Raw genomic sequence first — 48,828 nt, forward strand, 5'->3', positions numbered from 1 at the left:
AGGTGTGAAGAGCTTTTTTCAATTGGTGACGATACTGAAGAAGATTTCTATTAGGGAGATGACGTCATGTTAACGGAACAAATGATATTACGTATACCAGGACCGACTCCGGTTCCTCCTCGTGTGCAACGCGCTATGCAACAACCGATGATTGGGCATCGTGATCCTGAGACTCGTGAGTTATTGAAGTCTGTCCAGCCAGGCTTACAACAACTGTTTGGAACAACGCAACGGGTTTCCATTATAGCGGGCAGTGGTACGTCCGGACTTGAAGCCGCGGTCATCAATACAGTAGCTCCTGGTGAAAAAGTCATTGTCTGTGTGACAGGGGCTTTTGGAGAACGGTTTGTCTCTATCTGCAAAAGCTATGAAATAGATGTTATCGTCTTAGAAGAACAGTGGGGGGAAGCAGTGCGCGCAGACCGATTGCAACAATCACTCCTCGAGCATTCAGATGTTACTGCTGTCTTTCTGACTTATTGTGAGACATCTACAGGTGTCTTGAATCCCATTGATACGCTTTCAAGTGTCGTCCATAGGTATTCAGATGCTTTAGTGATTGTCGATGCCGTCTCGTGTCTAGGGGGCGTCGAAACAAAGCTTGATGACTGGGAACTCGATATCGTTGTCACAGGGTCTCAAAAAGCCCTTATGCTCCCTGGAGGTCTGATGTTCGTTGCTTTCAGTGAGCGAGCTCAGGCAAAAATGGAAGCCAATCCTCGACCTCGCTTTTATCTGGATTTACTAAAGTATGACAAGGCTTCAAAGGAATCTTCAACTCCGTTCACACCAGCAACTTCACTTCTTTTCGGGTTACAGGAAGTTGTGCAGCAACTAGCTGAAGAAACAATTGAAGGGGTCTATAAGCGACATCTTTTGATGCGTGAGATGACGAGACGAGGTCTAGAAGCAATGAACTTAAACCTTCTAGCAGCCGATGCAGTTGCTTCACCCACAGTGACAGCGTTCACTGTTCCGACAGTCGAAGCAAAACAGGTACGAAACGCGTTAAAAGAGCAGTTTGGTATCCGCATTGCCGCAGGACAGGGCCATCAAAAAGACACGGTTCTTCGTATCGGTCACATGGGTTATTGCACAGCTACTGATGTTTTGACCGTCATTGCAGCTCTTGAAGTCGTCCTGATGAATCTCGGTCACACGTTTTCTCCAGGTGCAGGTACGGTTGCTGCTCAACAAGTCTTTTTAAAGAAAGGAACTGGTGTACATGTTTAAAGTACTCGTATGTGATCCACTGAGTGAAGAGGGACTGCAACCGATTCGGAGCAACCCTCAATTTCAACTAGACGTATTGACAAATCTTTCTAAGGACGAATTGTTCGATAGAATTGGCCAGTACGACGCTCTTCTTGTACGCAGCCAGACACAAGTAGACGCAGCCTTACTACAGGCTGCTAATAAGCTCCAGATTATTGGACGAGCAGGTGTGGGAGTAGACAATATTGATTTGAAAGCTGCCACAGAACAAGGGATTTTAGTGGTCAATGCACCTGACGGGAATACAAACTCTGCTGCTGAGCATACGATGGCCATGTTGATGGCACTTGCTCGGAATATTCCACAAGCCTATCTATCTTTAAAAAATGGCAACTGGGACCGGAAATCGTTTATTGGAATTGAGTTGAAAGGGAAGACACTCGGTGTGATTGGTCTTGGTCGTATAGGAGCAGAGGTGGCACAGCGGGCAAAAGGCCAGCGCATGCAGGTCATAGCTTATGATCCATTCTTATCAGAAGAGAAAGCAGAAAAGATGGGAGTCAAAAAAGGAACTGTTGAAGAAGTGGTGCGAGCTGCAGACTTCGTCACTGTGCATACACCTTTGTTGAAAGAGACGAAACATTTACTGAACGCTCAGGCGTTTGCACAGATGAAGCAAGGCGTGTATATCATCAACTGTGCACGAGGCGGCATCATTGATGAAGAAGCTCTCTATGAAGCGCTACAACAAGGTAAAGTAGCAGGAGCAGCACTTGATGTCTTTGAAGTGGAACCTTTCGTAGATCACAAACTATTGAACCTTCCACAAGTGATTGCTACACCCCATCTCGGTGCGAGTACAGTGGAAGCTCAAGAAATAGTTGCTGTAGATGTCTGTGATGATGTGGTCCGTTACTTTACAGGCCAAGCCGTAAAAAATCCAGTGAACCTGTCTGCAGTTCCTAAAGAAGTGCTTCAAAAAGTAGAACCCTACTTGATGCTAGGAGAAAAGCTTGGGTCTTTCATTCAGGATGTCTCACAAGGAATCGTTCAAGAACTACGTGTTACGTATTCTGGGGAACTTCAAGACTTTGATGTGTCTCCGCTGACACGCAATGTCGTGAAAGGATTTTTAAGAAGTCGCTTAGGAGAATCCGTCAATGAAGTGAATGCAAAGCTGTTCGCCGATCGTCTCGGTATCACCATCATTGAACAGAAGACATCTCAGTCAAAAGGATTTACAAGTCTCTTAACGGTAGAAGTGGTCGCAGAAAATGGAACACATAAAGTAGCGGGGACGTTAGTGAATGGATTAGGAGCGCGTATCGTCCGAGTGGATGACTTTGTTGTGGATGTGCCACTTGAAGCGCATCTCCTGTTTATCCAGCATCTTGATCAACCGGGTGCGATTGGGCGCGTGGGGATGTCATTGGCTGAAGAACGAATCAATATCGCTTCTATGCAAGTAGGACGAGCTGAAAAGGGTGGAGCGGCCATCATGATGTTGACCGTAGATAAACATGTAAAGCCTGCAAGTGTGGAGAAGCTCACAACACTTGCAGACATACAAGACGTTATTGCGATTGAGTTGTAGGCTAAAGGATATGCAGCAGTTCCGCCAGGCGATGGATCGTGTATGTAGGATGGACATCAGCGGGAGGAGTTACCCCGTGATGATTGATCCAAACGCTATCGATTTCAAGGGCATTGGCTCCTCGAATATCGGTCTGTAAATTGTCGCCAATCATCATCACTTGTTCTGGTGCACAATCTAGCTTTTTCAAGATTTCCAGGAAAGGTGTTGTGTCCGGTTTCCCGATGCCTACTTCTCCTGAAATCACGATGGCATCAACATAAGTTGCCAGCTCAGGAGTAAGGCTTAGTTTCGTATTCTGGAGGCTAGGTGCACCGTTTGTCAGTAACCCTATTTTATAGTCCTTTGCCACTTCTTGAAGGACTTCAAATGTCTCTTCGTAGACGAAAGGATTTTCTTTTCTGAATGCAACAAATTGCTTGGCTAAGGTCAGTGCCAATTGTTCATCGTTTCTATCAATTTTGTATAAAGCGTTTTTCCATGCTGTTTTCTGGTACTCAGCGATTTTCTGCTCCATTGCAGGAAAGTCAAATGTGCCGTCATCGAATGTGCCCCAGAGACCTTCAAACGGATTGATTCCAATCTGTTGGGTAAACGGATAGAATGGATAGCTTTTATAAAGTTTTGGAGCCTCTTCACGAATGGCTAGATAGAGGTCATCAGAATGGTCTTTTCCAACTGCTTCGCATGTGAATCGTAGCGCGGTCTCGACACTTTTCGCATCCCACAAAAGTGTGTCGTCTAAATCAAAAATAAGGGCTTTTTTCACATTCCCACCAACCTTTTTGGATTTGTGTTTATTTTACAGGAAAGAGTGGTAAAGAAAAGAGCATTTATTTTTAAAGGAGTGTTCCACCGTGAACCACATCAAGAAAAATTCTATGACCGAGCTGCGTCGTGATGAATTATTACAGCGATTAATCGACCAAGGGATCTATAAAGTAGATGGCCGCCAACTATTTGAATTGTCCTTTTATGAACTTGTTAAAATTTATACTACGACTCAAGAAACTGCTTAGACACAAAGTCCTCTGCTAAGAGGGCTTTTTTTGTTGCCTCGTGGTAAACTATAGGGAAGAAAAGATGAGGTGTAAGTATGACAATTCAACAATTAGATGCTATTTGGCAAGAAAAATGGACAAAAGAAAATTTTCAAAGTGAAATGCCTATACAGACGAAGATGATTCCCCTGTTTTTAGACGGAGCAGATATCGTAGCGGAATCTCCTACGGGTACAGGAAAGACGTTAGCCTACGTGTTGCCGTTACTGCAATTAGTAGACGGGAAGAAACCACACACGCAAGCCGTTATCATAGCACCGTCACAAGAGCTGGGTATTCAAATCATTGAAGTCCTTCGCAAGTGGACCGCGGGCACAGCGATTTCTACAGCGCAATTGATTGGCGGGGCCAATATGCAACGTCAAGTAGATAAACTGAAGAAGAAACCCACTATAGTAGTAGGGACTCCAGGACGTTTAAACGAGCTTGTCAAAAACCGCAAGCTAAAAATGCATGAGGTCCGTCATATCGTGTTAGACGAAGCGGATCAACTACTCAGCAGAGAACATAGAAGCACCGTACGCTCCATTATCGATGCGGCAGTTGAAAAACAATTGGTCATTCTTTCTGCAACAATTACTGAAGAGATTGAACTCGTAGCGGAACGAGTGATGAAGAAACCGCATATGATTCAGGTGGAAGCGGCTGAGCTGCCGTCTGTTGGAAACGTCGAGCACGTCTATTTGGAAGTGGATCGTCGCGATAAAACGGATATGCTACGACGCATTAGTCACCTACCAGGAATGAAGGGACTGGCCTTCATCAATAGTTTAGACCAGCTCATGATGAAAGAAGAGAAACTCTTGTTCCGTGATGCGCCGATTGCTGCTCTGCATGGTGCTATGAAAAAAGAAGACCGCAAACGGGCTCTGGATGACTTGAAAAAAGGCAATGTCAAACTATTGATTACTACAGACGTAGCTGCTCGTGGACTTGATATTCAAGATGTCACGCATGTCATTCATGTGGATGTTCCTCAAACAGAAGAACACTATCTACACCGTTCGGGACGAACAGGTCGTGCAGGAAGAGATGGAATGGTCGTATCCTTCCTTGAGTTCAAAGATGAAAAAGCATTTAAGAAGCTCACTTCAAGTTTGTCGGTCAAACCTTTAGAAGTAACTTGGAGTCAAGGGGATTTCGTTCCTGCCAAACGCAAGTCTGTAGAGAAAGGAACCAAGCGCAAATGACATTTCAAGAAAAATTGACGGAATATGCAGACTTGGTCGTTCAAGTCGGATTAAACATCCAGCCGAATCAATACTTACAAATCCAGACGACTACTGATGCACTGGAATTTGCTCGCCTTGTTGTAAGACAAGCCTATCAGGCTGGAGCAGGGCATGTAGACGTTCAATTGAACGATAATGATATGACGCGTGCATTCTATGATTTGGCACCAGACGCTTCGTTTGAGGATGTACCAAATTGGATTGCAGCGCAACGAGACGAAATCATCGACCGAAAAGGTGCGCTCCTGTGGATTGATGCAGAAGATCCAGATCTTTTAGAAGGAGTTCTTCCATCAAAAATCAGTCGTTTCCAAAAAGCGTCTTCGGAAAAGCTGAAGCGCTATAGAAAAGCAGTTATGAATGATGACATCACATGGAGTATCGCTGCTGTCCCTTCTAAAAAGTGGGCACAAAAAGTCTATCCTGAGATGACAGAAGAGCAGGCAGTAGAAGCTCTTTGGAATAAAATTTTTGAAGTTGTCCGCATTGGTTCAGGGAACGCAGTTGAGTTGTGGAAAACGCATATTGCTCAGTTGAACGACCGTGCGGCATACCTGAACAGCCGAAACTATGACGCCCTGCACTATGTTGCTGAAGGAACGGATTTGATTGTTGGATTGCCTAAGGATCATATCTGGATGAGTGGGAGCAGTATCAACAGTTCAGGAACTCCGTTTATTGCAAACATGCCGACAGAAGAAGTCTACACACTACCTGATCGGACACGCGTCGATGGAACAGTCCGTAACTCTAAACCGTTCATCTACCAAGGAAACCGAATCGACGGCTTTACTTTAACATTTGAACAGGGTCGAGTCGTCAAAGCATTAGCTACTCAAGGGCAAGAATTGCTCGATGAACTACTTGCTACTGACGAAAATTCCAGTTATTTAGGAGAAGTCGCTCTAGTACCTTTTGATTCTCCCATTTCCAATAGCAATACGACTTTCTTTAATACATTATTTGATGAGAATGCTTCCAACCACTTTGCATTTGGTGAGGCCTATCCTACTACGATACAAGGTGGAAAAGGATTATCGGAAGATGAATTGTTGGCAAAGGGAGCGAACGTCTCCATCGTCCATGAAGATTTCATGGTAGGAACAGCCGATATGTCGATTGATGGAATTCTTAAAGATGGAACAAGAGAAGCCATTTTCCGTAATGGAAACTGGGCATAATACGAAGAGGAGGGACTGACTATGAGAAAATGGATAGGAACACTAGTCGTTTTGTTTGCATTCTCTAGTGTGTTTCCCGCCTCAGCTTCCGCTCGGCAGGTGTATGTGGCTTTAGGAGATTCTTTAGCTGCCGGACAAACCCCTTACCGAGAAATCGATCAAGGGTATACAGATCTTGTAGCAGGAGAGCTCGCAAGATCGGGGCAACTGGCTCTGTTTTCTAAGGATCTGGCATTTCCGGGATTTACAGCGGAGCAAGTGCTGAACTCCATTGAAACCGAAGAAGCTCAACAGCTTGTCAGCCAAGCTAGTTTGATTACGGTGTCTGCGGGTGCAAACGACTTATTACGGATCGTGAACGCAAATCCAGAACAAGGCACACTTGCATTTCAACAAGTACAGGTGGATTTCGCTCTCAATCAGGCTCGAATTTCTGTGGAAACGTTGTTAAAGAAGTTAGAAGAGCTTGCTCCTCAAGCAAACGTTTTAGTCGTAGGCTATTACTTTGCTTACCCACATGTAGCGGATTTTCAAAAAGAGGGGACTTCCAAACAACTAGACCGCTTAAATCAAATTCTTGAACAATCAGCTAGAAAGTACGGTGCTAATTATGTAGATGTCACAGAACGGATGAATACGAATTTAAAAGCATTCGTACCTAATCCGGCGGATGTCCATCCTGTTCAAGAAGGCTATAGACAGATGGCCAACAGTGTCTTGCAGGAATTAAATCCAGGCTACGTGATAGAACCCTATGAGATGCCAGCACCAAATCCGATGTCGTTTGAAGAGATCCAGGCAGCTCAAGAAGAACAACAACAAGCAGAAACTAACGATCAAGCGAGCGTGCCTGGACAACCAAATCTAGCTCTAGCACAGCCGATTCCATATATTTAAAAAAACCGAGGCGAATTGAGTTCGCCTCGGTTTTCATCTTAGTAACGTTTAGTTGTTTTACGTGAGTTCAAAAACTTTTTAACGATTGGATAGACAATCGGAGCCCACTTAATAGCGGATTTCAATAAATTCGATTTGCGCATATTCATCTCTCCTAAGTAATTCGTATGGTACCATACTTTACCCGCGTAAGGATTCTATTAAACCTCTTCCACTTCAGGCACACCAGTATAGAAAGCAAACTCCATCAGAATATCTCGGTAGCGTTCCATTGAAGCGATAGAAACAAATTCTCCAGGGCCGTGCCAATCGCCACCAGCTGGTCCGAATTCAATAGCGCCAGCTCCGGTCACTGCGTAATGTCTTGTATCTGCAGAACCGTGCTGTCCCATGATTTCCGTTTCCTCTTTCATAATATCGAGAAGTTGCAGGATGCGTGGATCTTTGTCTGAAGTCGTCACAGCAGGTGAAATTCCGCGTCTTCTTAGTTCGGCGTTTGGAAAGTGCTCATCTAAAATAGATTGGAGCTGCTGCTCGACGAACTCCACAGATTGACCCGGTACAAAACGAATATCGTATCCTACCTCACAAGTATCTGGAACCATATTGAACCGATCACCAGCTTGAATACGAGCTAAGTTGATAGATGGGTGCTCATAATAATCAGTGCTTTCTTTAGTCCATTCCTGTTCAAGTAACAATTGATGAAAGCGGTGAGACTGCAAAATGGCATTGTCACCTTCCCAAGGGCGAGAACCGTGTGCAGCTTTTCCGTGGAATGTAATAAAGAATTGAGAGATTCCTTTAGCTTGTAATCCAATTTTTAAAAACGTTGGCTCTCCGCAAATAACAAAATCTCCAGTATAGCCTTGCTCAACTAAGTACTTGGACGTCTTAGAACCACCTGTTTCTTCATCAGTAACTAAATGTAGCTGGACTTTCTTTGTCAATCGGTCAGGATGTTTACAAATTCCTGCAAAGGCGGCCATCATGGCAGCACAACCACCTTTCATATCGGCAGAACCACGTCCAAATAATTTGTCGCCTTCAATATAAGGCTCATACTGTTCAGGTTTCCCGGGAACAATGTCCAAATGACCATTCCAAATCAACGTTTCGTCACCTTGTCCGATTTCAGCAACTAACATTTTGTATCCTTTATTCTCTAATACATTTACTTGGACACCCTGTTCTTTTAACCATCGTGCTGAAAAGTCTAATGCCTTATTGGCACCTTCTTGTGTATCGCTAGGAATACGTATCAGATTTTGGAGTAAATCAATCATTTGAATCCGTCCTTTCAATTTGTAGAGTTGATTAATTGTAGTTGATAAAGTAGAATGAGAGCAAATCTAAATATGTTACCACAAGGGGCGTCGCAATGCGGCTGAGAGAGTACCCTTAGAACCTGGAAGTTCATGCTTGCGTAGGGATGTGGATAGAAACTGATGTTTATGACGTCTGGCTCTGTCCAGAGGTCATTTTTTATTGTTTACCCATTCAGATCAAGAAGGTAACAGGAAATGGAGAGCTTATGAGAAATCAAAAAGTCTTAATCATGATTGAGATTGCGCTACTTGCAGCATTAGGATTTGTGTTAGACCGTGTGGGCTTTGGGATGCCACAAGGTGGAAGTGTCACATTTGTACTTGTTCCCATCATCTTGATCGCTTTCCGAAGAGGGGTCGTTGCAGGAATTGTAACAGGATTATTGATTGGTCTATTACAACTTGCTACGGGGAACGTGTATTTTGCACCTTTAAGTTTTGAGATTGTCATCATTCAAGTATTCATGGATTATTTCTTGGCCTTTATGGTTGCGGGGTTTGCAGGAGTGTTTCGTCCCGCATTTGTCCGTGCCTATGAAGATGGTCGTCAAGGTGCCATGATGCGAGCGGTATTGTTTGGTACCATTCTCGCAGCAGTACTACGCTATTTTGTCCATGTGTTAAGTGGCATCTTTTTCTTTGGGGAGTTTGCAGGAGATCAAAATGTTATCCTTTATTCCTTAGTCTATAATGCAACGTACATGAGTCTAGTGTTACTGTTCGCAGCTGTAATCTGTACTCTTTTGTTTGTCAAAGCGCCGCGTCTTGTAATCCCTCAATCTGCTTAAAATATGCTATGATAGCAGATAGTCAGTAAAGAAAGGGTTCGAACGCAATGATTATACAAACACCTGAAGAACTACAAGGGTTAAAAAAAATAAGCCGCATCGTCGCTGAGATTCGCGATACGATGAAGGCAGCTGCCAAACCAGGCATGACCACAAAAGAACTAGATGAAATCGGTGCAAAGCTTTTTGAAGAAAAAGGCGCTGTCTCGGCTCCAATCGCAGAATACGATTTTCCAGGGCATACTTGTATCAGTGTCAACGAAGAAGTCGCTCATGGTATTCCAGGAAGTCGCGTTTTACAAGAAGGCGACCTTATAAACATTGATGTTTCTGGTAAGTGTGATGGGTTTTATGCAGATACAGGAATTTCATTTGTCCTTGGGGAAGCAGATGCAGAAAAGCAAAAACTGATTGATGTAGCGCAACAAGCATTTGATCGTGCGATGTTGAAAGTGAAGGCCGGAGCCAAACTGAATCAAATCGGTAAAGCGGTTGAGCGCGAGGCGAAATCTAACGGGCTTACCGTCATCATGAACTTGACTGGGCACGGTGTGGGACGTTCCCTTCATGAGGCACCACAACATATTCTGAACTATTATGATGCTTGGGAACCTACTATCCTGAAAGAGGGTATGGTTCTAGCTGTAGAACCGTTCATCTCACAAAAAGCAGAATCGATCATGGAGCTTGGGGATGGTTGGACATTTGTCACACCGGACCGCTCTTTAGTAGCTCAAGTCGAACATACAATTGTTGTGACTAAAGATAAGCCACTTATCTTAACTCAATTAGAAGACTAAAACAAAACCTCTCTGCAGCCGCAGAGAGGTTTTATTTAGCTTCGCATGGGTTTGTTCAAATAAAGAATCCCAGCCACTAACACACTACTCAAGAATAAAGCAGCAGCAGAAACTAAAAGTTCGTCGAGACCGAGACGAACAGCAATCCCTACAAATGCCCAAATAAACACACCTTGCATGATTCGGTCATAATAGTGATAACGGAAATGAAGGGCAATAGCTGTTGCAAACGTAAGGACTACAACCGTCCAAAGTTGATCGGAAAGTCCCCAGCCATCCCACTCGTAGTAAGTGAGTACGTATGAAATGTTTGCTACTAATGCTACACACACCCATCCCAAATAGACAGAAATAGGACCTCGCTCTTTCCAGTCGGACCCGTAACGTGGATAAGTGCTATAAAGAAGTGCGAGAACTGCAACTAGACCTACCATCATAACAAGTGTATAAAGAAAATATTCATAATGCCAAGTCAAAATCCATCCACAATTGAACAACGAACTCAACACGAACAATACCGTGCGTTTTGCAACAGGTGGCCTTCCACGTTTGGCTAAGACATACTGGTAAATAATCCAAATAGCGGCCAACACATAAATGACACCCCAAATAGAAAATACGTACCCAGCCGGTGTGAAGAGTACAGGTAACCGATTTGAGATGTCTCCAGTCGTCTGTCCATTAATCGGCAGAATATTGGCGAGGGCATTGACGATCACAGTTGCAATAAGTGCGATCCCCATAACTACTAGTTGTAAAATAAATATCCCTCCTTCATGACTAGTATTAGTATACCTGTCTTTCCCTCAATTGAGAATTGAAGGCTTTGTGAATTCGTTTGAATGTAGGAAATAATGAGAAAATTATAAGAAAACATGATATACTTAGGGAGACGAAATGAAAGGGGAATCTTAATGACAACGACTACATATCCACTCGTATGGGACCTGGACACATTCTTTCCTGGAGGGTCTGACTCACCAGAACTAGCAACACATCTTGAAAAAGTAGAGCAAAAAATTGCCTCGTTTGAAGGTGTGGTGAGTGATATTCAGACACCACAATCTGTATCTCAAGCATCCGCTATGAGAGAGACGATTGAACAACTAAAAGACATCGCTACAAATCTTTCTGAAGCAGGAGCTACCATTGGTTGTTTCTTAGCACAAGACACCACTGACAAAAAAGCCGCATTACTTCAAGGACAGGTGAGTAGCTTAGGAGCACGTCTGAGCACGATTTTACTAACTATCCAACAAAAATGGAGTCAGACTGAAGATAGCGTATGGAACGAATTGCTAGCTTCAAAAGACTTACATGAGTTTGAATTTATTTTAAATGAATGGAAAGAAAAAGCGGAGAAGAAACTTTCACAAGAAGAAGAATCTCTAATCACGGCTCTTGGTGTAGATGGGTATCAAGGCTGGGGGCAACTCTATGATCTGTTGATTGCAGATATGAAAGTAACAATCAATGTGGAAGGCGAAGAAAAGAAACTTTCAATTGGTCAAGCGAGCAATTTATATTCTCACGCTAATCCAGAAGTTCGTAAAGCAACAAAAGATGCTTTAGAACAAGCATTTACCGAGAAAGAAGAGTTCTTTGCCAAAACGTTAAACCACTTAGCAGGTTACCGTTTAGCCGTTTATAAAAAACGTGGTTGGAACGAGGTTCTAGATGAGCCACTTTCCATCAACCGGATGAGCCAGGAGACATTAGATGCTATGTGGGGCGCTATTTCGGATGGAAAAGAACCATTCGTACGCTACTTAAATAAAAAAGCAGAACTACTTGGCACAGAAAAACTCCACTGGCATGACATGGATGCTCCGATAGGAGAATCTGCAAAATCGATGGACTATCAAGAAGGCGCGGAGTTCATCTTGAAGCACTTCAAAAAATTTGGTCCAGAGCTGGAGGCGTTCTCTCGCCATGCTTTTGAAAACGGCTGGATTGAAGCAGAGGACCGCGATAACAAACGTCCAGGTGGATTCTGCACGGGGATGCCAGTTTCTCAAGAATCTCGTATCTTTATGACGTATTCTGGTTCGATGTCGAATGTATCCACTCTAGCACATGAACTAGGTCATGCTTTCCACTCGTATGCTTTACGTCCCGTACATTGGTTGAACCGTCAATATGCAATGGGTGTAGCAGAAACTGCTTCTACTTTTGCTGAAATGATTGTAGCTGATGCAGCTGTTGCAGAAGCCACATCTCAAGAAGAGAAAGCCGCATTACTTGAAGATAAGATCCAGCGCAGTGTAGCTTTCTTCATGAACATCCATGCTCGTTTCTTATTTGAGACTCGCTTCTATGAAGAACGCAAAAAAGGTGTCGTCTCTAGTACACGCTTGAATGAATTGATGGCTGAAGCACAACAAGAAGCTTTTGCAGGTGCACTTGCTGACACGCATCCACATTTCTGGGCGTCGAAACTTCATTTCTATATCACGGGTGTACCATTCTATAACTTCCCGTACACGTTCGGATACCTGTTCAGTCTTTCAATCTATGCGAAAGCAAAAGAGGAAGGAACTGCATTTGAAGAGAAATATATTGCACTTCTTCGTGACACGGCTATCATGTCAGTTGAAGATTTAGCGAAAAAGCATTTAAATGAAGATATCACGAAAAAAGATTTCTGGGCAAAAGGGATTGCTCTTTGCCATAAAGATGTAGAGGAATTCTTAAGCCTCGTGTAAGTAGGGGGAATAAACTTGATTCGATTAGAAGGCAAGCGGTGTATTTGCAAGACGTTTCAAATGGCAGATGCAGCCGCACTCGCACAAGTAGTGAAACACAACAAAGAGTTTTGGGGACGTTTTGAACCCATTCATCGGGAATCGTATTACACAACAGTTGTGCAGAGAGAAAAGATCCGGGAATCGATCAAGTTGTCGAAAGAACAAAGAGAATATAGTTTTGGAATCTATGACAAGAAAAATTTTCAACTTGTAGGAACAATTTCACTTTATAGTATCAAACGAATGCCTTTTTTAAGTGGTATGATTGGCTATGCGGTGGATCAACAGCAAGTAGGGAAGGGATTCGCACAAGAAGCGATTGCCCTTGTTGCAGAATTTGCTTTTACTCAACTTCAATTGAACCGACTAGAAGCCTACGTCTCGCCTTATAACGAACCCTCTATTTATGTGTTAGGGAAATCAGGGTTTTATGAAGAAGGGTATTTAAATCAATTATTGTATATCAATGGCCAGTGGATGGATCATCTGCTCTTTGCGCAGACCAAGTCTGACTACATGGCCCGCAAAACAAACAGAGACTCGTCATAATGACGAGTCTCTTCTTTATTTAGTCTTTTGTTCCGTCGTGGACAAGATCCAAGCGACCTGTTGCTGGGTCAATAATCAAGCCGTGTACTTTGATAGAAGGTAAAACAAGTGGGTGATTCTTAATCATGTTCACACTATGTAGCACACTATCCGCCACGTTATCAAATCCTTCTAACCATTCATGTACATCGACCCCTGCATGCGTTAACGTATCTACCGTCTTCGGATCCACACCGCGCTCAATCATCGATTGAATCATGGCGTTTGGATCAATAGCAGCCATACCACAATCATGATGGCCGATGACAAAGATTTCTTCTGCTTGTAACGCATACACTGCAACTAGCAGACTCCGCATGATTCCACCAAATGGATGGTTGATAATAGCCCCCGCACTCTTAACGATTTTTACATCCCCGTTTTGGATGTTCATTGATTTGGGAAGCAGCTCTACAAGACGCGTATCCATACAAGATAAAATGACCATTTTCTTATCCGGAAACTTTGTAGTAGCAAATGGTTCGTATTCTTTATTACGAACGAAGCTTTCATTATACGCTAAAATTTCATGTAAATTAGACATAAAAAACACTCCCTTCTAATAATAAGTTTACTAAAAGAAGAGAGTGTTTGGCGAATTATTTTGCTGCTTTAACTCGTTTAAATTTTGGCATAACTGTTTTTCCTGTTCCAATAACAACAGCGTGTAACGGTTCTGGAGCCAGATGCACAGGGACATCAATTACGGTGCTCAACCATTCGCTGATGTTTTTCAGTAACGCGCCGCCACCTGTTAAAACGACACCATGATCCACAATATCTCCAGACAATTCTGGTGGGCATACTTCGAGCGTCGCACGAATGGTTTCCAAAATCGTTTCTAAAGATTCACGGAGAACTTCTTGGATTTCTACAGAAGATAATGTAACGGATTTAGGAAGACCTGTCACAACGTCTCGTCCAGTAATCGTAATCTGTTCCGCTTCGTGTGGTACTAAGCCATGACCAATCTCGTGTTTGATCTCTTCTGCCGTAGGCTCTCCAATCAACACATTGTACTCTTTCCGGACATGCATAATGATGGCTTCGTTCATGCTATCACCAGCTGCTTTCGTCGTATTAGAAGCTACAACGCCACCAAATGAAATAATACCGACTTCAGTAGTCCCACCACCGATATCGACGATCATACTTGCAACAGGTTCATGAACCGGTAAGTCAGACCCGATTGCAGCTGCTACTGGCTCTTCAATTAAGTAAACTTCTTTGGCACCACTTTGACGCGCGGCATCTTCGATAGCACGACGTTCTACAGATGTAGCACCTGATGGAGTACAAATAGCCACAGAAGGCTTTCGTAGAGCGGTTCCTAGTTTTTTACTTGCTTGTTGCATAATGAGTTTCAATAATTCTGTTGTACGGTCAAAATCAGCGATGACGCCTTCTTTTAATGGACGGATGATTTCAATAGATTTTGGTGTTTTCCCGATCATTTTCTTCGCTTGGTGACCAAAAGCAATGATTTGACCTGTATTTTTGTCGATTGCAACAACTGTAGGTTCATTTAAAATAATTCCTTTAGTGTTTGAGTAAACTAATGTATTGGCAGTTCCTAAATCAATTCCAATTTGAATGTTTTGAAACATAGCGACATCCTCCTCTTTCTAAGACGTACTAAGTATATAAGAAGGAAATGGGGTTGACACTTGTTAATAATTGGTATATTACAAAAGTTGCTAAGAAATTCAGGAGAATAGTTGGAGATGAACGAAAGAATTTGAGGACAAGGAAGGGGAATTAAACAAAAATGAAAATGTAGTGTTACCAAACTGTAAACAAAAAGTAAGGTCGTGACAATAAAAAAAGAGCTGAAATTCAGCTCTTTTAGTAATGCTCTGGACGTGGATCAATTTTCTCAGCGTCATGAGAGTTCATCGCTGTATTGAAGTAATACATCATCACTGAACCAGCGATTCCCATGACAGTAAGAAAACCAAAAACCGTTGCTAAAAAGATACCCATGGTTTTTCACCTCTTCTGACATTCTACATGTAGTATACATGATTTTATCCAAAAAAGGTAGGTCGCAAATGTGAACAGTTAGAATGCCCAATTTCCTGCGCGGAAGATAGGTTCCCGTGTTCCATCTTCTAGAATTCCATCAATGGACATTTCAGCTGATCCAATCATGAAATCAACGTGAGTAATACTGTCATTTAAGCCGTGTTTGGCTAACTCTTCTTGGGACATCGTTTTACCACCCTCTAAGCAGAAAGCGTAGGCAGATCCGATTGCTAAGTGATTCGATGCATTTTCATCAAATAGTGTGTTGTAGAACAGAATATTCGAATTCGAAATAGGAGAGTCATGTGGCACAAGTGCTACTTCACCTAATCGGTGCGAGCCTTCATCCGTATCTACAAGCTTCGCTAAGACGTCTTCGCCTTGCTGTGCTTCTACTTTCGTGATGCGTCCATTTTCAAAAGTTAATTTGAAATTGTCGATGATGTTGCCACCATAACTTAATGGTTTCGTACTTGATACATAGCCGTTTACTCCATCTTTGTGTGGCACAGTGAAGACTTCTTCAGTTGGCATGTTGGCCATGAAGCTATCGCCTTTTTCATTCGTACTACTTGCGCCGGCCCACAGATGCCCTTTAGGCAACTCAATTGTTAAATCAGTCCCTGGAGCTGTGTAATGCAAGCTTGCGTATTTTTTGTCGTTTAAATAGTGTACTTTTTCATGCAATGCATGATCATGTTCTTCCCATGCTTTTACAGGATCTGCAAGGTCTGCGCGTACTGCTTTAAAAATAGCATCCCACAACAACTCGATTTGCTTTTCTTGTGGAGCATCTGGGAATACTTTTGAAGCCCACCCAGCTGAAGGAGCTGCGATAACTGTCCAGCTAATTTTATCAGATTGCACATACTGGCGGTATTTCGATAAGGCTTTCCCTGCTGTTTTTTGGAATGTGGCAATACGGCTAGAGTCGATACCTTGAAGCAAGTCTGGACTTTGAGAAACGATATTCATGAAAGCGGCACCTTTTTCAGCTAGCTGTTCACGCTCCATTACTTTCCACTCAGGGAAGAAGTCAAATGAATCTGCTGGAGCATGCTCATATCGAATGCGTGCTAATTGATCGTCAGAAATGTCGACAAAAACTTGTTTAGCTCCAGCTTCATACGCTTTTTTAGTAACAGCGCGAGTAAACTCAAGTGTGTCCGTAGACGCTGCCACATATAAATATTGACCTGGTTGAATATTTACCCCGATTTCTACCGCTAATTTAGCATAATTATCTAAGTTTTCTTGAAATGATGGCATACTAGTTCCTCCTTTAATCTTTACTTATTTAGAATAGCAGGAATTGTTAGAAGGTTGCAATCAGAATAATTTAATTTAATTAAACATTGTTAATTCATTTAAGAAACTACTTGCATCTATTTAAACAATAGTTTATATTATAAACATAAGTTTAAAAGGGTGGTGAACAAATGCTGACAGAGAAAGAGCATCAACTTCTCGAATTACTGAAACGCAATCCTTATTCAAGTCAACAAGAGCTAGCAGAACAGCTTCAATTATCAAGGCCATCCATTGCGAATTTAATATCTGGGTTAACGAAAGCTGGAATCATTAAAGGACGGGCCTATGTATTGGCAGAATCCAGACCGGTTATTGTCTTTGGAGGAATGAATATCGACCGCAAGATGGTTGTGAAGCAAGATTTAGTGTTTCAGACATCCAATCCAGTTACTAGTTATCAGACGGCAGGTGGCGTTGCCAGGAATATAGCTGAAAATCTTGGACGACTGGGACATGATGTCAAATTAATGAGCGCGGCCGGTTATGACTTAGAATATGAGTTTTTATTTGAGAAGACCCATGAATGGGTAGATTTAAACCATTGTCTTCGTAGTGACCAAGAGCGGACCGGTGCCTACACCGCGATTTTAGATCATGAAGGTGAAATGCAGCTTGCTCTAGCAGATATGGAGATTTATCGATTACTCGATGCTGAGTGGGTGATGAATCAAGAGAAGGTATTCCGATCAGCTGGTCTTGTCATTATTGATTTGAACATAGAGCAACTTGCAGTAGCAGCTATCTTACAGCAATGTAGTCGTTTTTCCGTTCCTGTAGCCATTGTACCGGTTTCTGCACCGAAGATGAAAAATCTTCCGGAAGGGAAAGTGCAAGCCGATTGGATCTTCTGTAATAAAGGAGAGGCAGAACTTGTAACTGGTATCTCGCTTACAACAGATGAAGATCGTATTGCGGCCCATCAGGCCTTACGTGATAAAGGATTTCTGCACACAGTCATTACAGAAGGAGAGAGAGGCTTCTCTTATTTAGAGCAAGGAAAATTGCACTGGATGGAAGCACTTAAGCCGAGTGAAGTGAAAGATGTAACAGGTGCGGGAGACTCGTTTGTCGCTGCTACGTTGCACACTTGGATAGAAACTCAAGACATTCATCTTGCACTTCAGGCTGGACGTATGAACGCCACTAAGACATTGGAATCATCTTATACAGTTAGACCCGAACTTTCTGCAACACAATTACAAAACGAACTGGAGGAATTACAATGAAACATTTACTAGATTATACAGCTGAGGTACAGCAAGCATTAGAACAGGGACTACCTGTTGTTGCATTAGAATCAACAATCATCTCACACGGAATGCCGTATCCGGAAAATGTTCAAATGGCCAAAGAAGTAGAGCAAGTAATTCGTGATAATGGAGCTGTTCCAGCTACTATTGCACTTATGGATGGACGTATCAAAATCGGGCTTACTGATGAGGACTTAGAGCTATTAGCAACAAGCAAAAACGTCCGTAAAACATCGCGCCGTGATTTAGCTTATGTACTATCTTCTAAAGAAATCGGAGCAACTACAGTTGCTACAACCATGATCTGTGCAGAGCTTGCAGGCATTGCGGTCTTCGTAACTGGCGGTATCGGAGGCGTTCACCGCGGAGCAGAAACGACAATGGATATCTCTGCTGACCTAGAAGAACTGTCTCAAACAAACGTAGCTGTAATTTGTGCGGGAGCAAAGTCTATCTTAGACATCGGTTTGACTCTTGAGTATTTAGAAACAAAAGGTGTGCCAGTAGTGGGTTATGGAACGGATGCATTCCCAGCGTTTTATTCTGCAACTAGCCCGTTTGCATCAAACTTCCGTCTAGATACTCCTCAAGAAGTTGCAGACATGCTACGAGTGAAATGGGAGATGGGATTACAAGGAGGAGCGGTCATTGCAAATCCTATTCCAGAGGAATCTTCTCTAGAAGAATCTGAAATTACAGCTATCATTGAAGATGCACTTCGACAAGCAGAAGAGCAAGGGGTAAAAGGAAAAGACGTCACGCCATTCCTTCTCGGAAAAGTTAAAGAATTAACTGATGGAAAATCTTTAGAAGCAAATATTGCTCTAGTAATGAACAATGCTCGAGTAGGCGCAGCAATTGCAAAAGCTTACGCAGCTAACTAATTCATAATAAAAACACGGCTCCGTGAGGAACCGTGTTTTTTAGTTGCGCAAATTACCAAGCTCTGATGCAATAGCTTGCATCTCACTAGGACTGAACGAATCTCGTTTTGAAACCATTTCATAGAGATAGCAGAGATCTTCATATGCAGAAGCTGTAAAATCTTCAGCTTTCATTGCATCGACATTGACCATCCGTAATTTATCTTTAATTGCATTGATCATGAACGTGACATTTTCTTTCGATGGTTGATTGAGGTCCATACTCGTACCGCCTTTCTCATTCATCCATCTATCATTTCATGCTCAATCCAGGTTGTCAATAGAGATTACCCTTGTGCTTTTTCAGCCTTTAATTTTTCACGAATCTGTTTCGTCTCATAGGCAATGACACCGGATAGTCCAAGTAATCCAATTAAGTTTGGAATTGCCATCATACCGTTTGCTACATCTGAGAATGTCCAGATCAAGTCAAGTGAGACTACCGACCCAACAAACACCATTGCGATGAACAGAACGCGGTAAACAATTAACAACGAAGGATTTTTGAATAGATATTGGAAACATTTTTCTCCGTAATAGGCCCACCCTAGAATAGTAGAGGATGCGAAGAACACAAGACCGATTGCAACGATGATGGGTCCGATATCTCCTAAGAAGAACCCGAAAGCATCTGAAGTCAAAGTACCTGCAGTATCAGATGACGCACCCGAATAAAGTCCAGACATGACGATGGTAATTCCTGTGATGGAACAGATGATGATCGTATCAAAGAATACTTGTGTCATGGAAATCAATCCCTGACGTCCAGGAAGGTCCGTTTTTGCTGCCGCAGCCGCGATTGGTGCAGAACCAAGACCTGCTTCATTCGAGAACACTCCACGTGCAACCCCGTAACGAATAGCAGCACCGATAGCTCCACCTGCTGCAGCTTCTGTTGAGAATGCCATTTCAAGGATTGTCATGACAGCACCAGGTACTTCTGTGATGTTCAGGATCATGACAAGTAATCCGCCAAATACGTAAAATACAGCCATGACCGGTACGAACACAGCAGTTACTTTACCAATCGACTTAATTCCACCGATGATAACTAATGCTGCGAAAATCATTAATACTAAACCAGTGACCCAGTTTGCAATTCCAAATGTATCGTTTACGACATTTGCTACAGAGTTAGATTGAGTTCCATTACCGATACCGAATGCTGCAAGCGCACCGAAGATGGCAAAAAGAACAGCCAACCATTTTTGTTTTAAACCGTGTTCTAAGTAATACATAGGCCCGCCAGCCATTTCTCCATTCGCGTCTTTCACACGATATTTTACAGCAAGTACAGCTTCACCATACTTTGTTGCCATTCCAAACAAAGCAGATAGCCACATCCAGAATACAGCTCCTGGACCACCTAGAACGATAGCAGTAGCTACTCCGACGATGTTACCTGTACCCACTGTTGCTGCTAAAGCAGTTGTAAGTGCCTGGAATTGGGAGATGTCTCCTTCTGCAGTTTTATCATGCTTTTTAGAAAACGTTTGTTTTAGAGCTGCCGGTAACATAAGAATTTGTACGAGTCCAAGACGAAAAGTTAAATAAATACCTGTACCAACAATTAAAATCAGTAGCGGTGGTCCCCAAACTACGTCAGAGATGGCACCTAATACTTTGTAAATCGCGTCCATATGTATCCCCCTTGTATGTTCTCTACTTAGACGAAATAAAACGATCCTCCTTATATAGTAATGTCTTGCATATCATTAATATTCATAAAATTCTGCACTTGAGTCAAGACAAATTTTTAAAATCCATCGTTTCAATGAAAATAGGGAAGGGTATAATAGACTATATTATGAACCAACTATATGATTTGGAGGCGTTAAAATGGGACAAAGTAAATTTTCAAAAGGTATTTTATATGGGGCATTAGCAGGTGCATTGATTAGTCTATTAGATCGTCAAACACGCGAAGTAATGAAGACTCGTGCCCGCTCAGCGAACGAACGTGCACGTTTTTATAATGAAAATCGTGAAATATTGAAGCACGATTTAGAGACAAAAATCAATCACTACAAAGCTCTTTACGAGAAATTATCTCAAGATGCACAGTATTTAAGCTCTCAAGTGAACGAAGTGAAACAAATTGCACCACAAGTGTCCTCACTTCTTTCAGAGACTAAAAATACTTTTTCGAGTTCTAAAGAGGAATATAAGGAAATCATTTCAGATAATTCTAATGAGACATTAGAACAACAAGAAACCTCTCATGATCCACATATGCAACAACAGACACCAGAATATGCTGAAAAGTACGGTGAAAACGAAAAAAAGAACGGCTAATCTATAAGGATGTGATGCAGGTGGAAGACACTATACGACAACCGAATAGAAAAGAATCATCTGCGCCTGTAGAAAAAACTAGCTGGATGGAGAAACTGAAGTTTTTACAATTTGGAAAGAACAAAAAGAAGAAAACACCAGATTCCTATGATCCTACGACTTGGAAAGGGTTCTTCCAAGACCTGCTCCAACATGTCAAAAATTCAGATGTGACAGCTCTAGGTGCCCAACTGGCTTTCTTCTTTTTACTTTCACTTTTTCCTTTACTAATTTTTATGGTGACATTATTGCCCTATTTAGATCTCCCTGAAGATCAAATTTTTCAATTTCTAAGAAATTATGCCCCAGCAGATGTGTATAGTTTGATAGAAGGCACCTTAACAGAGGTTTTGCAAAATAGGAATGGTGGGTTACTATCTATAGGTTTATTAGGAACGATATGGTCCGCTTCAAATGGTGTCAATGCTATTGTAAAATCCTTGAACAAATCTTACGGCTTAGAAGAGACTAGACCATTCTTTATAGTGAGGGCATTATCCGTAATTTTTACTATTTTGATAATTGGCCTATTTCTCATCGCACTTTTACTTCCAATATTTGGTGAGCAAATAGGAGTATTTTTGTTTTCTATATTTGGATTGGATGGAGTATTTCTAACTGTCTGGGAAAGTATTCGATTCACGATTCCACCTTTAATCATATTTGTTGTGTTAACGGCTCTTTATTGGATCGTTCCGAATGAAAAATTGTATTTGAAGAGTGTGATTCCTGGGGGAGTCTTTGCTACTCTTGGTTGGATTCTAGTATCTTTAGGCTTCTCATTCTACGTTAGCAATTTTGCAAATTACACAGCTACATATGGCAGTTTAGGTGCAATTATTGTGCTAATGATGTGGCTCTACTTCTCGGGAACACTCCTTATGATTGGTGGGCAAATCAATGCCGTCATGCAAGAAAGAAGAGAACGTCTGGAAGCACAAAAAACAGGTTGAGCAAGTTGCTCGACCTGTTTTTTTTAGGCTTTTTGTAGCATTCTCAAACCATTCAAAATCACCAAAATCGTTGAGCCCTCATGACCGATAACTCCTAGCGGTAGATTTACCACTTGTAAGAAGTTTGAAACAATCAACACAGCAATAACAGCTACAGAGAATAGTAAGTTCTGTTTTACGATACGCTGCATCTTTCGAGAAAGCCGAACGGCATAAGCGATCTTAGTGAGTTCATTTTTCATGAGAACCACATCGGCAGTTTCAAGTGCAACATCGGTCCCATCTCCCATAGCAAAGCCTGTTGTTGCAGTAGCTAAGGCAGGAGCGTCGTTAATTCCATCTCCAACCATTCCGACAAAAGGAAAGTCCTTTTTCAGTTCTTTAAGATGCTCTACTTTGGTTTCAGGAAGGCATTCTGCTACAAAACGATCAATACCAGCTTCTTTAGCGATCGTTTCCGCCGTCTTCGCATTATCACCTGTCAACATGATGGTTGTGATGCCTAATTGTTTTAGTGTAGCGATGGTTTGCTTTGCTTCCTCTCGAACTTGATCCTTTAAAGCAATAAGTGCTACGATGCCTTGTTCATCTCGAATATACGTGACAGTTTTTCCTTGAGAGGCAAGGGTAGGGGCAACGCCCTCATGAAAAGCGAACGCCTCGTCTCTACCTACAAAATCAGGTTTCCCGATTTTATAAGAATGACCTTCGGTTGTTCCGATCATTCCAAACCCTGTTACATCTTCCACTTGAACCTGCATATTTGGGACAATCCCTTGCTCTTTGGCATATTGAGTAATTGCTACAGCCAATGGATGATTCGATTTATCCTCGATAGAAGCTACGATGTGTAATGCATGATTACGGTCCAAGTCAGGGCGTACAATAAAGTCAGTCACAACAGGCTTTCCCTGGGTAAGCGTACCTGTCTTATCAAAAGCGATAGCTGTTAATTTTGTCAGACTCTCTAAGTGACTGCCACCTTTAAATAGAATGCCGTGACGGGCTCCATTTGAAATGGAAGCAAGGGTGGCAGGCATAATCGATGCGACCACCGCACATGGAGAGGCTACTACTAAGAAGACCATGGCACGGTAAAACGTAGTGGACCAGTCCCAGCCGAGAATGTAATGAGGTAGAAATAGTAGAATTGCAACAGTGACAAGGACTGTTTTAACGTATGTTCCTTCAAAACGTTCGATAAACTGTTGAGAAGGGGACTTTTCGTTTTGTGCTGCTTGTACTAGAGAGATGATTTTCTGGAACAATGAATCTGCATTTTCTTTGACCACTTTTACAATCAATGCGCCACTGCCATTAACTGTACCTGCAAAAATGGCATCATCTAGTCGTTTTAATACCGGAATTGGTTCACCAGATATAGCAGATTCATCAATAGAAGAAGAACCTTCCATTATGACAGCATCAGCTGGAATCTTTTCACCTGGTTTAATCCGCAAACGATCTCCGACTTTTAAAGAATCGACAGATACTAAATGCGCTTGATTGTGCTCATCCAATTTCCAGGCTTCATCAGGCTGCATATTGACGAGGGCTGCAATTTCTTTTTTACTTTTATTCATCGTATACGTTTCTAGAGCGCCACTGAGAGCAAAGATGAAGATCAATATTGCTCCTTCTGCCCAGTAGCCGATAATCGAGGAACCGATGGCTGCTAAAATCATCAAAAGCTCTACATTTAACTTTCTTTCGTGGATGGTCTTCTCAAGGCCTTCTTTTGCTTTGAAAAAGCCACCAATCACAAATGCAGAAAGGAATACAACCACAGAAGCCGTAGTAAACTCAGTTTTACTCAATGCCCACCCAATTAATATAAGTATTCCAGAAGTTAAAGCATTTATTAATTCTATATGAGGAAGTATTCGGTTCCACACAGTCAACAGCACTCCTTTACAATAATTATTACTTTATAATAATTATAAATAAGGAAAAATGCAACAAAAGGGATTTTCAATATGAAAATCCCAAGTTGTTACTTAAAATACACGTTCTTTATGAAGGGCTAGCTTTTCTAATGAGGATTTGTCCACATCAGCATGCAAGCTGTTTCCATGAGAATCCATAGTGACGACTGCTGTGAAATCTTCCACTCGCAAGTGCCACATAGCTTCTGGGATTCCAAATTCCATAAGATCTACACCGTCAACACCTTTAATGCAGTCTGCATAGTATTGCGCAGCGCCACCGATAGCATTCAGATAAACTCCGCCATGTTCTTCTAATGCGGCAAGTGTTTTAGGACCCATTCCGCCTTTACCTATGACGGCACGAATCCCGAACTTTTTCATGATATCTCCTTGGTAAGGCTCTTCACGAATAGACGTAGTAGGACCAGCAGCACGAACGTGCCAATTGCCTTCAGCGTCTTTTTGCATTACTGGACCACAGTGGTAAATGATCTGTCCGTCTAAATCAACAGGAGCATCATGACTCATCAAGTGGTGGTGGATTGCATCGCGCCCTGTGTACATACGACCAGAGATGGAGACGACATCTCCAACTTTTAAAGAACGAATTTTTTCTTCTGTGATTGGAGCCTCAAGTCGAACGACTTCTTTCACTTCTTCCTCAATGGTATCTTGTTGTTTGAATTCAATCTTTTCGCCTTCTTGGTAATGCCAATTATGGATCTCACCTGTTTCAGGAGAAATGTCAATTGCCATACGACGGTATGCCCAACAGTTATAAGCTACAGATACGTAGAAACTTGCTGGGATTCGGTGCATGACACCAATCTTACAGCCTAACAGTGTTGCTTCGCCTCCAAAGCCCATTGTTCCTATGCCCAGTGTGTTCGCTTTTTCAACAATATAAGCTTCAAGTTCAGCTAATTGTGCATCTGGATTCACATCGTCAACAGAACGGAATAGTTGCTCTTTCGCTAAATCGTACCCAGAAGAACGGTCTCCACCAATCCCTACTCCGATAAAACCAGCTGAGCAGCCTTGCCCTTGTGCCTGGTAGACCGAGTGAAGGATACATTTACGAATCCCGTCAAGATCACGACCGGCGCGACCAAGACCTTCAAGTTCAGTAGGAAGACTGTATTGGATGTTTTTGTTTTCACAGCCGCCCCCTTTAAGGATCAGCTTCATCTCAATATAATCGTTTTCCCATTGCTCGAACTTCATCACAGGAACACCAGCACCTAAGTTATCCCCGCTGTTTTCACCAGTAAGGGAATCCACGGAGTTTGGACGAAGCTTCGCGTCAGCAGTAGCAGCTGCGATAGCGCGTTTAATGGCTTCTTTTATTTCTAATTGATTGACGCCGATAGGAGTCTTGATTTTAAAAGTAGGTAGACCTGTATCTTGGCAAATAGGGGACACGTTATCATCTGCCATTTGAATGTTGTTTGCGATTGTATCCAAACTCATTGCCGCACGTGTACCCGCATTTTCAGCTTGCTTTGCTTTTGCGATGGCACGTCGTACGTCTTTTGGTAGATTGGTGCTTGTTTCTGTAATCAAGTTGTATATACTTTTTTCTAAGTTCTCTATGTACATGTAAATTCTCCCTTAGTCATTTTTATACTTACTAGTATACTCCTCTGAAACCATGAAAAAAAGAGTAGCTGAGCTACTCTTTCGTTTTTTTGAATTGATCTAACTTTAATTCTAAGTCATCCATCATGTGAATTAAGCGGTCGATATCTTCCACTTTCGTCGATTCGGGCTCAATTGAGTCAAGGACTTGTAAGAACATATTCAAGCGTTCTTTTAAGTAAACTACCTGTTGTTCTTGATTGGTTACTTGATTTCCCATATGAGACACCTCCTTCAGCACTTATACTATACCCGAATCACTGTCAAAAAGATAGGAACATAGAAGTGTTTTAATAATTTATTTATTTTGAATATTTACAAAACTTAGAGTTTGTGATAAAGTTACTTTAATCTCTACTAGGAAGGAGGCCGTAGTGAACCTGTCGAAAACCAACAACGTAAGGAGGCGGTTCAGACATTTCACCGGCTTGATAGTAGCCGTTAAATGCAGTTATGAAACAAAATAGGGTAGTAAAAGACGTATAAGAGACCTTAGCAGTGATGCAGACTGCTGGGGTCTTTTTCTGTATACGGAGACTGGGGATTTTGCTAGACTAGGGGGAGTGATTCAACAAGAAAGAGGCGGCAGCAGTGGCAATTTCAACGAAACAACGATTTTATATTTTAGTAGTAATAGTAGCTATTTCAGGATTTTCACAAGGAATGTTGTTACCGTTGATTTCCATTATTTTTGAACAGGATGGAATCAATGCAACATTAAATGGCTTAAGTGCAACAGGTCTTTATATAGGGACGTTGCTGATTTCTCCGTTTATGGAGGCACCGCTAAGAAAATGGGGATACAAGCCCATCATATTGGCAGGTGGAATTTTAGTGATTGTCTCGCTTGCTTTATTCCCTCTATGGAAAAGTGTCCTTTTTTGGTTCATTCTCCGTCTATTTATCGGAATCGGAGACCATGCTCTCCATTTTGCAACACAAACGTGGATAACGAGTACATCAGATCCAAGTCGTCTTGGAAAGAACATTGCTCTGTACGGTTTGTCGTTCGGTCTTGGGTTTGCTATCGGACCTTTATTAGTTCCTCTTGTCTCAATTCATGAAGGGTTGCCTTTTGTTGTTTCATCAGCGCTGTGCTTCTTGGCATGGATCTTTGTATTTTTGTTGAAAAATGATTTCCCGGAAACTTATACGACTCGAACTCTTTCTTCTGCAGGTCGTTTCAAAGCTTCCTTTACTCTAGCTTGGGTGGCGTTCCTTCCGCCACTGACCTACGGGTTTTTAGAATCGAGTCTTCATGCTATTTTTCCGGTTTATAGTTTGCGACAGGGAATTGAAGTGGGGAATGTATCTGTGATATTAGCAGCATTCTCTATAGGTGGCGTCGTATCTCAATTGCCACTTGGCATCTTGAGTGACAAGTTTGGACGCAGACCGATGTTGATAGTGCTTTTGACAGGCGGAGCATTGTCCTTCTTCATAGGAGGTATTTTTGAGTCCTCGGTTGCAGCTATTATTGCCGCTTTCTTTATTGCGGGTATCTTTGTGGGATCGATGTTCTCATTAGGGATCGCCTATATGACGGATTTGACTCCAAAGGCTCTTTTGCCAACAGGGAATTTGTTGTGTGGGATCGCATTTAGTGTGGGCTCGTTAACGGGGCCATTTGCGGGAGGGCTGTTTTTACAGTTTACTTCGTCGATTAGTTACTTGTGGCTAGTTGCCGGTCTTTTGACTGTCATTATGGTGACCATTGCACTCCGAAAACCAGCAGCTCTAAACGAATAAAAAGGCTGGTGTGTAACTCATTTAGTTACACAAGTGAAGTTGAAGACAACAAAATGAAAAGTGTATAGGGGTGACTCCAGCGGGATTACATGCGGAAGCTGAGACCTTTTCTAAGATGTGAAGAACGCCACTCTAGAAATTTCATCAAAACCAGGCGCCCCAATTGAGGCGCTCTTTGCCTCGGTTGGGGTGAATGGTTTTGATGGGGATTTCTGGCGTTCGCAACTCGATTTTGGCTCAGCCCGTGCCCGCGGAACGCTTCCCCTACTCACAATAGAACATACAAAAGGGAGTTTCTCAACAATAACGAGAAACTCCCTTTGTTGGGTTTTGTGCCAGCCGTTTTTAGCTCTTCAGTTCAAGCTCTACGACACACTCAATCTGAGAAGTTTGAGGGAACATATCTACCGGTTGGATAGAACGCACTTCGTATTTCTTCGTTAAGCGTGCCAAATCCTTCGCTAGTGTTGATGGGTTACAAGAAGTATAAACAAACCGTTTCGGTTTTGTACGAAGTACTACATCCATTAGTTCACTATCTAATCCTGTGCGCGGTGGATCTGCCGTCAAAACATCGACAGTGAAACCATCTTTTTGCCACTTTGTCACCCATTCTTCTGGAGTCCCAACGACAAACTGAGTATTTTTTCGCTGATTGCGAGAAGCATTCTTCTTTGCATCCAAAATTGCTTCTGGCACGATGTCCATGCCACGAACTTCTTTTGCATCTCCAGCGAGCCACAGTCCAATTGTTCCGACGCCGCAATAAGCATCAACGACATTTTCAGTGCCTGTTAAGTGGGCCGCTTTTTTAATCTCGTTATAGAGATGTACAGTTTGAACAGGGTTCAACTGGAAGAACGCACGTGCTGAGAGGTCAAATACGAGACCATCTAACTTCTCAATCATGGTCTCTTTACCCCAAAGATTAAATGTCGTTTCACCGAAGATCAGACTAGAACGATCTGCATTGATGTTTTGGCTGATTGATACGATGTCTGAACTCATCTGGACGATAGCTTGAGTCAGTTCTTCTTTGTGAGGGAACTTTTTCTTTGTTGTAATCAGTGTCACTTGAAGTTGTCCGGTTTCAATTCCTTTTCTCACGACGATAGAGCGCATGATGCCTTGAGGGTCTTTCTCGTCATATACAGGAATGCCTTTTTCTTCTATGAACGCTTTGATTTGGTTCGTGATTGCCGTCGTATCTGGGTGCTGTACGAGACATTTGTCGATATCGACAAGGAAATTCGATCCTGCAGCAAATAGACCTGCAAGTACTTTGTTGCCTTTTTTGCGCACTTGGAACTGGCTCTTGTTGCGGTAATGCCAAGGGTCGTCCATACCGATGGTTGGCTTCACTAGCTCTGCTGCAACATTTGGTGAATAGCGTTCGAGTGCCTGTAAGACGATATCTCTCTTTTCGACCAACTGGCGCGGGTATGTCATATGCTGCAACTGACAACCTCCACATGTCTCATAGACAGGGCAAGGTGGTGTGACTCGATCTTCAGAAGCTTCTCGGATCTGTTTGATCTTAGCTGTTGCAAACTTTCGTTGTACATCTGTTACGTGTGCTGTAATGACTTCGCCTGGAAGCGCTCCTGGAACAAAGACCACATGTTTCTTAAAAAACCCAACGCCTTCACCATTTATTCCAAGTCGTTTGATGGTAAGTGGAAATTCTTGTCCTTCTTTAATAGTTACTGTTTCGCTCATACGATTCACGTCCTTCTTAGTATGTCCTCATTATACAGGACAGCGGAAGTCAATGAAAAGGGATGGGTGTATTCACCGATTGTTTGCGCAATTCTTCTATTTCCCCAAAGTGGTATCCTTGCTTTTTTGCTTCTTAAATAAATAGCGGCAACGCCTCTGCATTATCTTGGGTCACGGTATGCAACAAGATGATCGCTCCAGGATGCAACTGATCTAGAAGTTCCTTTACTACGATCTCGGTTCCTCTGCGTTTATCTGCATGCCAGTCGACGATTGCCATCGACCAAAAGATATGTTGATAACCGAGTTTATTGGCAATACGGAGCGTATTCTCAGAATATACTCCTTCAGGTGGCCGCACGATGGAAGTTCTAGGAATACCGGTCAGCTCATACAAGGCATCATCAAACTGAAGGAGCTCTTTTGCGAGTTGCTCTTCAGATAGCTTTGGCATCGTCGGATGCGAATACGTATGATTTCCAATTGTGTGACCTTCTGCTACCATTCGTTTGACATAGTCTGGAGCACTGGAAAGATAATGCCCGGTTAAGAAAAAGGTACCTTGAATGTCGTGTTGTTTTAATGTGTCTAATATCTCTTTTGTATGTCCGTTTTCATAGCCATTATCAAAGGTTAAATAGAGCGTCTTGTCTCCGCTTTTGTCTCGATACAAGGCACCATACTGATCAAAAAGCTTTTCTGCCTGCTGCCCGATTTCAGGTAGTTGTCCATTATGGGCTCGCTTCAAGCCAAAAGAAGTAGAGGCATCGGTTGGCATGAGATGAAATGTAAAAAGAATGATGGTTACTAAGACCAATGAGCCGATAACATGTACGCTACGCAAAAAACACACACCCTTTTTCAGAGAGTGTGTGTGCAAAACGCTAGTTTATCCATAAATGTTTTTTAATGCTTCTTGAGCAGTAGGGAATTCGAAGTGAAATCCATGCTGAAGGAGCACTTCAGGAATCACTTGCTGTCCTTCTAAGACCAGTTGGCTTTTTTCACCCAGCGCCGCTTTTAAAGCGACACCGGGGACTGGGACGAGGTGAGGGCGATGCAATACGCTCCCTAACACTCGGCCGAAGTCATCATTACGAAGAGGACGCGGTGCCGTAACATTGAAAGGACCTGTCAGTTCGTCAGTAGTCAACGCGAAGTACAAAGCGTTTGCGACGTCTTTGACATGCACCCAAGAGAGCCATTGTTTACCGGACCCAACTTTGCCACCAACAAACAGTTTATAAGGGAGTGCCATGAGCGGAAGTGCTCCTTCATCTTTCCCTAAAATAACACCAAAGCGTCCATAAGCTACTCGCACGCCATACTGTTCGGCGGACTTCGCTTTTGCTTCCCAATCTTCTACAGTTTTAGCTAAAAAGTCATCGGCCCGTTCAGAAGATTGCTCCGTGTAGGTTTTATGTTTTGATGTTGGATAAATACCAACCGCAGAAGCATTCACTAAAACTCGAGGTTTCACTTCTAGCGTGCTGATGATTCGAAGTACTTCATCTGTAGCTTGCATACGGCTCTCGTAAATTTTCTTTTTTTGTTCATCTGTCCAGCGGCCCTCATTAATTGAAGTTCCGGCTAAATTGACGATCCCATCAATTCCCTCTAATTGATTCTCTGGTGCTGCTCCACTAGTCAACCATTTCACATACGTAACTGCTGAATCGCTTTTTTTATCTGAACGCGTCAGTATGTAAACCTGATGTCCTTGTGAAAGCAAGAGGTTTGTTAATTCTTTTCCCACAAATCCAGTTCCTCCAGTGATAGCAATCTTCATGAAATGACCTCCTTTTTTTAGTATGATACTATAGAAGGTACCCGAAAATCTCATAACTGAACCAAAGGAGCTGATCTTTGTGCCTGTCATTACAAAAATAACGAGACAGAAGAAAAATCAAGATCGCTACAATATCTACTTAGATGAAGCCTATGCGTTCAGTGTAGATGAAAGTGTATTGATCCAGCATCAACTGACGAAAGGTAAAGTACTCGTCGACTATGAAATGGATGATATGATTTACGAGGACGAGGTTCGCAAAGCATTCAGTGCGGCACTAAACTATTTGAGCTACCGGATGCGAAGCGAGCAAGAAGTGAAGAAAAAGCTTTTAGATGTAGGCTATGGAGAAGCAGTGGCGTTAGAGGCTATCAAAAAACTTCATGACTACAATTATATAAATGACGAAGCATTCTCAAAGGCCTTACTTTCTACAGAGAAAAATTCATCAAAGAAAGGACCAAACGCGATTCGTCAGTCTCTAAAGCAAAAAGGCATTGATGAAGAGACAAGGCAGCAGACGCTCGAAGGCTACACAGAGCAAGATCAACTTGAAGTCGCAACGGCACTTGCTGAGAAAGTTCTCCGAGGTTCAGCCCGTCTAACTCCATCTCAGCAAAAAAAGAAGATTCAAGACTTACTAGCACGAAAAGGGTTTCCATTCCAAATCGGAAAAACAGTCATACAAAGACTGGAAGACGAGTTTGAAACGGATGGATGGGACGACAAGTTAGCCGACCAAGGAGAGAAGGCGTGGAGAAAAGCATCTAGCAAATACTCCGGAAGAGAAAGACGGCAAAAAGTGAAACAACAGCTCTACGGCAAAGGGTTTCCGTTAGATATCATTGATGCATTCATAGAGCAGAAGGAGCAAGAAGATGGATAAGAAATATAGTCAGATGACAGCCGAAGAACTTCGTCAAGAAGTGGCCATCTTGAAAGAAAAAGCAAGAAAAGCGGAACAACTTGGAATCGTAAATGAGTATGCGGTCTATGAACGAAAAGCCACAATGGCACAGTCGTATTTACTGGACCCGGCAACTATTGTTCCAGGAGAACTTTACAGCATTGAAGGCGACCCTGGAGTTTACTTCAAAGTAGATTATTTAAAAGGTCGTTTTGCATGGGGGCACAGATTAGGAGGAGAGCGCTATGAAGAAGCTTTACCGATAGCACTCCTGAAGGCAATTAAATAACCTCTAGCTACGGCTAGAGGTTATTTTCATGACCAGTTAATCTAAATTAAAATCTAGTTTTTTATGAAGTTTGTCTTCACTAAAAATCCATCCCGTGTACGAATTGACGATTTCAAGGTCATCATCAAGGTGAGCTACGGCCACAAAAGGATAGTAATCATTACTGCGGTAACGAAGGTCGATGAACCGGACTTCATGAATTCCATCATGACGTGTAATTTCCCAGCGATAGAGCGGAGAAAACGATAAGAAGGCATCGATATTTTTATCTTTTAAAGCGGCTCTTACAACTGGATCTTCTGGAAGTGGTTGGCGTTCAAACTTATCATAGATGGTGATATTTCGGCCATATGCACGACCAACGTAGTAATGATTTCCATCAATTGCTGCGATGCGCCATTGGTAAAAACGCATAGTCGGTGCAATGATAATCCGTTCCGCTTTTGGGATTTTTAGTTTGACCGCGTGACGAACCGCATGCTGGACTTGGAAACGAACGATGTAATACACCACAATAATTCCATACATGATTAAAAATGTTGGAACAGGGTCAGTTCCCAATGCCCATAGTAGTAGTCCAATCACATGGATACCAAAGATGATTGGATCGAATGTGTTGATTACACCGAGTGCAACCCACTGATTTGAAATCGGGCGTAACGCTTGTGTCCCGTAAGAATTAAAGATATCTACAAAGACGTGTAAGAATACCGCTAAAAAAGTCCACAACCAGACATGTAGTATGTCTGCTGAGGGAAAAATGAAACTTAGTCCTAGTGTGATCAATAAAGGCCATGTGACTACAGCTGGAATAGAATGAGTAGCACCTCTGTGGTGTCGAATATAAACGGCGTTGTTTCGAAGTTTTAAAACTGTATCAATATCGGGTGCTTGCGACCCAATAATTGTTCCAGCCAACACAGCTGTAAACGTTATAGAGTGGTTTGCGACGACCGGATCAATTGTTGCCAATCCTCCGAGGGCTATTCCCATCACGATGTGTGTACCAGTGTCCATGCAAACGTCACCCTCCTTTATAAATGGATTGTTACTAGAATAAAAGAAAATGAATCAGATTCCTAGCACAATGACTTTACCCTTTTCTAAATGAATCTAATCCGAGAGGACAACAAGATATGAATGAAACAAAAACAGAATTTATCCGTCGCGAGCTGGTGAATTGGTACAGAAAAGAAAAACGAGATTTACCATGGCGACATTCAAGAGACCCTTACCATATCTGGATTTCAGAAGTGATGCTTCAGCAAACACGTGTGGATACAGTCATCCCATATTTTGAACGTTTTATTCAAGCGTTTCCTACAATGCACCATTTGGCTGAGGCAGAAGAAGGAGAGCTCCTAAAGCTTTGGGAAGGACTTGGCTATTACTCTCGTGCGAGAAATTTACAGCATGGTGTGCGTGAGGTGATAGCGGAGTATGAAGCAAAGGTTCCTGAAACAAGAGAAGAAATAAGCAGTATTCGAGGGATCGGTCCTTATACAGCAGGAGCTATTCTAAGTATCGCATATGGAAAGCCCGAGCACGCGGTAGATGGCAATGTTATGCGTGTTCTCAGTCGATTGTATGCTATCGAAGAAGATATTGCCTTACCGAAAACACGCAAAACATTTGAACAGCTCGTCACAGTACTCATAGATCCTGAAGATGCCTCTTCGTTCAATCAAGGACTGATGGAACTGGGAGCACTGATCTGCACACCTCAGAAACCAAAGTGTCTACTTTGTCCTGTTCGAGAACAATGCCGGGCTTTTGAAGAAGGTAAAACAGAGTCTCTTCCTATTAAAAGTAAAAAAACGAAAGTGAAAAAAATCACATACTCTTCTTACCTTTTACAACGTGCAGATGGAAAATGGTTAGTAGAGCAGCGCGAGAAAGGACTGCTTGCAAAAATGTGGCAATTCCCTCTCATCGAAGAGACGGACACCTCGTGGCAAGAGCGGTATGGCATCAAATGGCTTGAAGTGGAATCGATTGGAGAAGTGACCCATAAATTTAGTCATTTGACCTGGAATGTTCACGTCTTACAAGGAAAAGTGGAGCAGTTTGAAAATGCTGAGCTGGGTATTTGGGTCACAGAAGAAGAGCTTGCAAACCTTCCTCTACCTGTACCGGTCCAAAAAATGATGCGCCTGCGAATGACGGATCTTTAGAAAATTAGCTGATACTACTTTTTTCCTTCTAGTATTGTTATAATGTGTAACATCACACATAAAATAGATAGGTTTTTCAGCTTGTCATTGGAGAAGGTGGCTACATCATGACCATTCCGTTGGAAGGAGAAATGATCCAGATTCACAGCTACAAGCATAATGGCAATATTCATCGTGTCTGGCATGAAACCATGGTCCTTAAAGGGACTAAAAACATTGTCATTGCAGCGAACGATCGCACGTTAGTGACGGAATCAGATGGGCGGACGTGGGTTACAAGAGAACCGTCTATCTGTTACTATCATGCAGAATATTGGTTCAATATCATTTGTATGTTGCGTGAAGATGGGGTGTATTATTACATCAATTTGAGTTCGCCATTTGTCTACGAAGACCGGATGCTGAAGTATATCGATTATGATCTCGACATGAAAGTGTTTCCCGATCAATCGTATACTCTTCTGGACGAAGATGAATACGAGCAGCACAAAAAGGAAATGAATTATCCACAAGAGATTGATATTATACTAAAGCGAACAATTCAAACATTAAAACAATGGATTCAGCAAAAGAAAGGACCGTTCGCTCCTGACTTCATTGATGCATGGACGGCTCGTTATCAACTTCATAAGGATATTCAAAAGACCGAATAGACCTGTTGCGCTTGTCGCAACAGGTTTCGTCTTGCCTATAAAAAGAAGGAGGAAGCTATGGGAGTAATTCGGCGCTATATGCAATTTGTAAAGCCCTATAACTGGCAAATCATTGTGACCATATTAATTGGAATTGTGAAGTTTGCAATTCCCTTGTTTATACCAATTCTCATCAAAATTGTAATTGATGACATTATTGGAGGAGATATGACGGAGGCTGAGAAGCTTAGTCAATTATTTTACTGGCTAGGTGGAACCGCCCTTGTGTTTTTCCTAGTGCGGCCACCAATTGAATATTACCGACAGTATCTAGCCCAATATGTCAGTAACAAAATTTTATTTGATATTCGAGAGCAATTATTTGATCATCTGCAAAAACTAAGTTTGAAATACTACGCTAACACACGTGCTGGTGAAGTGATTTCTCGAGTGATCAATGACGTGGAGCAGACCAAAAACTTTGTCGTCATCGGACTAATGAATGTGTGGCTGGACCTTGCCACTATTTTAATCGCCATTGGAATCATGTTGACCCTTAACGTGAAGCTGACAATAGTGACTTTGATTGCTTTTCCGTTCTATGCATTCAGCGTAAAGTTTTTCTTTGGACGTTTACGAGACCTTACACGACAACGATCACAGGCACTTGCTGGGGTGCAGAGTTATTTGCATGAACGAGTTCAAGGAATGAGTGTTATCAAAACGTTCACGTTAGAATCTCATGAACAAAAGAACTTCGATGAAGCCAATGGCGAATTCTTAGATAAAGCAATTGACCAGACAAAGTGGAACGCAAAAGCATTTGCGGTCGTAAATACAATCACTGATGTTGCACCACTTCTCGTTATTGCGTATGCAGGGTATGAAGCCATCACAGGAAACCTTTCAGTGGGGACTATGGCAGCATTTGTTGCTTATATTGAACGTCTTTATAGCCCACTTCGCCGCTTGGTCAACTCCTCTACTACGTTAACACAAGCGGTGGCTTCAATGGACCGGATGTTCGAGTTGATGGATGAGGGCTATGAAGTCCAAAATCGACCAAATGCCAAGCCGGTTCATCAAGTAGATGGAGGATTAACATTTGACGATGTCTACTTCCAATACGAAGAACAAGGAGAGCCTGTCTTAAGGGGGGTCAACTTCGATATCCAGCCTGGTCAGACGGTTGCATTTGTTGGAATGAGTGGTGGGGGGAAATCCACCATCATCAGTCTACTTCCTCGCTTTTATGATGTGACAGGTGGCTCCATTAGTTTAGATGATCAAGATATTCGAGATGTGACCATTGAGTCACTTCGAAAACAAATCGGTTTAGTGCTTCAGGATACGTTGTTGTTTAGTGACTCGATAAAAATGAACATTGCGATGGGAAATCCTAAGGCCAATGATGAAGAAATTATCGCAGCGGCTAAAGCTGCAAATGCGCATGAGTTCATTATGGGGCTTCCAAATGGCTATGATACTACAGTAGGTGAGCGTGGCGTCAAACTTTCTGGTGGTCAAAAGCAGCGGATTGCCATTGCACGAGTATTTTTGAAAGATCCTCGTATTTTGGTTCTTGATGAAGCCACATCTGCTCTTGATTTAGAAAGTGAAGCACTGATTCAAGATTCTCTTGAGAGACTAGCAAAGAATCGTACGACACTCATTGTGGCACACCGTCTATCAACAATAACTCACGCCGATCAGATTTTGGTTGTAGAGCATGGACAAATCACAGAATCTGGTACGCATTCAGAGCTTATGCAAGCCCAAGGTGCCTATTACAATCTCTTCCAAGTACAACAATTAGAAAATTAGAACGACAGCAAATCCTTCAAAACGAAAGGATTTGCTGTTTTTTTATGTTCTTTAGTGAAAAAAAGAGATTGCAAGTAAGGAGAAGATGTGTAAAATAATACTTACATAAAATTCAATCAAAAAGGAATTTTCAGAATAGTGGAGAGGGGCACATCATGACAAATCGTAAAGCAGTGCTAGAGGTGAAAAACCTGCAGACATCTTTCTTCACAGATGACGGTGTCATTCCTTCCGTAGACTTTGTTGATTTTGAGGTCCGAGAGGGAGAAATTTTAGGAATTGTCGGAGAGTCGGGAAGTGGGAAAAGTGTCACTTCACTCTCAGTAATGGGGCTCATTCCATCCCCACCAGGGAAAATCACTTCAGGTGAAATTCGGTATAACGGAGCCGATATTACAGGGTATAGCGAGAAACAGATGCGCCAGATTCGCGGAAATGATATTGCAATGATTTTCCAAGAACCGATGACTTCTTTGAATCCACTTTTCACTATTGGAAGTCAAATGATGGAAGCAGTACTCTTACATAAAAAAGGCTGGTCAAAAAAACAAGCTCATGCGCGATCGGTTGAAATGCTCAAGCTTGTTGGTCTACCACGTGCAGAAGAACTCATGAAAGATTATCCACATCAGCTTTCTGGCGGTATGCGCCAACGAGTGATGATTGCTATGGCGCTCGTTTGTGATCCAAAAGTATTGATTGCTGATGAACCGACTACTGCTCTCGACGTAACGATTCAAGCGCAGATTTTGAAACTTATGAAAGACTTGAATACACGGCTTAACACGGCCATCATCTTGATCACTCATGACTTAGGTGTCGTCGCAGAAACGTGTGAGCGTGTCGTGGTCATGTATGCAGGAAAAGTTGTTGAAGAGGGGCCAGTGGAACGAATCTTTACGAATCCACAACATCCTTACACGAAAGGCTTGCTTGCATCTGTACCAGATATGCGATTCAAAAAACAATCGTTGTACTCGATTCCTGGAAATGTTCCAAAACCGGGTTCTATAAAAGAAGGCTGTCGTTTTGCAGCACGCTGTTCTGAAGTGTTTGGGCGATGCACGGTAGAATCACCTCCACTTTATCAAACAGCACCTGATCATAAGACGCGATGCTTTTTATATGATCCTGAGGAGGTAACTGCACATGACAGAGCCATTGTTGAAAGTTGAAGGGCTGAAAAAGTATTTTCCAGTGAAAAATGGTCTCTTCGGAAAGACTACAGGACATGTAAAAGCAGTAGATGATGTGTCTTTTTACGTAAATGAAGGAGAGACATTAGGAATTGTTGGAGAGTCTGGCTGTGGAAAATCGACAACAGGACGCATGCTGATGCGATTACTTGAACCAACAGAAGGAACGGTAACATTCGATGGCCAAGAGTTGACTAAGTTATCTCCGCAAGAGATGCGAAAAGCTCGAAGAGAGATTCAAATGGTGTTCCAAGACCCGTATGCTTCTTTAAATCCAAGACATACCGTAGAGAAGATATTGATGGAACCGCTGATTGTCCACAATATCGGAGACACAAAATCACGGAAAAAGATGGTACGAGACTTTTTAGAAATTGTTGGGCTCAGCAGTTATCACGCAAAACGCTATCCACACCAATTCAGTGGGGGGCAGAGACAGCGTATTGGAATTGCTCGAGCGTTGATGACAAATCCCAAGCTTATCATTGCTGATGAACCGGTCTCCGCACTCGATGTATCGATTCAAGCGCAAGTGCTCAACTTGATGCAAAAATTGCAGCGTGAATTAAAGCTTACTTACATCTTCATTGCGCATGACTTAGGAGTCGTTCGTCATATCAGTGACCGTGTAGGTGTCATGTATTTAGGAAAGATGGTAGAGCTTGCGTCGAGTGAGAATCTTTACGCAGAGCCGCTTCACCCTTACACAAAAGCTTTGTTATCTGCTGTGCCTGTCCCGGATCCGAACTTTATCCGGGAAGAGATCTTGTTAGAAGGGGACATTCCGAGCCCTTCAAATCCACCAAGTGGATGCACATTCCATACACGTTGTCCGTTTGCCATGGACCGCTGTAAGCAAGTTGTTCCTCAACTAGAGGAAATCAAAACAGGTCATTATGTTGCGTGTCATCTCTATGATGCGGACATGATAGATAAAAATTAAGTGGAGGGGTCTTAATGAGAAACAAGAAAATTTGGTCGTTCCTGTTATTCTTCGGTCTGATTCTGATGTTGTTCTTAGCTGCATGTAGTTCAGAAAACGAGAACTCAGAAGGTAACGGAGAAGACGGCAACACAGAAGGCAATTCCGAAAGTTCAGGAGAACCAAAAGTATTAATCTTTGGTCGTGGTGGAGACTCAGTTAACTTGGATCCAATCACGGTAACTGACGGTGAATCATTCAAAGTTACTCAAAATGTTTTCGAGACACTTGTAAACTTTGGAGAACAAGATACTACTATCAACCCAGGTCTAGCTAAAGAGTGGACTGTTTCTGAAGACGGTCTTACTTACACATTCATGTTAGAAGAAGGCGTCAAATTCCACGATGGAACAGATTTCAATGCTGAGGCTGTAGTCGCTAACTTTGAGCGCTGGTCTGCAGGAACTGCTGATAAGTACTACTACTACAAGTCTATGTTTGGTGGTTTCGGTGATGAAGAAGGGCATGTAATCGAGTCCGTAACAGCTGATGACGAGTTTACAGTGACGTTCAAACTAAAACGTCCTCAAGCACCATTCTTGAAAAATATTGCAATGAGCCCATTCGGTATTGCGTCACCAACAGCTTTTGAAGCAGCTGGAGATTCTTTCGGTGACAACCCAGTCGGTACTGGACCATTCAAATTTGTAGAGTGGAAACGCAACGATTCAATCACAATCGAGAAATTCGAAGATTATTGGCAAGAAGGACTCCCTAAATTAGATCGCGTTGTGTTCCGTGCTATTCCGGATAACTCAGCTCGTCTAAATGCATTATTAACAGGCGAAATCGATCTAGCTGACGGTGTGAACCCATCGGATTCAAGTTCAATTGAAGGCGACGCTGCACTTCAACTGTTTGAGCGTCCTTCTATGAACGTTGGTTACCTTGGTTTAACAAACACACGTCCTCCATTTGACAACAAATTAGTTCGTCAAGCAATGAACCATGCAATTGACAAACAAGCTATCGTTGATGCATTCTTCGAAGGTCGTGCAGAAGTGGCTGTGAACCCAATGCCACCAAGTATCTCAGGATACAACGATCAAATCGAAGGGTATGACTACAACCCTGAAAAAGCTAAAGAACTACTTGCTGAAGCAGGACTTGCTGATGGTTTTGAAATGGAACTATGGGCAATGCCAGTTCCACGCCCTTACATGCCAGATGGTATGAAGGTTGCGGAAGTTATGCAGAAAAACCTTGCTGATGTAGGTATCACAGCTGAAATCGTGTCATTCGAGTGGGCAACTTACCTTGAAAAAGCACGTAACGGAGAAGCAGATGCTTTCATGTTAGGTTGGACAGGCGATAACGGAGATGCTGACAACTTCCTATACGTTCTACTTGATGGAGACAACATCGGCAGTAACAACTACTCATACTATGACAGCGAAGAATTACATGAACTTTTAATCGCAGCACAATCTGAAGTTGACGAAGCAAAACGTAATGAGTTGTACATGCAAGCTCAAGAAATCATCCATGAGGATGCACCTTGGGTTCCACTTGCTCACTCTACACCATTACTTGCAGGGAAAGCAGAACTTACAGGATTCTTACCGCATCCAACTGGATCTGACAAACTGCACAACGTAGACTTCGAATAAGATGCTGTGAGGAGAGGGAAATCTTCGAGATTTCCCTCTCTTTTTTTGAAAGACGATTTGTTTATTAAAGGGGAAGAGGTGAAGAGCGTGGTCAATTATATTGGTAGACGCTTATTACAATTAATCCCAGTTTTGCTCGGCATGACATTCGTAGTTTTTATGATCATACGTGCAATTCCCGGAGATCCTGCTCAAGTCATCTTAGGACAGTTGGCTTCTAAAGAAGCAGTCGAAGCATTACGAGCAAAGCTCGGATTAGATAATCCCTGGTATATTCAATACTTTGAATACCTCGGAGGGTTGTTCCAAGGGAATCTAGGAGAATCCTTACGAACAGCGCAGCCTGTTGCAGAAGAAGTATGGCCTTATCTAGCAGCAACTTTTGAACTCGCATTTTTTGCTATTTTAATTGCTGTCATTATCGGAGTGAACGCAGGGATTATTTCTGCTTGGTTCCAAAATTCTTGGTTTGATTACACGGCGATGGTTCTGGCACTTGTTGGAGTCTCGATGCCGATTTTCTGGTTAGGTCTGATGGAACAATGGATCTTTGCTATCGAGCTAGGATGGTTACCTACTTCTGGTCGAGAAGATGTGCGAAATCCAATCTCTGCACAAACAGGATTCTACATATTGGATACCATCTTACAGGGCCGGTTTGATCAACTCGGTACCGTTTTGAAGCATTTGATCTTGCCTGGGATTGCTCTTGCTACGATTCCGATGGCTATTATTGCTCGTATGACTCGTTCCAGTATGCTCGAAGTGATGCGCTCGGATTATATCCGTACAGCGCGTGCTAAAGGACAAAAGATGTTTTGGGTCGTGTACAAACACGCTCTAAAAAATGCCGTGATTCCAGTATTGACGGTAATCGGTCTTCAAATGGGGCTATTACTTGGTGGCGCCATTTTGACAGAGACAATTTTCTCGTGGCCAGGGATCGGACGTTATGTCTATGAAGCGATTCAATTCCGTGACTATCCAGTTATACAGTCTGGTATTTTGATCATTGCCTTTATCTTCGTCATGATTAATCTAATAGTAGATATTTTATATGGACTTATCGATCCACGAATCAAATACGACTAGGAAGGAGGATGTATCATGTCGAATCCAGATCCAAAGAATTTAGTTCCTGCTGAGCAGGAAGTGGTAGTAGAACAAGAAGCAGGACCATGGCGTGACGCATGGAAGAACTTTAGAAAGAATAAAATAGCGCTTGTCGGAAGCGTTATTGTCTTCTTCTTTATTTTTCTAGCGATCTTCGGTACATGGATTGCCCCAGAAGGTATCAATGATCAAAAATTGACGGAACGACTGAAGGCACCTTCCAGTCAGTATTGGTTTGGTACTGATGATTTTGGTCGAGATATCTTCTCACGTGTCATTTTAGGAGCACGTATCTCATTAGGGGTCGGTTTCTTCTCGGTTATCGGCTCGGTTGTAGTTGGTAGTGCGCTTGGAATTATTGCGGGGTATTACGGTAAATGGGTAGATACGATTATTTCTCGTATCTTTGACATCATGTTGGCATTCCCAAGTATCTTACTTGCTATCGCAGTAGTTTCTGTTCTTGGACCATCTCTTGTGAATGCATTGATTGCGATTGCTATCATCAATATCCCGAACTTTGGGCGCTTGATTCGTTCTAAGGTATTGACGGTCAAACAAGAGGAGTACATCACATCAGCACGTGCAATCGGCATGAAAGACTTCCGAATCTTGCTGTCTCACATCTTGCCGAACTCATTAGCTCCTGTAATTGTCGCAGGTACGCTTGCAATTGCATCGGCTATTATTGAAGCTGCTGCACTAGGATTTCTAGGTCTAGGAGCTCAAGCTCCTGCACCAGAGTGGGGGAAAATGCTAGCAGATGCGCGAAACTATTTACGAAATGCTCCTTGGACGATGATCTTCCCAGGCGTTGCAATCATGTTAACCGTATTAGGATTTAACTTAATGGGGGATGGATTACGGGACGCACTAGATCCAAAAATGAAGACGTAAAAAGAGCTGCCACACGGCAGCTCTTTTTTGTTAGATTTCGATGTTCACGTCGATTTCGTCGCCGTGATACGTTTGATAGGAACTAATTAAAGTATCAAGATGTTCTAAGTGCTCCTCATAAGTCAGTATGGCAGAGAGCAGGTGCAACAGATGATACGTCGAAAAATCTTCTTGTCGTTTCGTCTCATAGATTTGCGTCATAAAGATTTCCATAACTTCTTGTCTCTTGATGAAGTGGTCATCTGTTATCCACTCCAATTGATCTGGCTTTAATTTTCCGATGAACTTCAAGTGCAAATGTTCATGATACGTTAGTAAAGTGTCAAGTCGCTCTTGAATCATCATATGGAAATGGTCAGGCAACTGGATGATGTCATGCTCATATGCAGATAATCGACGAATCACATACAAGCTTTTATAAGACGTGGTGATCAGCTCGCGGTAGATTACAAGCTTACGACCTTTCGCATACTTTGCCTTCTTCGTATAGCCACGCTCTTCTTTAAATAATAAAAACAGTTGATCAATCTTTACTAGTTGCTCTTCGATTTGTGTGACAGCCTGTTTCAAGGATTGATGGTCCGCTGCATGACGGATCCCTATACGAATCCAACGAATGATGTCATCTTGAGTCGTACTGATTTTTGTGAACAAGCGCGTCTCGTATTTTGGAGGTAGGAACACCAAATTCACTACGAATGCCGAGAAAACACCGACTCCAATTGTAATGATACGAAACATAGCAGCCATCAGGAAGTCGTCGCCTTGGATTTCCATAATAGCAATGATTGTGACGAGTGCTAACGGAATGGTCTTTTGCAGCTTTGCCTTTAACATCACTGAGATAGCAATAATCGTCGTTAAACCGACCATAAAATAGGAATTCCCGAAAATCATAGCAAATGTCACAGCAAAAGCTGCCCCAATCAAGTTAGACTGGATTTGTTCAAAAACGGTCATATAGGAGCGGTAGATCGAGGGCTGCACCGCAAAAATTGCCGCAATTCCCGCAAAGATAGGAACTGGTAAGGACAAAATGTCCGCGATATATAAGGCAAGCGCTATGGCAATCCCTGTTTTAAATACACGAGCACCTAATTTCATTAGGCGTCACACTCCTTTTTACTGAGACATCTGTTCAAACGCTCGGTGCACGGCTTGAATCGTCTGTTCGATATCCTGCTCTGTGTGAGCAGTGGTGATAAACCAAGCTTCATATTTAGAAGGAGCTAAATTAATTCCTTGTGCTAGCATGAGTCGGAAGAACTGAGCGAACTGTTCGCCGTCAGATGCTTCTGCTTGGTCATAGTTTTCTACTTTAACATTAGTAAAGTAGATGGACAATGCCCCTTTAATACGATTGATAGTGATTGTTACATTATATTGTGAAGCAGCTTCTAAAATACCTTGTTCTAATAAAGCGCCTAAACGATCTAGTTCTTCATAGACTCCTGGCTGTTTTAAAATTTCTAAACAAGCGATTCCTGTTTGGATAGAAGCGGGGTTACCAGCCATAGTTCCTGCTTGGTAAGCAGGGCCATTTGGCGCGACTTGATCCATCACTTCTTTTTTACCACCGTAAGCTCCGATAGGGAGGCCGCCTCCGATAATCTTTCCAAGTGCCGTCAAGTCTGGCTCAAGTCCTAATAAGGTAGAAGCAGCTCCGTAATGGAAGCGGAACGCGGTGATCACTTCATCATAAATCACAAGTGTTCCATAATCTTTCGCTAGCTCATGGACCGTTTCTAAAAATCCTGGGTTCGGCTCCACCATTCCGAAGTTTCCTACGATGGGTTCAACCAAGATTCCTGCAAGCTCAGGGCCCCATTTGTCCATTGCTTCTTTAAAGCTTTCCGGATCATTAAATGGAACGGTAATGATTTCTTCAGCAATCGTCTTTGGAACGCCCGCTGAATCCGGAGTGCCAAGAGTTGCAGGCCCAGAACCTGCAGCGACCAATACTAAATCTGAATGCCCGTGGTAACAACCGGCGAACTTTAACATCTTCGTGCGACCTGTATAGGCTCGTGCCACGCGGATAGTCGTCATGACAGCTTCCGTTCCAGAGTTGGTGAAGCGAACTTTGTCCATACTTGGAATCGCTTCTTTCAACATCTTTGCAAATTGAATCTCATGTTCTGTGGGAGTTCCGTATAACAAGCCATTCTCTGCAGCTTTCGTGAGTGCTTTCGTAATATGAGGATGTGCATGTCCAGTAATGATAGGACCGTAAGCTGCTAAGTAATCGATATACTTATTTCCATCTACGTCGTAGAAATAAGCACCTTGCGCTCTCGCCATCACTGTTGGTGCACCTCCTCCTACAGCTTTGTAAGAACGAGAAGGGCTATTAACTCCTCCGACTATATGGGTAACTGCCTCATTGTGCAGTTTTTCTGATTGTGTGCGTTGCATGGTAGTTCCTCCTCTAGGTTTCCCCTATATTGTAGACAACTTTAATAGGAACAACAAGAAAGTCTATGCTATTCTGATACAAATGGGAGGGATTTGTATGACGGAAACACTTTTAGAAGGATTGAAGGCACCACAATTCTCGCTTTTAGATGAAAAAGGCAACACCATCAGTTTGGAGGACTACGCTGGAAAGCAATACGTGATCTTATATTTCTATCCAAGAGATTCCACTCCGGGTTGTACGACAGAAGCCTGTGACTTCCGAGACTTGTATCCGCAGTTTACGGATATGAATGCGGTAGTGCTTGGCGTCAGTACGGACAGTGCTAAGAAACACCAAAACTTTATCAACAAAAACAATTTACCTTTTCCTTTGCTAGTGGACGAGGATGCGGCAGTTTCTAAAGAGTACGGCGTCTGGAAAACGAAAAAGATGTATGGTAAAGAGTTCGAGGGGATTGAGCGTTCAACATTTTTGATTTCGCCTACAGGAGAAGTTGTGAAAGAATGGCGACAAGTGAAAGTGCCCGGACATGTAGAAGACGTGAAAAACACATTGGAACAACTTCAAAAGGAGACAACATGAAGATTTCATTTACATTTGAACCAAAACCAGCTGTTCAGCAAGAACTACAACAACAATTTCCAACTCATGATTTTAGATTTGGAAAAGGCGCGGCACCAGAACGTGACACAGCCATCTGGGTGACTTACGGAGAGGATGTCAAAGTAGCTGCTATCGAGAATCTTCCAGAACTTCAATGGATCAGTGTGGCATCTGCCGGTGTTGAAAAAATGCCACTCAGCTTGTTGCATTCGAAAGAGATTATTGTGACTAATGCAAGAGGGATCCATAAAACGCCGATGACAGAATCCATTATAGGTCATATTTTGGCCATCTACCGAAACTTACCTGCTATTTATACTCTTAAAAATGAGCAGACGTGGGAAAAACCAAGAGGGTCAAAAGAACTTCGTGGAAGCAGCGCGTTAATCGTAGGACCCGGTGCAATCGGTGAAGAGGTGGGGCGTGTACTCACGGCTTTTGGAGTAGAGGTTACAGGATGCAATCGTAGTGGAAAGACCATTGAAGGATTTTCTAATACTGTATCTCTTGAAAAATTGGACGACCAATTAGGGAGTGCTGATATTGTGATCTGCTTACTTCCAAGCACTCCTGAAACGCACCGCCTCTTTACAATTGAAAAGTTTCAATTGATGAAGAACACAGCATTGTTCATGAATTTTGGTCGTGGGAATGTTGTTTCGGAGAAAGTTTTAGTGGAAGCGCTAAAAGCTGGTGAGATTGGAGGCGCGGTTCTGGACGTATTCGAAGTTGAACCCCTACCTGAAAGTTCTGAGCTTTGGGGATTGCCGAACGTCGTGATTTCCCCGCATGTCTCAAGTCATTCGGATTTTTATGTAGAGCGAGCGATGGAGATTTTCTCACGCAATTTAAGTAAATGGGAACAAGGCGAAATAGATTTAGAAAATCAAGTTGATTTAAAGCTAGGCTACTAAGTGTTTCGTGCAGTGTTTCAGTTGACACGTTTCTCGGTTTCTTCTTATAATTAAGAATAACAATTCTAATGTAAGAATGAATCTGAAAGAGGTGCCGACGATGACCGAAGTGCATTTGCGCGATGCCTTAGATACACTGAAGTCAACGGGTGTACGAATCACGCCCCAGCGCCATGCTATTTTGGAATATATAATCCAGTCCATGACGCACCCAACTGCTGATGATATCTATCGTGCGCTTGAAAGCAAATTTCCTAGTATGAGTGTAGCCACTGTTTATAATAATCTTCGTGTGTTCCGTGAATCAGGTCTTGTAAAAGAACTGACTTATGGCGACAGCTCGAGCCGTTTTGATTTTGTTACAAACGATCACTACCACATGATTTGTACAGGGTGTGGCAAAATCGTAGATTTCCATTACCCAGGGTTGGACGAGGTAGAACAACTTGCGTCTCACTTGACTGGATTTGAAGTCGAGTCGCATCGTCTAGAAGTTTACGGTACGTGCCCGTCTTGTAAACAACAATCGAAAACTGTACAATAAAAAACTACCGTGAGAAAATCACACGGTAGTTTTCTTTTCGTTTGCTTTCTTATTGTAATCCTGATCAAACTCTTTTCCTTCAAGCGTTGGATCCAGAGTGAGGGGTTCGTTACAATACATACATAAATCTACACGGCCGAGAACTTTAGTGTGCTTGCCGCAGTTAGGGCAAACAACTTGAACTGCTCGTGTCGATAACAACCCGATCCATCCGTATACTCCCATGCTTCCTAAGATAGCTAGTAACCCAAGTAACATGAAGATGGTTACTAAAATTGGGTTCTCTCTAAAGAAGATGGCTCCGTACATAATGATGAAACCGATGAAAATCAAGGCTAGTGCAAATGAGCGAATGCGATTAATTTTATTTTTATATGGTGCCATGTTTACCCTCCTAATTTCACCTCTTACTATAGCATAATTTAGTCGTAAAAGAAGGACTTAAGCATTTCATGTAGAAATGAATAGACAACATCGTTCAGTTAATGAAGGAGTGAGACAATGGAAGCGTTACTTAGACCGATCTATCAAGAACGTGCAAGTGATTCAAATACATTGGGAATTCTACATATACAGAAGAAAGAAAAGGTGAGCCCGCTTACTGACACCTTTGATTCGATTCTTCTAGTGATTACTAAAGAAGGAGAACGGCCTATCTTCACGAAGCATTATTCCTATCACGATCAAAAAGCAGCGCTTCATACGCTGACTGAAAAACAGCTCCGCAAATGGTTAACACTAGGGAAGAATCCTAAAGTGGTGGATTGGTTATTGAATGGACGAATACTGTTCGATCGGAACGAGTTTATTACCAACTTAAAGAAAGAGCTTGATGAATTTCCAGAACGGGGAAGAAAGATCCGGATAGGAATTGAGTTTGCTCGTCTGACTAGAAGATATTTAGAAGGGAAAGTGTTTTACGATCAACAGAACTATCTGGATGCGTATACAGAACTTGTCGATTCCCTTCATCATCTAGCGCGTCTTGCCATCTTTGAACGCGGGATGCATCCTGAAGTCCTTGTTTGGAAACAGGTTAAACTCTTAGATCCGGCTATCTACAAACTTTACGATGAGTTGGTTTCTAGTGTAGAGCCTCTTCAAAAACGAGTGGAGCTCCTATTTTTAGCAAGTGACTTCCTGATTCATTCTCGGATTAAAGAAGGTGCCATGCACATCCAAGAAGTTTTGGCAGAGAAGCCGTATTGGTCTATTCAAGAAATTCATGAACAACCTGAGTTGAAAAATTATTCTACAGATTTAGAAGTGTACATTGAATTCTTAGTCGAAAAAGGAATCATCTTTGTAGAAGAACACCAGACAAAAAGCTCGCAGATTATGCACCGTTATTACCGTGTTCTTTAATTTCTAGGCGTGTCTTTACAGCTAGTAAAGACACGTTCCGTAATTATTATAAAAAAGTAGTTGACGCCTACTTGAATTATAAGTTATGATAATACACGTCGCTAAGGCACACCAAATTGAATCGAGCGAAACACCTTCGAAAAATAATTTGAAAAAGACTTCAAAAAACAGTTGACGCATATAAGCAGAACTGATAAATTAGAGAAGTCGCCAAAACGAGCGACATACCAACATGAACATTGAAAACTGAACATGCAAGACGTCAAGATAGAGCGTCACCACCCCGACCCCCGTTGGGTGTGCGTGACG

47 protein-coding genes, 1 pseudogene and 1 riboswitch are annotated in these 48,828 nt (G+C 42.4%); of the genes and pseudogenes, 29 read left to right on the forward strand and 19 right to left on the reverse strand.

Going from position 1 to position 48,828, the window contains the following annotated elements:
- Positions 1–66 precede the first annotated feature (66 nt).
- The gene (locus tag CQS04_RS12720; RefSeq protein WP_100354496.1) at positions 67–1,233 is read left to right on the forward strand and encodes a pyridoxal-phosphate-dependent aminotransferase family protein; all 1,167 of its coding nucleotides are present in this window, start codon (positions 67–69) and stop codon (positions 1,231–1,233) included.
- Entirely contained in the window at positions 1,226–2,809 is a 1,584-nt protein-coding gene (serA, locus tag CQS04_RS12725) for a phosphoglycerate dehydrogenase (protein ID WP_100354497.1), read from the forward strand. The genes CQS04_RS12720 and serA overlap by 8 nt, the downstream gene beginning before the upstream one ends.
- A 1-nt stretch (position 2,810) precedes the next feature.
- Here the strand turns inward: serA and CQS04_RS12730 are convergent, their stop codons facing one another.
- Positions 2,811–3,578, reverse strand: coding sequence for an HAD family hydrolase (locus tag CQS04_RS12730; protein WP_100354498.1), 768 nt, complete (start codon positions 3,576–3,578; stop codon positions 2,811–2,813).
- Positions 3,579–3,666: 88 nt separating this feature from the next.
- Here CQS04_RS12730 and CQS04_RS12735 point away from each other — a divergent pair, with 88 nt between their 5' ends.
- The 4 genes from CQS04_RS12735 (at position 3,667) to CQS04_RS12750 (ending at position 7,180) form a co-directional block, all read left to right on the forward strand.
- Positions 3,667–3,828 carry a Fur-regulated basic protein FbpA gene (locus CQS04_RS12735; RefSeq protein ID WP_094944724.1) on the forward strand — a complete coding sequence of 54 codons (162 nt, stop codon included), beginning with the start codon at positions 3,667–3,669 and terminating at the stop codon, positions 3,826–3,828.
- 77 nt (positions 3,829–3,905) lie between these two features.
- Entirely contained in the window at positions 3,906–5,060 is a 1,155-nt protein-coding gene (locus CQS04_RS12740; protein WP_100354499.1) for a DEAD/DEAH box helicase, read from the forward strand.
- Positions 5,057–6,283: an aminopeptidase gene (locus CQS04_RS12745; RefSeq protein WP_100354500.1), complete on the forward strand. Its 1,227-nt coding sequence runs from the start codon at positions 5,057–5,059 to the stop codon at positions 6,281–6,283. The genes CQS04_RS12740 and CQS04_RS12745 overlap by 4 nt, the downstream gene beginning before the upstream one ends.
- A 21-nt stretch (positions 6,284–6,304) precedes the next feature.
- On the forward strand, positions 6,305–7,180 hold the full coding sequence (locus tag CQS04_RS12750; protein WP_100354501.1) for an SGNH/GDSL hydrolase family protein: 876 nt from the start codon (positions 6,305–6,307) through the stop codon (positions 7,178–7,180).
- Between the two features lie 200 nt (positions 7,181–7,380).
- Here the strand turns inward: CQS04_RS12750 and CQS04_RS12755 are convergent, their stop codons facing one another.
- The gene (locus CQS04_RS12755) at positions 7,381–8,466 is read right to left on the reverse strand and encodes a M20 family metallopeptidase (RefSeq protein ID WP_100354502.1); all 1,086 of its coding nucleotides are present in this window, start codon (positions 8,464–8,466) and stop codon (positions 7,381–7,383) included.
- Between the two features lie 73 nt (positions 8,467–8,539).
- Positions 8,540–8,630: riboswitch (TPP riboswitch) on the forward strand.
- Positions 8,631–8,714: 84 nt separating this feature from the next.
- Here CQS04_RS12755 and thiT point away from each other — a divergent pair.
- Together thiT and map are read left to right on the forward strand one after the other, a co-directional pair.
- Positions 8,715–9,296, forward strand: a complete 582-nt coding sequence (gene thiT / locus CQS04_RS12760) for an energy-coupled thiamine transporter ThiT (RefSeq protein ID WP_100354541.1) — start codon at positions 8,715–8,717, stop codon at positions 9,294–9,296.
- Positions 9,297–9,343: 47 nt separating this feature from the next.
- Positions 9,344–10,096 carry a type I methionyl aminopeptidase gene (gene map, locus CQS04_RS12765; protein ID WP_100354503.1) on the forward strand — a complete coding sequence of 251 codons (753 nt, stop codon included), beginning with the start codon at positions 9,344–9,346 and terminating at the stop codon, positions 10,094–10,096.
- A gap of 35 nt (positions 10,097–10,131) precedes the next feature.
- On the opposite strand, the gene CQS04_RS12770 is transcribed toward map, so the two are convergent.
- A complete protein-coding gene (locus tag CQS04_RS12770) occupies positions 10,132–10,839 on the reverse strand; it encodes a tryptophan-rich sensory protein (RefSeq protein WP_245858818.1) in 708 nt (235 codons plus the stop codon).
- 171 nt (positions 10,840–11,010) lie between these two features.
- Here CQS04_RS12770 and CQS04_RS12775 point away from each other — a divergent pair, with 171 nt between their 5' ends.
- Both CQS04_RS12775 and CQS04_RS12780 read left to right on the forward strand, forming a co-directional pair.
- Positions 11,011–12,801: a M3 family oligoendopeptidase gene (locus CQS04_RS12775; RefSeq protein WP_100354505.1), complete on the forward strand. Its 1,791-nt coding sequence runs from the start codon at positions 11,011–11,013 to the stop codon at positions 12,799–12,801.
- 15 nt (positions 12,802–12,816) lie between these two features.
- On the forward strand, positions 12,817–13,392 hold the full coding sequence (locus CQS04_RS12780) for a GNAT family N-acetyltransferase (protein WP_245858819.1): 576 nt from the start codon (positions 12,817–12,819) through the stop codon (positions 13,390–13,392).
- Positions 13,393–13,411: 19 nt separating this feature from the next.
- Here CQS04_RS12780 and CQS04_RS12785 read toward each other — a convergent pair whose 3' ends face one another.
- The 4 genes from CQS04_RS12785 to CQS04_RS12795 form a co-directional block, all read right to left on the reverse strand.
- Entirely contained in the window at positions 13,412–13,975 is a 564-nt protein-coding gene (locus tag CQS04_RS12785; RefSeq protein ID WP_100354507.1) for a beta-class carbonic anhydrase, read from the reverse strand.
- Between the two features lie 55 nt (positions 13,976–14,030).
- Positions 14,031–15,038 carry a rod-share determining protein MreBH gene (mreBH, locus tag CQS04_RS12790; protein WP_100354508.1) on the reverse strand — a complete coding sequence of 336 codons (1,008 nt, stop codon included), beginning with the start codon at positions 15,036–15,038 and terminating at the stop codon, positions 14,031–14,033.
- A gap of 238 nt (positions 15,039–15,276) precedes the next feature.
- Positions 15,277–15,414, reverse strand: coding sequence for a hypothetical protein (locus CQS04_RS13860; protein WP_165767582.1), 138 nt, complete (start codon positions 15,412–15,414; stop codon positions 15,277–15,279).
- 78 nt (positions 15,415–15,492) lie between these two features.
- The gene (locus tag CQS04_RS12795) at positions 15,493–16,725 is read right to left on the reverse strand and encodes an aminopeptidase (protein WP_100354509.1); all 1,233 of its coding nucleotides are present in this window, start codon (positions 16,723–16,725) and stop codon (positions 15,493–15,495) included.
- A 170-nt stretch (positions 16,726–16,895) separates the two neighbouring features.
- On the opposite strand from CQS04_RS12795, the gene CQS04_RS12800 reads away from it, so the two are divergent.
- Together CQS04_RS12800 and CQS04_RS12805 are read left to right on the forward strand one after the other, a co-directional pair.
- Complete coding sequence (locus CQS04_RS12800; RefSeq protein WP_100354510.1) at positions 16,896–17,993, forward strand: PfkB family carbohydrate kinase; 1,098 nt, start codon at positions 16,896–16,898, stop codon at positions 17,991–17,993.
- The gene (locus tag CQS04_RS12805; protein ID WP_100354511.1) at positions 17,990–18,901 is read left to right on the forward strand and encodes a pseudouridine-5'-phosphate glycosidase; all 912 of its coding nucleotides are present in this window, start codon (positions 17,990–17,992) and stop codon (positions 18,899–18,901) included. Before CQS04_RS12800 ends, CQS04_RS12805 begins: the two co-directional genes overlap by 4 nt.
- 39 nt (positions 18,902–18,940) lie before the next feature.
- Here the strand turns inward: CQS04_RS12805 and CQS04_RS12810 are convergent, their stop codons facing one another.
- Together CQS04_RS12810 and CQS04_RS12815 are read right to left on the reverse strand one after the other, a co-directional pair.
- Positions 18,941–19,162, reverse strand: a complete 222-nt coding sequence (locus CQS04_RS12810) for a DUF1128 domain-containing protein (RefSeq protein ID WP_100354512.1) — start codon at positions 19,160–19,162, stop codon at positions 18,941–18,943.
- A 65-nt stretch (positions 19,163–19,227) separates the two neighbouring features.
- Positions 19,228–20,580, reverse strand: coding sequence for an alanine/glycine:cation symporter family protein (locus CQS04_RS12815; RefSeq protein WP_100354513.1), 1,353 nt, complete (start codon positions 20,578–20,580; stop codon positions 19,228–19,230).
- A gap of 199 nt (positions 20,581–20,779) precedes the next feature.
- Here CQS04_RS12815 and CQS04_RS12820 point away from each other — a divergent pair, with 199 nt between their 5' ends.
- Positions 20,780–21,235, forward strand: a complete 456-nt coding sequence (locus tag CQS04_RS12820; protein WP_100354514.1) for a YtxH domain-containing protein — start codon at positions 20,780–20,782, stop codon at positions 21,233–21,235.
- Positions 21,236–21,249: 14 nt separating this feature from the next.
- Positions 21,250–22,227: a YihY/virulence factor BrkB family protein gene (locus tag CQS04_RS12825; protein WP_100354515.1), complete on the forward strand. Its 978-nt coding sequence runs from the start codon at positions 21,250–21,252 to the stop codon at positions 22,225–22,227.
- 23 nt (positions 22,228–22,250) lie between these two features.
- On the opposite strand, the gene CQS04_RS12830 is transcribed toward CQS04_RS12825, so the two are convergent.
- The 3 genes from CQS04_RS12830 to CQS04_RS12840 form a co-directional block, all read right to left on the reverse strand.
- Positions 22,251–24,131, reverse strand: coding sequence for a heavy metal translocating P-type ATPase (locus CQS04_RS12830; protein WP_100354542.1), 1,881 nt, complete (start codon positions 24,129–24,131; stop codon positions 22,251–22,253).
- A 93-nt stretch (positions 24,132–24,224) separates the two neighbouring features.
- Complete coding sequence (locus tag CQS04_RS12835) at positions 24,225–25,754, reverse strand: fumarate hydratase (protein WP_100354516.1); 1,530 nt, start codon at positions 25,752–25,754, stop codon at positions 24,225–24,227.
- Between the two features lie 73 nt (positions 25,755–25,827).
- Complete coding sequence (locus CQS04_RS12840) at positions 25,828–26,013, reverse strand: SE1561 family protein (protein WP_094944759.1); 186 nt, start codon at positions 26,011–26,013, stop codon at positions 25,828–25,830.
- A 368-nt stretch (positions 26,014–26,381) separates the two neighbouring features.
- On the opposite strand from CQS04_RS12840, the pseudogene CQS04_RS12845 reads away from it, so the two are divergent.
- Positions 26,382–27,542: pseudogene (locus CQS04_RS12845) on the forward strand (MFS transporter); the annotation flags it as partial.
- Positions 27,543–27,887: 345 nt separating this feature from the next.
- Here the strand turns inward: CQS04_RS12845 and rlmD are convergent.
- The 3 genes from rlmD to CQS04_RS12860 all read right to left on the reverse strand — a co-directional run bounded on the left by rlmD (position 27,888) and on the right by CQS04_RS12860 (position 31,050).
- On the reverse strand, positions 27,888–29,261 hold the full coding sequence (gene rlmD, locus CQS04_RS12850; RefSeq protein ID WP_100354518.1) for a 23S rRNA (uracil(1939)-C(5))-methyltransferase RlmD: 1,374 nt from the start codon (positions 29,259–29,261) through the stop codon (positions 27,888–27,890).
- 133 nt (positions 29,262–29,394) lie between these two features.
- Positions 29,395–30,105, reverse strand: coding sequence for a polysaccharide deacetylase family protein (locus tag CQS04_RS12855; RefSeq protein ID WP_425430249.1), 711 nt, complete (start codon positions 30,103–30,105; stop codon positions 29,395–29,397).
- 45 nt (positions 30,106–30,150) lie between these two features.
- Positions 30,151–31,050 (reverse strand): TIGR01777 family oxidoreductase, encoded by a 900-nt coding sequence (locus CQS04_RS12860; protein ID WP_100354520.1) that lies wholly within the window; start codon positions 31,048–31,050, stop codon positions 30,151–30,153.
- A 79-nt stretch (positions 31,051–31,129) separates the two neighbouring features.
- Here CQS04_RS12860 and recX point away from each other — a divergent pair, with 79 nt between their 5' ends.
- Both recX and CQS04_RS12870 read left to right on the forward strand, forming a co-directional pair.
- On the forward strand, positions 31,130–31,936 hold the full coding sequence (recX, locus tag CQS04_RS12865) for a recombination regulator RecX (RefSeq protein WP_174688407.1): 807 nt from the start codon (positions 31,130–31,132) through the stop codon (positions 31,934–31,936).
- A complete protein-coding gene (locus CQS04_RS12870; protein ID WP_100354522.1) occupies positions 31,929–32,246 on the forward strand; it encodes a YfhH family protein in 318 nt (105 codons plus the stop codon). Before recX ends, CQS04_RS12870 begins: the two co-directional genes overlap by 8 nt.
- 36 nt (positions 32,247–32,282) lie before the next feature.
- Here the strand turns inward: CQS04_RS12870 and CQS04_RS12875 are convergent, their stop codons facing one another.
- A complete protein-coding gene (locus tag CQS04_RS12875) occupies positions 32,283–33,263 on the reverse strand; it encodes a metal-dependent hydrolase (RefSeq protein ID WP_100354523.1) in 981 nt (326 codons plus the stop codon).
- A gap of 119 nt (positions 33,264–33,382) precedes the next feature.
- On the opposite strand from CQS04_RS12875, the gene mutY reads away from it, so the two are divergent.
- The 8 genes from mutY (at position 33,383) to nikC (ending at position 42,674) form a co-directional block, all read left to right on the forward strand.
- Entirely contained in the window at positions 33,383–34,420 is a 1,038-nt protein-coding gene (gene mutY / locus CQS04_RS12880) for an A/G-specific adenine glycosylase (protein WP_100354524.1), read from the forward strand.
- A gap of 107 nt (positions 34,421–34,527) precedes the next feature.
- On the forward strand, positions 34,528–35,073 hold the full coding sequence (gene ntdP / locus CQS04_RS12885; protein WP_100354525.1) for a nucleoside tri-diphosphate phosphatase: 546 nt from the start codon (positions 34,528–34,530) through the stop codon (positions 35,071–35,073).
- Between the two features lie 57 nt (positions 35,074–35,130).
- The gene (locus CQS04_RS12890) at positions 35,131–36,876 is read left to right on the forward strand and encodes an ABC transporter ATP-binding protein (RefSeq protein ID WP_100354526.1); all 1,746 of its coding nucleotides are present in this window, start codon (positions 35,131–35,133) and stop codon (positions 36,874–36,876) included.
- Positions 36,877–37,031: 155 nt separating this feature from the next.
- Positions 37,032–38,051, forward strand: coding sequence for an ABC transporter ATP-binding protein (locus tag CQS04_RS12895; protein ID WP_100354527.1), 1,020 nt, complete (start codon positions 37,032–37,034; stop codon positions 38,049–38,051).
- Positions 38,026–39,015 carry an ABC transporter ATP-binding protein gene (locus tag CQS04_RS12900; RefSeq protein WP_100354528.1) on the forward strand — a complete coding sequence of 330 codons (990 nt, stop codon included), beginning with the start codon at positions 38,026–38,028 and terminating at the stop codon, positions 39,013–39,015. The genes CQS04_RS12895 and CQS04_RS12900 overlap by 26 nt, the downstream gene beginning before the upstream one ends.
- Positions 39,016–39,029: 14 nt before the next feature.
- Positions 39,030–40,664, forward strand: coding sequence for an ABC transporter substrate-binding protein (locus CQS04_RS12905; RefSeq protein WP_100354529.1), 1,635 nt, complete (start codon positions 39,030–39,032; stop codon positions 40,662–40,664).
- An 87-nt stretch (positions 40,665–40,751) separates the two neighbouring features.
- Positions 40,752–41,756, forward strand: a complete 1,005-nt coding sequence (locus CQS04_RS12910) for an ABC transporter permease (RefSeq protein WP_100354530.1) — start codon at positions 40,752–40,754, stop codon at positions 41,754–41,756.
- A gap of 15 nt (positions 41,757–41,771) precedes the next feature.
- On the forward strand, positions 41,772–42,674 hold the full coding sequence (gene nikC, locus CQS04_RS12915) for a nickel transporter permease (protein WP_094944785.1): 903 nt from the start codon (positions 41,772–41,774) through the stop codon (positions 42,672–42,674).
- A 30-nt stretch (positions 42,675–42,704) separates the two neighbouring features.
- Here the strand turns inward: nikC and CQS04_RS12920 are convergent, their stop codons facing one another.
- On the reverse strand, positions 42,705–43,778 hold the full coding sequence (locus tag CQS04_RS12920) for an aromatic acid exporter family protein (protein WP_100354531.1): 1,074 nt from the start codon (positions 43,776–43,778) through the stop codon (positions 42,705–42,707).
- Between the two features lie 18 nt (positions 43,779–43,796).
- Positions 43,797–45,089 carry a glutamate-1-semialdehyde 2,1-aminomutase gene (locus CQS04_RS12925; RefSeq protein WP_100354532.1) on the reverse strand — a complete coding sequence of 431 codons (1,293 nt, stop codon included), beginning with the start codon at positions 45,087–45,089 and terminating at the stop codon, positions 43,797–43,799.
- A gap of 97 nt (positions 45,090–45,186) precedes the next feature.
- Between CQS04_RS12925 and bcp the strand changes: the two genes are divergently transcribed.
- From bcp to perR, 3 genes are all read left to right on the forward strand, one after another.
- Positions 45,187–45,675, forward strand: coding sequence for a thioredoxin-dependent thiol peroxidase (bcp, locus tag CQS04_RS12930; protein WP_100354533.1), 489 nt, complete (start codon positions 45,187–45,189; stop codon positions 45,673–45,675).
- A complete protein-coding gene (locus CQS04_RS12935) occupies positions 45,672–46,610 on the forward strand; it encodes a D-2-hydroxyacid dehydrogenase (RefSeq protein WP_100354534.1) in 939 nt (312 codons plus the stop codon). Before bcp ends, CQS04_RS12935 begins: the two co-directional genes overlap by 4 nt.
- A gap of 100 nt (positions 46,611–46,710) precedes the next feature.
- On the forward strand, positions 46,711–47,154 hold the full coding sequence (gene perR, locus CQS04_RS12940) for a peroxide-responsive transcriptional repressor PerR (protein ID WP_100354535.1): 444 nt from the start codon (positions 46,711–46,713) through the stop codon (positions 47,152–47,154).
- 18 nt (positions 47,155–47,172) lie between these two features.
- On the opposite strand, the gene CQS04_RS12945 is transcribed toward perR, so the two are convergent.
- Positions 47,173–47,538 (reverse strand): YgzB family protein, encoded by a 366-nt coding sequence (locus CQS04_RS12945; RefSeq protein WP_094944796.1) that lies wholly within the window; start codon positions 47,536–47,538, stop codon positions 47,173–47,175.
- Positions 47,539–47,655: 117 nt separating this feature from the next.
- Between CQS04_RS12945 and CQS04_RS12950 the strand changes: the two genes are divergently transcribed.
- Positions 47,656–48,519, forward strand: coding sequence for a nucleotidyltransferase-like protein (locus tag CQS04_RS12950; RefSeq protein WP_100354536.1), 864 nt, complete (start codon positions 47,656–47,658; stop codon positions 48,517–48,519).
- Positions 48,520–48,828: the final 309 nt, after the last annotated feature.

This window comes from Chryseomicrobium excrementi, assembly GCF_002798305.1.
GTDB lineage: Bacteria > Bacillota > Bacilli > Bacillales_A > Planococcaceae > Chryseomicrobium > Chryseomicrobium excrementi.

What these genes read in the sequence shown, in the direction of transcription:
- CQS04_RS12720 (WP_100354496.1), top strand. Translation starts at nt 67, where the DNA reads ATGTTAACGGAACAAATGATATTACGTATACCAGGACCGACTCCGGTT.
- serA (WP_100354497.1), top strand. Translation starts at nt 1,226, where the DNA reads ATGTTTAAAGTACTCGTATGTGATCCACTGAGTGAAGAGGGACTGCAA.
- CQS04_RS12740 (WP_100354499.1), top strand. Translation starts at nt 3,906, where the DNA reads ATGACAATTCAACAATTAGATGCTATTTGGCAAGAAAAATGGACAAAA.
- CQS04_RS12745 (WP_100354500.1), top strand. Translation starts at nt 5,057, where the DNA reads ATGACATTTCAAGAAAAATTGACGGAATATGCAGACTTGGTCGTTCAA.
- CQS04_RS12750 (WP_100354501.1), top strand. Translation starts at nt 6,305, where the DNA reads ATGAGAAAATGGATAGGAACACTAGTCGTTTTGTTTGCATTCTCTAGT.
- CQS04_RS12755 (WP_100354502.1), bottom strand. Translation starts at nt 8,466, where the DNA reads ATGATTGATTTACTCCAAAATCTGATACGTATTCCTAGCGATACACAA.
- thiT (WP_100354541.1), top strand. Translation starts at nt 8,715, where the DNA reads ATGAGAAATCAAAAAGTCTTAATCATGATTGAGATTGCGCTACTTGCA.
- map (WP_100354503.1), top strand. Translation starts at nt 9,344, where the DNA reads ATGATTATACAAACACCTGAAGAACTACAAGGGTTAAAAAAAATAAGC.
- CQS04_RS12770 (WP_245858818.1), bottom strand. Translation starts at nt 10,839, where the DNA reads ATGGGGATCGCACTTATTGCAACTGTGATCGTCAATGCCCTCGCCAAT.
- CQS04_RS12775 (WP_100354505.1), top strand. Translation starts at nt 11,011, where the DNA reads ATGACAACGACTACATATCCACTCGTATGGGACCTGGACACATTCTTT.
- CQS04_RS12785 (WP_100354507.1), bottom strand. Translation starts at nt 13,975, where the DNA reads ATGTCTAATTTACATGAAATTTTAGCGTATAATGAAAGCTTCGTTCGT.
- mreBH (WP_100354508.1), bottom strand. Translation starts at nt 15,038, where the DNA reads ATGTTTCAAAACATTCAAATTGGAATTGATTTAGGAACTGCCAATACA.
- CQS04_RS13860 (WP_165767582.1), bottom strand. Translation starts at nt 15,414, where the DNA reads ATGGGTATCTTTTTAGCAACGGTTTTTGGTTTTCTTACTGTCATGGGA.
- CQS04_RS12795 (WP_100354509.1), bottom strand. Translation starts at nt 16,725, where the DNA reads ATGCCATCATTTCAAGAAAACTTAGATAATTATGCTAAATTAGCGGTA.
- CQS04_RS12800 (WP_100354510.1), top strand. Translation starts at nt 16,896, where the DNA reads ATGCTGACAGAGAAAGAGCATCAACTTCTCGAATTACTGAAACGCAAT.
- CQS04_RS12805 (WP_100354511.1), top strand. Translation starts at nt 17,990, where the DNA reads ATGAAACATTTACTAGATTATACAGCTGAGGTACAGCAAGCATTAGAA.
- CQS04_RS12810 (WP_100354512.1), bottom strand. Translation starts at nt 19,162, where the DNA reads ATGGACCTCAATCAACCATCGAAAGAAAATGTCACGTTCATGATCAAT.
- CQS04_RS12815 (WP_100354513.1), bottom strand. Translation starts at nt 20,580, where the DNA reads ATGGACGCGATTTACAAAGTATTAGGTGCCATCTCTGACGTAGTTTGG.
- CQS04_RS12820 (WP_100354514.1), top strand. Translation starts at nt 20,780, where the DNA reads ATGGGACAAAGTAAATTTTCAAAAGGTATTTTATATGGGGCATTAGCA.
- CQS04_RS12825 (WP_100354515.1), top strand. Translation starts at nt 21,250, where the DNA reads ATGCAGGTGGAAGACACTATACGACAACCGAATAGAAAAGAATCATCT.
- CQS04_RS12835 (WP_100354516.1), bottom strand. Translation starts at nt 25,754, where the DNA reads ATGTACATAGAGAACTTAGAAAAAAGTATATACAACTTGATTACAGAA.
- CQS04_RS12840 (WP_094944759.1), bottom strand. Translation starts at nt 26,013, where the DNA reads ATGGGAAATCAAGTAACCAATCAAGAACAACAGGTAGTTTACTTAAAA.
- rlmD (WP_100354518.1), bottom strand. Translation starts at nt 29,261, where the DNA reads ATGAGCGAAACAGTAACTATTAAAGAAGGACAAGAATTTCCACTTACC.
- CQS04_RS12860 (WP_100354520.1), bottom strand. Translation starts at nt 31,050, where the DNA reads ATGAAGATTGCTATCACTGGAGGAACTGGATTTGTGGGAAAAGAATTA.
- CQS04_RS12870 (WP_100354522.1), top strand. Translation starts at nt 31,929, where the DNA reads ATGGATAAGAAATATAGTCAGATGACAGCCGAAGAACTTCGTCAAGAA.
- CQS04_RS12875 (WP_100354523.1), bottom strand. Translation starts at nt 33,263, where the DNA reads ATGGACACTGGTACACACATCGTGATGGGAATAGCCCTCGGAGGATTG.
- mutY (WP_100354524.1), top strand. Translation starts at nt 33,383, where the DNA reads ATGAATGAAACAAAAACAGAATTTATCCGTCGCGAGCTGGTGAATTGG.
- ntdP (WP_100354525.1), top strand. Translation starts at nt 34,528, where the DNA reads ATGACCATTCCGTTGGAAGGAGAAATGATCCAGATTCACAGCTACAAG.
- CQS04_RS12890 (WP_100354526.1), top strand. Translation starts at nt 35,131, where the DNA reads ATGGGAGTAATTCGGCGCTATATGCAATTTGTAAAGCCCTATAACTGG.
- CQS04_RS12895 (WP_100354527.1), top strand. Translation starts at nt 37,032, where the DNA reads ATGACAAATCGTAAAGCAGTGCTAGAGGTGAAAAACCTGCAGACATCT.
- CQS04_RS12900 (WP_100354528.1), top strand. Translation starts at nt 38,026, where the DNA reads ATGACAGAGCCATTGTTGAAAGTTGAAGGGCTGAAAAAGTATTTTCCA.
- CQS04_RS12905 (WP_100354529.1), top strand. Translation starts at nt 39,030, where the DNA reads ATGAGAAACAAGAAAATTTGGTCGTTCCTGTTATTCTTCGGTCTGATT.
- nikC (WP_094944785.1), top strand. Translation starts at nt 41,772, where the DNA reads ATGTCGAATCCAGATCCAAAGAATTTAGTTCCTGCTGAGCAGGAAGTG.
- CQS04_RS12920 (WP_100354531.1), bottom strand. Translation starts at nt 43,778, where the DNA reads ATGAAATTAGGTGCTCGTGTATTTAAAACAGGGATTGCCATAGCGCTT.
- CQS04_RS12925 (WP_100354532.1), bottom strand. Translation starts at nt 45,089, where the DNA reads ATGCAACGCACACAATCAGAAAAACTGCACAATGAGGCAGTTACCCAT.
- bcp (WP_100354533.1), top strand. Translation starts at nt 45,187, where the DNA reads ATGACGGAAACACTTTTAGAAGGATTGAAGGCACCACAATTCTCGCTT.
- CQS04_RS12935 (WP_100354534.1), top strand. Translation starts at nt 45,672, where the DNA reads ATGAAGATTTCATTTACATTTGAACCAAAACCAGCTGTTCAGCAAGAA.
- perR (WP_100354535.1), top strand. Translation starts at nt 46,711, where the DNA reads ATGACCGAAGTGCATTTGCGCGATGCCTTAGATACACTGAAGTCAACG.
- CQS04_RS12945 (WP_094944796.1), bottom strand. Translation starts at nt 47,538, where the DNA reads ATGGCACCATATAAAAATAAAATTAATCGCATTCGCTCATTTGCACTA.
- CQS04_RS12950 (WP_100354536.1), top strand. Translation starts at nt 47,656, where the DNA reads ATGGAAGCGTTACTTAGACCGATCTATCAAGAACGTGCAAGTGATTCA.